Below are 55,336 nucleotides of genomic sequence, written 5' to 3'. Positions count from 1 at the left end.
CATTAAATTCTTAACTGATCGGCATTAGCATCTTGCAGCCTCTTTTTTATGCTTTTTTAGTGCCCTACAAGGTTTTTACCAGCTCTTGTGGTCGTTCGCTTCTTTGGTCAACTTCAACACTTCGGTCTTTGCCAGTCGGTCTTGCAGTGATTGTTTATTTTTAAAATCAAACAATACAAGTAAGGTGCCTAGACCACCCAACGATGCTATCAGGCGAATGAACAAGCGCGGCCATGTCATAGGCTCTTCAACCGTGCTATAAATACGTAAACGCCAAGCTCGCATACCAAGCGTTTGCCCGCCCCTGCGCCAAAACCACAAGAAGAACCCAGCTATCCACAAACCCACCCACGTTTGAATAAGCAGTTTATAACCAAAAGAAGCCTGAATAAGATCAGCAGGCTCCGCATAACCCTGTAAATCGAGCGTACCGTTTTTTAACATAACCACCAGGGTTACTATCATCACCATGGCCGCACACATGCCTACAGCAGTAGCCACTAGCGTATCGTAAATCATTGCCAATAAACGTCTAACAAATCCAGCTCGCTCAAGTGATGAACTGTCTGATTCTGAGTTAGGCGCGTTTTTATCATCCTTCGCCTTTAAGTGATTAGATGATGAGGACTTCTTCTTGGCTTTTTTGTCGTGTCTCGCCACGGGTATCTCTTCGTTTCATTAACAACAGCGTTTATTTTGACATAAGCGCCACATCGCTTAAACAACATAAGCCTTAGTTAACGGCATTTAATAGTGCAATAAGCAAAGAAAAATGATTTCCACCTTTTTGCATCCATTAACCATTATTAATCGTTATTGGTATTACAAACGGATAATGGACGTAAATACGGTGACAGCAAAAATTCTGGTAACAACACTTATCGCTAGCTCGTTTTCGCTTGGTATGGGCGCTGCAATGGCGTTAGACGACCCCGAAGGTGATATTGAGCATATTCGAGTACGTGGTGACTCATCGGTAAAAGACGGAGAGTTTATCTCGGCTTCGCAGGGATGGGTGTCTGGTGACACCTTGATTGAACGCCCAATGTTGCGCGCCGGTGAAATACTTGAATTTATCCCGGGCATGATGGTGACCCAACACAGTGGTTCGGGAAAAGCCAACCAGTACTTCCTGCGCGGTTTTAACCTCGACCATGGCACGGATTTTACGGTGAGTGTAGACGGTATGCCGGTGAACATGCGAAGCCACGGACATGGCCAAGGCTACAGTGATCTTAACTTTATTATCCCCGAATTTATCGACAACCTTAGCTACTTCAAAGGCACCTATTATGCCAACATCGGCGATTTTTCTAGCGCTGGCGGGGCGTTCTTCAATTTAAGAGATTCACTTGAGCAAAACCAGTTGTTCTTAGGCTTAGGAGAATATGGGTTCAAGCGCGCTGTTGCATTAAATCACTTTGAAGCAGGAGAGAGCCGCGTTATTGCAGCGCTGGAATATCAAACCTATGACGGCCCGTGGACTGACGTAGACGAAGACGTAAAAAAGAAGAACGTCCATATTCGTTATATTACGCCTTTGTTAAACGGCCAACTCGCCATTACAGGAATGGCCTACGATAATAGCTGGAACGGTGCTGACCAAGTACCTGAGCGCTCTATTGAAAGCGGCTTAATAGACCGTCTTGGCTCTATCGATACCCAAGTTGGCGGTGAATTCTCTCGGTATAGTTTATCTACAAACTACACCAGTGATACATGGAATGCTTCGCTTTATGTCATAGATACCGAACTTAGTTTGTTCTCTAATTTTACCTATTTCCTTGATAATCCTGAGCGTGGCGATCAGTTCGAACAAGCTGACGACAGAAAAATATACGGTGGCGAGATATTCACTACCCTGCCCTTGGCAATAACAAACGGGAGCAGTATTACCCTAGGTGGCCAGTGGCGTTTCGACGATATCGATAATGTGGGGTTGTATCGCACCCAAAACTTAACCCGCTTTGGCACTATCCGAGAAGACGAAATAGACAGTAACAGCTATGCACTTTTTGCCCAGTCAAACATTGTGCTAAGTGACGCATTGAGCCTTTCATTAGGAGGTAGATACGATTACTTAGATGTAGACGTTACCAGCAATCTTGGTGCTAATTCAGGAAGCGAAAGTGACGATTTATTTACCCTTAAAGCAGGCTTGAAGTACAGTGTATCAGACCAACTTACCGCATTTGCCAACGTTGGGCAGGGCTTTCATTCCAACGATGCACGGGGAGCCACCATTAATATAGACCCGGTAAGTGGTGACGCTACCGAAGCAGCTCCATTATTGGTAAAGAGCCTTGGCTATGAAGCGGGCGTTAACTATACCGATAATAAAACCTATAACCTATCTGCTGCCCTGTGGCGCTTAGAACTTGATAGCGAGCTGGTATATGTTGGTGATGCAGGCTTTACTGAGGCTAGTCGTCCCTCCGAGCGACACGGCATTGAAGTGAGTGCCTACTACTGGATAAGCCATCACCTAACAACAGACATTGAAGCTGCGTGGACCAAGGCACGATTTAGCGACAGCGTTGAAGGCGAAGGCCGTCACATTGATGGCACCGTGCCAGGTGTGGTGAGTGCAGGACTAACCTACTATCAAAGAAGTAACCAACTGGGGTTCAGCTATACCCTACGAGGCCGCTACTTAAGTTCTCGCACCGTAGAAAGCTTCGATGAAATTTCACCGCCGTCAACATTTTTAGTGAATGCTCAAGTTGCCTATCGCCAGCCAACATGGGACATAACATTAGAAATGCTCAACGCCTTAGACAGTGACGATCACGATATAGATTACTTTTACGCATCTAGACTTCTTGGTGAGTCAGAGGAAGGGGTTGAGGATTTACATTATCACCCTGTCGAGCCGAGAAATGTGCGCCTGACTGTTTCCTTGAAATATTAACCGCGCAGAAACTTTTGATAGTAATAGAGGCGCCGGCCCTTTTGGGGCCTCTATATTTTATGTAAATGTTTAAAAAGCGTGCTAGTTTAAATACTTAGATGCAGCGTTTTTGATAGTACCTCTCAGAATAAAAATGACGCCATAACAATAAAAGGTAGGAGCAACGATGGAACATGAAACTTTGTTCCCTTTGCTGTGTAAAACAGCAGACGGTGACAAGAAAGCCTTCGCAGAGCTTTATAAAATAACCAGCCCACAGCTTTATGCCGTTGCTTTAAAGCTACTAAAGCGGCCGGAACTTGCTGATGAAGCCACACAAGATGCTTACATTAAAATATGGCATAACGCAGGCAATTATCAGCGCGGGAAAGGCACGGTGTTGACTTGGATGGTAAGCATTGCACGCTATCGAGCGCTGGATTTAATTCGCTACCACAATATAAGAAACGAAGTTGAACTAAACGATGATGCACCATCGGGAGTAGAGAGCTCACAAAATGTTAAACTGGGTGCAGAGCAAGCTAAACTAGCCTCGTGCTTGGATGAATTAGACGGCCCTCAGCGGCAAGCTATTCACTTAGCTTACGTTAACGGCATGTCACATCAAGAGGTGGTTACTCACTTAGCATCACCACTGGGAACCATTAAGAGCTGGATAAGACGAGGCTTGCAAAGCTTGCAGAGGTGTCTATCACTATGAACTATTTAAAAGAAGAGCGTCTTAACGCCCTTGCTGCAGAATATGTAGTTGGAACGCTACGTGGCAAAGCGCGAACGCGCTATCAAAAATTGATGATGCAATACCAAGCGGTGAGCGACGCAACGGCCCAATGGGAACAATATCTAACCGGCTTTGCGGAGACGCTTCCGCCTGTGGCGCCACCAGATGACGTGTGGGAAAGCATCCAAGTAAAACTCGGACATAAAGCCGCTAACAACGCAAATTTAGCTAGCGATACAAAACCTTCCAGCAAGCCTGGCGAGGTTATCGACTTTGAGAAAGAGAAGCAGAAACGCTGGAAGAACTTATCGTTCATATCCACCGCAGCTGCAATGGTATTGGCCGTATTGCTTTTCGTAATGCAACCCGTTCCTACACCTGAGGTTTCTCATATTGCCGTAGTAAACAACGCTGACAATACGCCGTTGTGGGTGATAGAAGTTTCTGACACAACCATGAATGTAAAGGTAACCGATGCTTTCGTGGCTTTGGCCGATAAGGATTACGAGCTTTGGATGGTGCCGGCAAACGGTGAGGCGCCGATCTCTCTTGGTCTAATGCCTGAAGCCAATGGCGATACGCGGGCGACCCCAGATATTTTGCTAGATCAAAGCATCGCGGCGTTAGCAGTGAGCTTAGAAGCGCCTGGTGGCTCAGTTACAGGGGCTCCAACGGAGGTACTCTATATAGCACCGATTGTTTCCGTATAAATTCAATCACTTATGCACTTAGTCAAAAGGCCACATTACGTGGCCTTTTTGTGATTTATACTTATCGCTTTTTTAAAAATATCCTTTCAGACAGTGCGCTTTTACTTTTAATAAAAACTTTATTCTAATTTTTTAAACATTTTTGCATCCAAGGTGAAACCTCAGTCGTTTGGTCTCTTGAACTCATAAAAAACAGAGAGACCCAACATGCTCCAATTCAAACGCAAAACTTTATCTGTAGCCGTTGCGCTGACATGCGCCGCCGTCACAGCTGGTGCAATCGCATCAAGCCACCGTGAGGCACCTAATATCACTCGTCACCCAGCCTTAGATAGCACTGACTTTTACGCTTTTAACAGCTATGAAGAAGGCCGTGAAGACTATGTGACTTTCATCGCAAACTACATCCCATTGCAGGATGCGTACGGTGGCCCTAATTATTTTGCGATGGATCCGAACGCGCACTATGCCATCCATATCGATAGCGACGGCGACGCGATTGAAGACTTAAGCTTTGTTTTTAAGTTTAACAATATGCTCGCTGCTGATAACGAAGGCATTGCTCTGCCAATTGGCCCAGAAGGCGAACAAAAAATGGTAAAAGTGCCGCTTAAAAATGTAGGCGGAATTAGTGCAGACGATTCAAGCGCAGCGAACTTCTCTGAAATGTACAGCCTTACTATGGTAAGCGGCGACATGCAAACGGGCACGCGCACCGCGCTTACCCCGGCAATGGGTGACATGTTCAAAAAGCCCCTTGATTACATCGGCAACAAGACTTTTACCAGTGAAACTGAATACGCGCGCTATGCTGAAAGCTTCATTTACTCATTCAGCATCCCTGGCTGCGATGATATGGCCAAAGTGTTTGTTGGCCAGCGAAAAGACCCCTTCGTTGTTAACCTAGGCAAAACATTTGACCTAGTAAACTATGTACCTGTTGAAGGCGACAGCGCACCGGGTGCAGGGGATGGCGAGGGTTTCCCTGGCGGCATTACGCAAAGTGCCATGAATGACGACTTAGCCGATAAAAACGTGACAGCATTATCTATCGAAGTACCCAAGGCGTGTGTTACGGGTGAAGGCAATGGCGTAATTGGTAGCTGGACCACGGCAAGTTTGCCGCAAGCCCGTATCCTAAATCCAGATGCTACTTTTGCGAAACCTGAAACCAACGGTGGTGCAATGACACAAGTGTCTCGTTTAGGTAGCCCGCTAGTCAACGAGCTTGTTATTGGTATTGGCGATAAAGACAAATTCTCTAGCTCTCATCCAAGTGCAGATGGCCAGTTTGCTGATTATGTTACTCACCCATCGTTGCCAGAGCTACTAAACATTCTGTTCAAAGATGCTGTGAATACTACACTGGGTACGGATATTGAGACCCTTGCACCTACTAACTTCCCGCGCGTGGACTTGGTGACAGCCTTCCTTACTGGTTTCCCAGGCGTTAACCAGCAAGCAACGGTTACAGCGTCTGAAATGCTGCGCCTAAATACTGGGATCCCAGCAACACCTGCAGAATCGCAGTCAGCTTTTGGTGTGGCAGGCGATGACTTAGCGGGCTTTCCGAACGGACGCCGTCCTGGTGATGACGTGGTTGATATAGCCCTTCGCGTAGTAATGGGCCGTTTGTGTTACCCCATTCCAGTAGCAGGTGAAGATACCGACCTTGGCCTTTGTGCGCCAGAGGACGCGAGCGTAGGTAATGTTCCATTTACTGATGGCGCGCCCGTAGATGCAAGTATGATTGATACGTCGTTTCCATACCTAAAAACACCACTTGCTGGCTCTGAATAAGGAGACCCATCATGTCTATGAAGATGAGGTTATTAAATAAGCGCAGTGATACCACTGCGCCTAAAAAGCAAACGTCAGTGAAACGTCAACAGCACCGTATGTGGATTGCTTCAGGGTTGGTGTTAGCACTTTCAGGTTGTTTCGATAGTGACGACGATAACGACTATCAAGCCCCAGAAGAAAATGCTGCGCCGGTTGCCGTTGACCAAATGCTTACAACGCAAGCGGATATTACGATTGATGGCACTTTGACAGCAACCGATGAAGATGGCGACGCGCTAACTTTTGGTCTTGGCGAAAACGGTAGCTTAGGTAGTGCTGAAGTTAATGCTGACGGCACCTTTACTTACACGCCAAACGCCCAAGTAACAGGAAGCGATAGCTTCACATTTACCGTTACTGACGGTGTTAACCCAGAAGTTACGGCCACCATTAGCGTTACTATTGAGGCGCAGCAGGTATCGTTTTCTAGCTATACCCGCGACGCTTTCAATCAAGCGCCAACGGATGAGCCGTTACCAATAAATGGACGCGAGTTCACTCAAGATGCTGACGACTCTACTTTTGATGACTTATTGATAGGCCAATAACACGCATCAAATAACAGGAGTTTGTTAGCACATAACCAGTGTCAACCGTAAAGCCAAGGACGGCTTTTTTTAAGGAAGTAGCAATGAAGTTTATAAAGTACTCTGCTCTGAAGTTCATTTTTGCGAGTACATCACTAACCCTTTCGACTTTTGCAATATACGCTCAACAACGAATCCCTGATATCGATACTGTCATAGCAAGCTGGGAGCCTCAACAGTTATCAATAACAAGCTTGAATGAAGCAGAAAAAGTGCTGTCATCAAGCCGCTATATTTCTGCAAAAGGAAACGAAAGAGAGCGGGTGGCTCGCTTCGCCAACTCTATGCGAGCAAACTTCACATCGTTAAATACTGGGCAACAAGAACGCCTAGTAATCTTAGAAGCTCGCTTATTACAAGGCACTCATAGGTTCGAAGAAGCCAAGCAACATTTAAAACAAATCGCCCACTTTCACTCGCCGGCCGCTTACTTACTTATGGCTGACATCGCCACGCAACAAGGCGACGTTAAAAACGCAAAGGAAAACTGCGAGAGACTGGTAGGGAAAACGAGCTTTCTGATTGCCTTTACTTGCATGGTAAACGCAGAGTTTTCCCGGAACCCTCAGGTGAAGTTGCTTCAAAAACTCAAGGCCTTTGAAACTTATACCAGTAATGCTCGGCCTTCTGAGCTCCAGTGGTTTTACGAAGTACTTGCGGATATGTCACTGCAGCTTGGCTACCCTGAAGCAGCGCTTGAGTATCTATCACAAACAGAGTTTGAAAAACTTCCGATAAGTGCGTTGTTAGTATGGTCAAACGCTAATTTTCAATTAAAAAATTATGAGGCTGTTACCACCACGCTCGCCCGCAACGTCCCCGATATCAAAAAAGCAGATGACGGCTTGCTTTTGAAATGGGCTATCGCAGAACGTGCACAAGGTATCACGTCTTCAACGGTGCAATCTCAACTGTCAAAAAATATGGAAATTCGAGTGTGGCGGGAGGATAGCTCGCACGCGGCACAAGTTGCCATGTACTTTTTAGATATAGAACAAAATTCCCCGCTGGCCCTCAAATTTGCTGAGATTAATTGGCAATACGCCCAAGCGTTAAGTGACAGAAAGCTTCTAGAGCGAGCCCGCAAAGCTAATGGTGAATCAACCAATGCTTAGGTCTTCCAACTATTTCAGCGAACGAACAATGATAAAATTTATTGTATTTTTCATAATAGCGTCTTTCAGTTTTCCAACCCTCTCTCACGAGCTAAGCAACGGTTATTTAACCCTTAAAAATGATTCTGGTGAGACACTTTCAGGCGAGCTTTTGCTAAAACCCAAAGACATAGGGCAAGCTGCTAGACTCGATACCAATAATGACGGCAATTTGACATGGGGTGAAGTTAGAAAAAACCATAATCTTGCGAACAGTTATATCCAAAATCACCTGATAATTCGCGGTAGCGAAACACGATGTACCGTTAGTGTTGCACCACCGTCCATACGTGACATATCTGCGGAGTCATTATTGGTATATCCACTTTCTGTGAATTGCGCTTTATTAAACGAAGTGTCTGTACGTTACACAGGGTTAGTGAGCGATTTTCCTACACATAAACTGCTTACTTCCATCACCCTTAATGAACAAACAAGTGTGCATGTACTTGATAGTGAGCTAACTTTTATATCTGTATCCCCTAAAAATATTCACTGGGGGTCGCAGTTTTGCGAAATGGTTTATCAGGGTATTTGGCACATTTTTATTGGGTTAGATCACATACTGTTTTTAGTCGCCACATTGCTGACCGTTAACTTACTTAGAAAAAGTAAACGTTGGGTAAAAGAAAGAAGTGTTAAACGGATTGTAAAAAGCACGGTGATTTTGGTAAGCACTTTTACTTTAGCGCACTCAATTACGTTGACCCTAGCAGCTCTTGATTTTATAACGCTTAATAGTCGTATTGTTGAGCTAGGCATTGCAATTTCTGTGGTCATTACTGCACTAAACAACGTGTACCCCGTCATCATGCGCTTGGGATTTGTTACTTTTGGATTCGGCCTACTTCACGGCATGGGATTCGCAAGCGTGTTTGGCGACCTAAATGCCCAGTCAGGCAGTTTGGTGATGAACGTGCTTGCATTTAATTTAGGCGTAGAAATAGGACAACTTGCCATAGTTGCACTGCTATTACCCTTACTCATCTTACTTAGAAACTTAAGGTTATATTCGAAAGCCATTATGCCAATCGCATCTTCAATTATTGCGGTTATAGCGATTAACTGGACGTTGCAGAGGTGGTAGCAGCGGCACGTCTAGTTATTAATTGATAAAATCAGAGTAAGCTTATATAGAGTGACAACGAATAAGAAATGATACAAACGGCGCGCGCCTTTGGACAATCTTTCAGCACTTAGCCATAAAAAGCATAAAAAGTAGTTGTATAGGCGCGCCGCATCGCTATAATGCCATGCATCAACACCACGTTGATAACGATACACAATGCCAGTGTGATGGAATTGGTAGACATGACGGATTCAAAATCCGTTGCTAGCGATAGCGTGGCGGTTCAAGTCCGCCCACTGGTACCAACATTAAACGGCTCTACCCCATAAACGGGGGATCAGCATTGATCTCACTCTGTTGATAACGCCATCCCAAACTAAAAAGCACCTTTATTAAAAGTGTAATACCTCACCTGTAGTCTTTGGCTATTACTACTTTAGCCATTTAGCGTTTTCTTATTAGATGAAGCACACAATGTCGCGCCATGCGTTTTACTCGCTAACGGTTACCTTCACTATTTTGTCCATACTAGGTCAGGTTTCTACCAGCATTTATAGCCCCTTCTTTTTTGATTTAGCGATTGTGTACGGCAGTCCGGTGAGCATAATCGAACAAAGCGTAGCGGTGTTTTTAGTTGCGTTCTCATTTTCACAGTTAGCATCGGGCATAGCGTGTGACTATGTAAATAAGCAAACATTCTTGTTCTTTGGAATATTGGTATTTATTGCAGGTACGCTTATGGTGGCGCTCGCAAGCGATCAAGCGACTTTTCTAATAGGCAGAGTCGTTCAAGGCCTAGGAGGTGGGGTTGGTGTGTCGGTATCGCGAGGCTTATCGCGTCAAATCTTTAACGAAAAACAGCTAAACACTTCACTTTCCCTCATCAACATTGCCTTTGCTATCGCGCCAGCAATCGCGCCTTTAGTCGGTACATTCATTGGAGAGTACCTCGGTATTTCCGCTATTTTTTATTTCGTTTTAGTGTTGGGCCTTTTAGCTTTAATTTTGCTTTTTTCTGTTTCTCATAAACTAGCTCAATACATGCCGCCAGCCACAGAGAATGTTTTGAGCGATACGGTAGCTCTTATTAAAAGCACAATAATGAAAGTTGTCTCTATAGGCATGGCAAGCGGGCTTTTATATGGCATGGTCTTTTGTTTTATTACTAGCGCGCCATCAATGATTATGCAGCAGTTTGGGCTTACAAAAACACTTTTCTCCATATACTCTCTCATAGCCACCTTGTCATTTGTAGTTGGGAGCTTACTTAATATTCGTTTGGCGTCTTTGTCACCTCTGCAAAAGTTCAAGCGATCAAGTTTGCTTATTGCCCTGCTCTCCGTACTTTTTGGGTTAACCGTTTTCTGTGGTTTCGCCAATGATTTACTCATTATCCTTGCTTATTGCTACATGATGTTCTTTTTTATCGGTATCGCCATGCCCTGCAGCGTTACAATTATGCTTGGTTTCTCTAGAACATCTGCGGGATTTTTAGCTGCTCTCACTGGTTTTTTCCATTTAACAGGGGCGGCAATAGGTGCTTGCGCGGTAACACTACTTACGTTAGAACCTACCGTTGCCTTTAGCTTATCGACTTGCATACTGAGTTTGGCGAGTATCATTATTTGTGTGACGTTTAAAAAGCACTAGTTACGCATGCAGCAGTATTTAGTCACCACTAATTGACCAAATGATATTCTTTTCGCAACCTCCAACACCTTTCCCATTTGATTTTTAAAATCCATCCCCATAATGATGGGGCTTCCGAAGTGGTTGGAAGTAATTATTGTTAAAAGGATATTAGAAACAATGAAACGTACTATTCTCGCCAGTATCTTTGGCGCGCTTTCTTTAAATGCTTTCGCAACTTCGCCTTCATATGACTTCATTAAAGCTGGATACGTACAAGCAGATATCGAAGACGCAGGCGACTTCGAGCCAACAGGCTTTCAGATTCAAGGTTTTAAATCGCTTAACGAAAACGTGTACCTAACAGGGCGCTATGGCCAGCTAAGTGAAGACGAATATGGCGTTGACGGTGAACTAGACTACATTTCAGCAGGTGTTGGATACCGCTATGGTTTAACTGCAACAACTGATTTCTTTAGTGAGTTAACTTACGAATATGTAGATATTGATGTGGATGCAGGTTTCGCTTCTGCAGAGGCTGACGACAACGGCTATGGCATTACTGCCGGTATTCGTTCAATGCTTTCAGAACAATTTGAGCTTCGCGGTGTAATTCGCTATATCGATATCGAAGAAGATGATACTGCCTTTGAAATTGGCGCAGATTATTTCTTTACGCCACAGTTTTCATTCGGCGCTACTTATGTCATCGCTGATGATGTAGACCTACTAGGTGTATCAGCGCGCTACACTTTCTAGTACCCTAGCAGTAAGAAAGCATAACCGCATTTAAGCCACGTTTTTTAACGTGGCTTTTTTATGCCCAGCGATTATGACCCCTCACCGATAAATGACACTGACGAATTTGCAATTCACAAAGCTCCACGTTGACGCGATTCCTTTCGTTCAGCTTTTTTGCCTTTCGTTCAGATGCGCTGACGACAACACACTTGCTGCGCCTTCTTGCTCCACATTGAGCGCAGTAATTGGGAACGGTATTACGATCCCCTCTTCATCAAACCGCTTTTTCAGCATTTTTATAAAGGCGCTTTTTATGAAAAAACGATTAAAATACTCTCGGGTTCTCAGCATTATGGTCAAGTTAATGCTGGAATTATCAAAGGTGTGAAAAATGACGAAGGGTTGATAGGTTTTAACACCGTACTCGTGCTCTTTTAAAATAGTATTGGCCACGTCCAAACAGACCTCTTCAACGTGTTCTAAATCAGAGTTATAGTGCACGCCAACTTCTACGGGCACCGATAGTTCTCGCTCGGGATAGTAGTAGTTGATGAGTTTGGAATTAGAAAGTTTGCTGTTAGGCATGATCACGATGTTGTTAGGTAGCATTCTAACCCACGTGGAGCGCCATCCTATTTTCTCTACAAAACCTTGTTCTCCGGAATCCAGCTCTATGAAGTCGCCTATACGAATGGGCTTATCCATTACCAACTGAATACCCGAGAAGAAGTTTTCAAGCGTTGGCTGTAGCGCTAGTGCTACTGCCAGTGACGTAATGCCTAACGATGCAACAATGGGTGTTACCGATACTCCCATTGTGCTTAAAATAATTAAAATGGCGAGTACAGCGAACACTGCCCTTACAGCACCACCAGCTATAGCACTGGTGTTTTTCACAATGGTAGACTGGTCGCGATAACGGCTTAACGAGTAGGTGACAAAGCGCTCGAAGAAAAGAAACAGCGTTATTATAAGACCTGCCTCAATAACAATGGTTAGCGCCTCAATAGCCCTTTCATCTTCTATCTGAAATACTGAAACAATACTTTTCACTAGCAGCAAAAAGATAACCCAAATAAGTAAATTGAGCGGAGCATTTAGTGATAGAACTAGCACGCGGTAAATATCTGACATGCTGCTGCTTTCAGAACGTGCCTTGGCTTTCAAGCGCACTAATATAAGGCGTTTAATGATGAAAAGCACAATAACAATACCCACTAATCCGGCTATTGCTAGTACCTGCTTATTTTCAAGAAATTGGGTGCTATCCACGGCTGACGGGGCTCCTGCGTATATGAGTAGGCACTTTTTATTTTTAGCTACATCTTAGTACGTGAAAGAAGACGCAAAAGGTGCACCAATTGTTTGTTCCTACGCAGATTCATTATGCTTGCTGTTTATTAAAGATAGTAAAAAAAGCCCCATACTGTTTTCACAATATAGGGCTTTGTTCTGTTATATAAGCCTTTAGCAAGACGCTTATATGTAGCTTTCCTTCCGACTATTCGGCCTGGATTCTAGGCGCCTTTGCTGACGACTAATTAAGTAAGTTCAAAGGCATTACTTTCCCTGTTACGGGATTAAACTCAAACGTTACTGTTCCCGTTGTCGCATTACCATTTTGATCAACGTTTGCGTCGTTAATATCACTTACAAACTGATCAATAACAACCCGGTATGACGTCGGGCCGTTAGCCCAACCATTCACGCGAACCCGATAGGTTTCTCCGGGGACAATGCCACCGCCAACTTGCTCATTAGAGCCCAAGTTGCCGGAGCTCGCCATAATATTGCCTTCGGCATCTAGCAGTTCAAAGTCAAGATCTGGCACCGCTACTACCTCAACATCAGCGCTCAGCGTTGCAACTACACTTGATGCACTTGGCAGCGCTGTAAACGGGATATCAACATAGTCAACGCCATCAACCAACGCTTCATCCGCTGCGCCAATTAAGACAACACCCGAGTGCTCCTCAATATTATGGTAAACCACAGACTGTTCTTTTGGCTCAGACGTATCAAAGGTAGGCGTTTCTCCTCTACCGGTTGACGAAGCGCCAGCTTCGTAGCCGCTGATCCGCGCTTGGAACGTAAAGAGTTTTCCATTAGGGTTATCAAACTTTAGATAACGCAGTGCAGATGTTCTGTCTACATCTAGCGATTGATCGAAACGGAACCTTGCTATGTCGCCGTTTTTACCAGTGCCACCATTATCTGCATTCAATACGGTAATACTGCCATTGCTAATATGAGTAATATCGAAATCAACTGGACCGTAAATTCTCTCGTCGCCAGTATTTATCAACGCAATATCAAAGGCAAAGGTGCCGTTATTGTAGTTTACATTACCCACTTTGTAGTCAACTTGGTCACTCACATCCACCGTGTTTAAGCCGGTTGAAGCAATCCCTGACATATTAGAAAAACCAACTTGCTGATTAGGGTTAAGGCTGATTGCACGCACTACGTATTCATAGTCAAACGAGTCTATGCCTTGACCTGCACCACGCCCTAAACCTTGCCCTTTGTCTATGTAGCGATTATCGCCCACAATAAATTCAACATGGGTGAAGCCAGAGAATGTGAGGTCGCCGTCAAAGTATTCTCGGGTTGGTACACCCGTAAACAAACGCGCACTCGACCCTTTTTTGCGTTTTAGCAATTGATAAGCAAAAGCGTCAGGTACGGTTTCCCACGTAATTTCAATCGCGTCATCAGAAATGATATGCGCGTCTATAGCGTCTGGTGTCGATGGCTTAGCCTGGGTAGCCGTAAACTCGCTCACTGCCGTTGATATAGTCTGCCGACCGCCTAACGGTGCTTTCGCGTTTGCACCTAGCTCTCTGGCAGCAAAAACACGCTCTATTAATGCATGATGACGACCCGGTGAAGTTAAATCTAAAGGATCGGTAGGATATAAGGCGGCATCTGCAATTAACACTGCATCCCGTGCGCGCACAAAGGTGTCTGGCGCAGATATTCCTAGCACGTACATTGAGCCTAGGAAGATACGTTCCCACGTTTCTTTGCCCAAGCTAGTTTCTTGGGTAGGATCGCCGGTAACTGGATCGGGGCGAACAAAGTCTTGTCTAGGCTGCAGCGCCACCATGAGCTCTCTTAAGTCCCACATTGCACCCGCGTAAATTTCTCCATCACGATGCACTTCAAATGCGTTGTCTCTTGTGCCTAACTGTGAATAACGAATTTGGCTCTGTGCAGAACGAATAAACTCAAATGAGTCGGGATTAACCCCCTGCTCTCTTAAGAATTTTCGTAAATCGCACGAATTAACGGGGTAAGTACCTAAATCTGGTGTTTCGCCTACCGTGTATGCCCATAGGTCGGCTTGCCCTTCGTTAAGCGCACCACCTTCTGGCTCGCCTTCAAAGCCTGCGATAGGGGTAATTGTTGCATGGGTGCCTTCATGAATGGGAACCGAGAAATCCATTGCTAGGTTGTTGAATAAGTAACCATGGCCGTAAGCTGTCGGGTTAACCACTACCTCTTCACCTGCAATTTCCTGTGATAACGGCACTGCGAATGCGTTGTCCAAACCCAAGAGCTTAGCCATAAACTCGGGATCTGCTGGGTTATCTGGTGGGTCGAGCACATTCGGAATATGTACCACACCAGTTAACGGTACCGCTTCATTAGGGTAGCTATTTGGAAACGAGCCATCGCCCACGCCACGACTATGCACAGCATCGCCGTCCTTATGGAGGTAATCTAAATATTCGAGCAATGTGGTGATGTAAATAAACTGGCTGATGCCGTCAATGTGATGTGCCGTAGAAGGCGTTACATGGTCATCTTCGACAGGTCTTGCCTCAATGGCAGCATCCTCACTGAAGTGATACGTGCCCGTTGCCGCTTGTGGAAAAGGCCCTTTTGTCAGCATCGCGCTTTCAATAAGCGCGTGCTTACCTGTAAGCAAACCTTCAACACCCGTCACTAAGTTAGAATCGTCAAACTTACGTAGGTTAATGCGTTCCATCCCTTTCGGTTTGCCGGTGTAGCCACCTGCATCGTCCTCTATCAAACATTCGATTTGCATCGATGGCGTTATGGGTGGAAATGTTGGGAAATAATCCGCAGTCTGCTGAACCAAGCCAATCTGCCCCGTTTGCGTGACTTCATTTTCACCTGTAGGAAGAATGGTTCTGACCCTGTCATTACGCGCCAGAATGTCTCCCGACTGGGCATCGATTACATACTCAAACACACCAAAAGGATTTGAAGAGTAATAGAAGAACTTCCATGCGAGTTTCAGTTTATTGTCATCTTGTACCACCACTTTCTGTGGTAGTGGCTTGGCAAAAATGCCAAGACTTTTTTCTATTTGAGAAAACGCAGGGTTCAGTACATCAAGAGCTTCTATTGGCAATGCTCGCTTGTAAGACGCTAAATCGGCGGTTGCCACGCTGATAGCGCTATTCGCAGAAAGAACCTGTGTATTTGCAATAGGCGTATTTATAGCGGTATCGGCGAACAGCGCTCTCACTACCTGAGACTCATCTATTAAGAGGCCGACACCTCTATCTCTGATTTTTACACCATCAATGACTTGGTCAAACCTCACTAAATGACCACCCAATGCTGCTTTACTACGGTGAGGGTTAAAAACAAAATCCCCGTCACTCAGTCCACCTAAAAGGGCTGAATGTCGACTAATAAAGTCATACCCCATCTGTTCAGGCGACGTGCCTGAAACATCAATGGCAATACCAAAAACACTGTCTAAATGGCCATTAGCTATTCGTAATGTAGATGATGGGAACGTGGTTTGCAGTTGGTCCAACGCCATTTGAAACAAGCTGTTTGCTGGCGGGTTAACAACATTGTCAGTCAGATTTATTTCAGCAATGCGGTGCGATGAAGTATCTAAGGGTGCGTGTACTTTGGAGGCGCTTGCTACGAAAGGTAGAGCCGCTGCTACCGCAGCATATATAAGGGTTCTTTTTTTCATTATTCAATCCTTAAAATTTGGAGCTATCAATGCGTTCAGCGTTAATACTGAGCAACGACTAGATAGCGTTAACCAAATTAGGATCGAGCAAAAAACGCCCATCCACCATAGGGGTTAACCACTAGAGTTAACTGCACCAACCAGATGTGGGAAATGAGATAGTTAATTGCGCTATTAACTTATTACAGGCTAATTAAGAATCAGAGAGCAGAGATAGTTTGCGTTCATATTCGCGAGACAACCACGAAGAAGCTTCGTCAATATCCGTGAAAAAAAGATAATCCATACTTTTGAGCTCGGGGATCCTCTGAAACATTATTCCGCGTATAACAGGCCCTTTATAAACATAAGCTTTCGCGATTAATCCCATATCGGGGAGCCGTTTTATAATACGCTTGAGTATGTCGAAGGCCTCAGGAGTTGCACCTTCAACTTGGCTAATATCTGCCAGAAGGGAAAAGGGTCGTTGATTCAGTCCTATGACTAGTTTAAAGAGACGATCGCTGTAGTCTTCCGCACTTTTTTCATTAAACGCGCCATAGAGTCGAGAGGTGACTACTCCGTTTTCGTACGAAATTGTTGATGAACTCAGTATTTTTGGCATAGCCTACTTTCACAGTTACTTCCTAAGTTAATAGTAGACGATAAGTTTTCGTAAATGCGAATACTCTTAAAGTTTAGGTTTATTTTTCAGCTAATTTTAAAAGCGCTTCGTTATCGGGAAAGCGTTCAAGCCCCTGTTTTAGAATTGTATTTGCCTTCTCGGGCATGTTGTTTTCGCGCAAAGCTAATACGTAGTTGTGAACATAAACATGTTGGTTCTGCCCCACTTCATAGCCTTTCTTAAACCAATCCACTGCTTGGATGTCGTTTCGCTCTAAGTAATAATTGGCAATCAAGAAGTAACTTAACCAGTACGTTGGCCATGTATGCGACGCGGTTTCCAAAAACGCCAATGAACGCCCTTTATCTCCCACTTTAAGCATGTCGTAAGCCGCACTTACATAAGTGAACGGTGTCATCTCAGGCGAGGTTACATTAGGAGGAACTGGTGCCAAATACCAGTAATTTCCTCTTCCCCACGTTCTTTCAAAAAGCTCAAGCGACATTTCGTGATTAGGCGTAAGGCCGGTATGTAAAGTAACCGTCCCCTTATCACTATCGAACCCAATAACAACAGCGTAGTGCCATTGGGGTAATAACTGGATGGACAAATTTTGAAAAACAATCACTGGGATATCGTCTTTAACTAACGACATAATTGACGATAAAGTCCCTCGGTCAGAATATGGCAAAAAACCAAATTGTCGGGTAGCGCTCACCATTTCTAGTTGTAAACTCCCTTCTTTACTGGGAATGAACAACTTAGGCGCAATATCATTTGGAGAGGTGCTTTCACCATAATAACCAAACACTTCAGATAGTGTGGTAGGCCCGCAATAAAACTGTTCTTGGGGAAAAAACGGAACAGATTGAATAGTGTGAGATTCAGGTAAAGAGGCAAGTCCCTCCTGCCGCAGCTTGTCAGCTTGAGGTGTGGACTGACAGCCTGAAAGCAAAAATAGAAGCGAAAGGCCTGCTAACGCGCAGGCCTTTTTAACTGAATTGATCATCCAATTAGCTGTTCACTGGACGAATAAATGGGTAAACGTCAGTTACACCAATTAGGTCCAAAATTGCGATAATAGCAAGTACGGTAAGCACTGCGCCCACAACGCCACCCGCTGGCGCTTGATTAATTTCATCATTTAATTGGGCAATTTCGCTGTCGGTCATGCCGTTGATTCTGGCGATAGCCTGGTTGCTATCTACACCTAAGCTAACCAATTTACTCTGCACGTCTGCACGATTAACCATGTCAATTAGCTGCTGCTTATTGTAGTAAGCGGCTTGAGTTTGCATTACGGAATCTGAGCTAATTGCTTCTGCATGCACGCTGCCTGACATTAAAACCATTGCCGAAAAGCAACCAATCGCAATTTTTTTCAAAAATTTCATGATGTTTCCCTCTTTAAAATGCCCAGTTTTATTCTTCTTTTGCGTTACCTAACTCACGATAAACTAGAGTGAAATAAAACTTCGCACTGATTCAGCAGACGCATTTGCGCTCTGCGGTTTATTTTCAGTAGATAAGCACAGCAAGATTAAGACCAACTAAAAAGGCCTTTTTTTCATAATAGACAAGGTTTCATTTTTTCTCTTTAAAATAACGATTTAAGTGACCTTTATGAGAAAAATGGTGATTAAAGCTTTGTTCGTTAATTCTGCATTGATGCATCATCGCGCGCTGACTTTTATGTAATATTTTCTTTATGCTGGAATTATTTGCTTGCCGCTAATAAAAAAAGAGCAACAAACAATAAGAGTCACTCTGTGGAATGAGCGAGTGTTTCGAAACGCCTATTTCACGTCTCATACCATACGGAGTTAAGTTTCAGGTGCAATTTTTGACAAAAACACGCAATAAAAGACAGTATCGGGGTTAATACTTTCTTTAGCGTTTGGGTGAAATGCGCATCAGCGCAAAAACTGTTCAAAATTCCCTCGACATGTAGCCCTCAATTCCTTATAGTGCGCGCGCTTTTATATATTAGTGAAGTGACAATTGCTTTCACTACTATCTCTTCTTATTGTTTTACCCCTGGATACCTGTTTTGATTACCACCGCAAACATCACAATGCAGTTTGGCTCTAAGCCATTATTTGAAAATATTTCCGCCAAGTTCGGCAACGGCAACCGATACGGCCTGATTGGCGCAAACGGTTGTGGCAAGTCTACCTTTATGAAAATTCTAAGCGGTAAACTTACACCATCGTCGGGCAACGTTTCTATGGCGCCAGGCACAAAGCTAGGTATCTTGAGTCAGGATCAGTTTGCGTTTGAAGAGTTTAGCGTAGTCGATACCGTTATCATGGGTGACCGTGAACTATGGGAAGTGAAACAAGAGCGCGACGCTATTTACAGCAAGACTGAAATGAGCGAAGAAGATGGCATGCGCGTGGCGGACTTGGAAACCCAATTCGCCGAGATGGATGGCTACACAGCAGAAGCACGCGCTGGTGAAATTCTAACGTCTGCCGGCATTGACGAAGACTATCACTTTGGTCTTATGAAAGAAGTCGCACCTGGTAAAAAAGTACGTGTGCTTTTGGCGCAGGCGTTATTTGCCGAGCCAGACATTCTGCTTCTAGACGAACCAACGAACAACTTGGATATCTACACCATCAGTTGGCTTGCTGAAGAGCTTAACAAGCGTAAGTCGACCATGCTTATTATTTCGCACGACAGACACTTCCTAAATTCTGTATGCACGCACATGGCCGATATCGACTACGGTGAGCTGCGCGTTTATCCGGGTAACTACGACGACTACATTCAAGCAGCCATGCTAGTTCAAGAACAGCTTCATGCAGAAAATGCTAAGAAGTCAGCGGAAATTGAAGAGCTACAGAGCTTTGTAGCGCGATTCTCTGCCAACGCATCGAAAGCGAAACAAGCCACCTCGCGTGCCCGCCGTCTTGAGAAAATTGAATTGGCTGAGGTAAAAGCGTCTAGCCGTCGTAAGCCCTATATTGTATTTAAGCAGCACAAGAAACTTCACCGCCTTGCTATTACGCTTGAAGAGCTAGGCCATAGCTACCCAGATCTTCCGCTATTCGACAACGCTAACTTGCTACTAGAAGCAGGTCAGCGCTTGGCGATTATTGGTGAGAACGGGGCTGGCAAAACCACGCTTTTGAAGTGCTTAGTTAATGATATTGAACCTACCGCAGGTAGCTATAAGTGGGCTGAAAATGCGGCGATTGGATACATTCCACAGGACAACGCCAAATACTTTTCCGAAGATATCACTATGTTTGAGTGGATGAGCCAATGGCGCAGCCCTAAACACGATGACCTGCAAATTAAAGGTATGTTAGGACGTTTGCTATTTACGTCTGACGATTTCAACAAACGCGTGCAGGTATGTTCTGGTGGTGAGAAAAACCGTTTGTTGTTCGGAAAGCTAATGCTACAAGACATCAACGTATTGGTAATGGATGAACCCACTAACCACATGGACATGGAGTCAATTGAAGCCTTGAACAATGCGCTTTACAAATTTGATGGCACAGTTATTTTTGTAAGTCACGACCGTGAATTTGTTTCATCACTGGCGACGCAAATCATCGAAATTAAAGACAAGAAACTGAATCACTTCGATGGAAACTACGAAGAGTTTTTGGCGCATAAAGAAAACGCTTAAGTAATATCAAAAGGGGCGTTCAACGCCCCTTTTTTCTACATAAATACTACGTCTTTTTTACCGCATTTAGGTTAATACTTTATTGACCTTAAACTTCTTCGTTTCCTACTAAAAACTGTCGAGTCATACCCGCTAGGTTATCGAAATACTCGATAAGAGCAGCTTTCACCGGGGCTAACTCTTCTTCAGTCATATTCTCAAAGTCAGCGGGATCGGCAAAATCTTCTAATGGCTTGTGTTTCGCCAAGTATGTTTGAGTTTCTTTTACATGCTCTAATCGCGTGATGTCCACTGGCTTATCAATGGTTTCTATGGAAATGGCAAAGCTAGCTGAGGCCATGTAGTTATCTAGACCCAAAAAGCTTCTAGTAAAAAGTCCATAACCTTGGCTGTAATGTTCTGAGCAGCCATACATGCCGCACTCCATTGCTGCTAATGTGGATGTCTCTTTAATGATAACAACCGCTGTTATGCCCTGAGCGATAAGCTTTTCTCGTGTGCTCGCGCTCTTTTCGTTAAATACCCATTCTTTATTCACCACATCAACAAAGGTAAGCGTATCACTTTCAGAAACAAGGTTTGATATGTCTACAACATCGTACGTCGTTCCGCTTTCAATTTTATCTTCAAAAATTTTGAAAATATTTTCTTTAAGCTGCCAATCGTATTCATATTCTTTGCTGAAATTATTAAATATCGTCGTACCAACATGGGTATGGCTAGGGTTCTCTTTAGCGACAACCAAAACTCCAATCTTACTTTGTTCAGGGGCTTTGTAACCTGCTGTAGGTGGCACGTACGTTGACGCACACCCTGCCACAACAATGGCCATAAAGACTATTGAAAACAACTTAAACGGCAATTTCATTTTTATTCCTTTGCATTTTTTTATTATATTTGTAACCCTAGTTAGCTCACTCTATCCCACTTAAGGTCTACTAGACCTTCACGTATGATTAGGTGTCTCAATAAAATCGCACATGTATTCTACAAAGACAATGTGTTTTATAACTCCATTTTCATTACTTCACGAGCCAGAATTATCGACCTATCGCCCGATAACTAGCCACAAGCCTCTTTCACAAAAAAACGCCGAAATATCGCCTTTTGACAATCGGTGAAATGAGCCATCATCAGGCAATTGCAGATAGGCAGAAATAGAAAAATCGTTATCTTTGTCCCCTTTAGGTTTGTTGGAAAAACATAAAAAACGGGCACTTGATGAAGTGCATGGTTCACATTTTGTTAGGTTTACTGATTAGACAAGTAGTTAGCCACCGTTTCAGCTACACGGTCGAAGTAACTAATAATCGATTTTTTGATAGGCGCCAACTCGTTTTCTGTGACTTCATCGAAGTTTTCAGGTGGTAGAAATTTTTCAATACGCACATTCTTCTTGGCGTCATCTTGTAATTCACTAAATTCGGGTTGCGCTGCGATATCTACAGGTTTATCTAAGCGCTCAAAGCTTACATCATAGCTAGCAGACGCGACGTAGTGATCGGTTCCTAAAAAACTTCGCGTAAATAAACCGACGCCTTTACTCTCATGTTCTGAGCAACCATATGTACCGCATTCAGTGATGGCTACCGTAGGTGTCTCTTGAACGACAATGATCCTTGAAACACCATCAGCTAGCAGCGACTTTCTAAGGGCATTTTGGTTTTCGTTAAAAGACCAATTGTCATTCTGCTTCACCACGAAGTCTAGCTGCCACGCACCTTTCACTTTTGGCGTTACGTCAACCACTTCAAAGCGATTTGATTGTTCGATTGCTGTCTTTAGTTTAGTAAAAAACGTAGAGGCTAGTTGCCAGTCGTATGCATACTCTTTCGTGAAGTTATTAAACTTGGTGGTACCAATATGAGTGTGCGAGGGAAACTCATTAGCATTAATGAAAATCCCTACTTTCTGCTTGGGTAATTCTGTTGGTTTGTTAGCAGTTTTGACTGTGTTTTCGCTTTCTTGCCCTGAAGCATCAACACCTTGCTTCAACGCTTCGCTGTCTGTTTTAGCGACTGAATTGGTTGTTTCGACATTCGACTCGGTAGGCATACTTTCACTTGAGTCCATACCTTTTTGCGTTACACATCCTGCCGCAAGCATTGATACGGCGACCAGCGCACTAAGCTTTGTCACGAATTTCATATCACTTCCTTATTTAAAAACCACCAAGCTTAATACTAAGTTAATACTATTCTGGTTTTGCATAAAATGGCGCTTAAGGTAATACAACCTTACTTCCTCTCTCTACAAGTGGTCGTGGCGAACTTATATCACGCTCAATTTATGTGAGAGCTGCAGTATCACTTACTATTCAACTCTCAATTTTGCGTTAAATCTCACTGTAATAAACATTCCTCATACTGAGTTAAGGTGAGGAAAATTTCCATTGCGTAAATCGCATTCATATCACTCTACACATATGAGTAGTTAAGCGTAGAAAGCACCCTCAATATTGATCGAACCGGAAGCTTTGGCTGTATTGTGAAAAAAAGGAAATTTATTGATGACTCTACTAAAGTGTTTAGGCGCAGCTAGCCTGTCAACATTACTCGCATTCTCTTCCACCGTCACTGCACAACAACCAACAGGGTCACAACAGCCCCAAGGCTGGATGTGGGGTTTTGGTGTCGCCGCATCCCAAGATGTGTATACCGACTTTGATAACCGCATTGTGCCTATTCCTATCGTTGGCTACACCGGTGAAAAGCTTCGGGTTTACGGGCCATTCATAGGCTACGAACTCTTTAGAGAAAAGGGCTTCACCCTTGATGCCCAGCTTGTGCCGGTATTTGCAGGTTACGAAGAAGATGACAGCGCAGTGTTTACTGGTATGGAAGACAGAGACTTTAGTTACGCTGCTGGCGTTGGGCTCAACTATAATACGGGAAGCTGGGTGTATTCATTGTCAACCAACGCGGATATTCTTGGTAAGTTCGATGGCTACCAGGCATCTGCTCGAATAGGCAAACAGTTTAGAGTAAATAACTTCATGATAGAGCCATCGGTAGGCGTTAACTACCAAGACAGCAACTATGTCGACTATTATTACGGTGTACGACCTGAAGAAGCTAATGCATTTCGAAACGTATATGTCGGCGATAGCGCACTTAACACAGAGGTTCGCGTTGCTATTTCCACCCGCCAATTTTTGGGTGGCATGACCCGCTTAGAGATTGGCGCCACATTTTTTGACGATAGCATTAGCGATAGCCCGCTGACAGACGATGATACAGTTCTGAGTGCCATGCTGGTTTATACACGCTTTTTCTAGACTATTGCTAATAGCCTACCCTACAACCGGTGGATAGATTAAATACAAGGTGCTAGCATCAAAAAGCCCTCATGTAAGAGGGCTTTTTGATATTGAGTTGATGCGTTTCGCTACGCGGGCTTTTTAAACGCTAGCGTTTCCCACAGTGGTACCGTAGACAAACTATGTTTGTAACTGCCCGATGTTTCTTTAGTGCTGTACGACAAGTAAATCAGCGTTTTTGATTCAGCATCATAAATTCGTCGAAGCTTCATGTTTTTAAAAAACACGCTCTTTGATTTTTTAAAAATCACTTCACCAGAATCTGACTTATCGATAGCGTCGAGCATCTCGGCAGTGATGGGGCCGGTTTGTCTGCACGCGATTGAGCTGTCTGACGGGTCCGACAAATCTAAGTTCGCTTCAATACTTGAAATATGACAGGTGACGCCAGTGACAACAGGGTCTTGAAGCGCATCAATTTTGATATCTTTTGTGGTAAAAAGCCCAAGCGACACATCGCCCACTTCGCTGTCGCTACAGCCTGCCAACGTGAGAACCGACGCGGTAAGTAAACCCAACACAGAGCTTTTTACAAAAGAGCCGCTCTTAAATCTGCCTTTCATAGGAGTACGATTCATAGAAGTACGAGCCTCATTTGAACTTAACCAACGTCCATTTGTTTTCATATCATTCCCACCTCTACTCTATTTATGATCTGTAATTGTTTACTCGAAATACCGAGCCAGTGATCATTTTAGCCTAACAGGTTTAACTGTGTCTTATCCATAAGGTCGTGCTGCTTAATAAGTTGCTTTGCCTTTTCAATATCTGGCGCAAAATAGCGGTCTTTATCGTAAAACGGCACTTGCTCTCTTAATAGCTGCATCAGTACCTGCAGCTTTTTGCTTGTTGCAAGCGGCTTTCTAAAATCTAAACCTTGGCAGGCCGCTAACCACTCAATGGCCAATATACTTGCCACGTTATCGAAAATATCTCTTAAGCGCCTGGCAGCGAAGGTAGCCATGGAAACATGGTCTTCTTGGTTTGCAGACGTTGGCAAAGAGTCAATAGAAGCAGGGTGCGCAAGGGTTTTATTTTCACTAGCAAGCGCCGCACAAGTAACCTGTGCGATCATAAACCCTGAGTTTACCCCACCGTTTTCAACTAGAAATGGCGGTAAACCGCTTAAGTGAGTATCAATCATTAGCGACATTCTGCGCTCTGACAGTGCGCCAATTTCAGATAGTGCAATAGCCAACATGTCTGAGGCCATCGCGACCGTTTCGGCATGGAAATTTCCGCCAGATAAAATATCACCAGTTGGCGTATCAGCGTCATCATTATTTTCAACAAAAACCAACGGGTTGTCGCTGACTCCGTTAGCTTCAACCACCAAAATCTCTTGGGCGTAGCGCATTTGCTGTAAACACGCTCCCATCACCTGTGGCTGACAACGCAGAGAGTACGGGTCTTGTACTTTTTCACACCGTTGGTGTGAATGACCAATCTCTGAGGTGTCTAGCAATGTTCTAAACGCAGCCGCCACATCGCTCTGGCTTTTGTGGCCACGCACTTCGTGGATCCGCGCATCGAACGGCACGCGAGAACCTAACGCGGCCTCAACAGTAAGCGCACCAATACCAATAGCGCTATGAAGCGCGTTTTCAGTATAAAATAGCCCCTGAAGTGCAAACGCTGTCGAGGCTTGCGTGCCGTTTAACAATGCTAAGCCTTCTTTGGGTGCCAGCGCAATTGGCTGCATGCCGGCTATTTCAAGGGCTTGGGCTGCACTAATTCTCTCTCCTTTATAAAAAGCTTCCCCTTCCCCTAACAGCACTACACTCATGTGTGCTAAAGGCGCTAAGTCGCCGCTGGCGCCTACCGAACCTTTTTCAGGAATGGCGGGGTAAACTTGTGCATTAAACAAGGTAATGAGCGCTTCTATTACGCTTAGACGGATGCCAGAATAACCACGGGCCAAGGAGTTAATTTTTAACAACATGAGCAGGCGCACAGTATCTTCCTGCATAAAGTCGCCCGTACCGGCCGCGTGCGATAACACAATACTGCGCTGCAATAACTCTAACTCGTCAACATCAATACGGGTATTAGCCAACAAACCAAAGCCAGTATTGATACCATAGACCGTACGGTTCTCTTTAATAACGTTAAGCACCACACTCTCAGCGGCATTTATAGCGGGTATAGCACTTTCATCTAACGATAAATGAACGTGGCTTCGATGTACTTCCCGTAACTGATCTAACGTCAATGTGCCAGGAACCAGCGTTAGCTTTTTAATACCATCTTGCTCAGCAAAAAAAGACGTCTGGGACATGATTACGCCTCCCCGTCTAGGTTTTGGTTTGAGCTATCATGGTGTGAGCTATAATTTGAGCCCTCATTGCCAACCCCTTGACTATTAGCCACAGAATTTACCATAGGAAGGTCAAGGTCGTGCTTGGCGGCACAGTCTTTTGCAATGTCGTAGCCTGCATCTGCATGACGCATTACGCCTGTTGCAGGGTCGTTATGCAGTACCCTAGCAATTCGCTCAGCCGCTTCGTCCGTGCCGTCACAAACAATTACCACGCCCGAATGCTGGCTGAAGCCCATTCCTACACCACCACCATGATGAAGGCTCACCCAGGTTGCGCCACCCGCAGTGTTTAATAACGCGTTCAGTAATGGCCAGTCCGAAACCGCATCTGAACCATCAAGCATGGCCTCGGTTTCTCTATTTGGGGAAGCGACCGATCCAGAGTCTAGATGGTCTCGACCGATCACTACAGGTGCGCTTAATTCTCCGCTGCGCACCATTTCATTGAAGGCAAGCCCCAACTTCTGTCTTTCACCTAGTCCAACCCAGCAAATACGCGCGGGCAGGCCCTGAAACTGAATACGTTCTTTAGCCATATCTAGCCAGTTATGTAGATGCGGATTATCGGGTATGAGCTCTTTAACTTTAGCGTCAGTTTTATAAATATCTTCTGGATCACCAGATAAAGCAGCCCATCTAAAGGGGCCAATGCCCTGACAGAACAACGGTCGAATATAAGCGGGGACAAACCCTGGAAAATCAAAAGCATGCTCAATGCCTTCCTCCAGCGCCATCTGCCTAATGTTGTTGCCATAGTCGAGCGTTGCCGCGCCGGCTTTTTGAAAACCCAGCATGGCTTTAACTTGCAGCGCCATCGACTGTTTTGCTTTTTTAACGACACACGCTTCATCTTTCTTGCGTTGCGCTTCGGCTTGATCCAGTGTCCAACCTACAGGCAAATAGCCATTAAGCGGGTCGTGAGCGCTGGTTTGATCGGTTACCACATCAGGAATAATCCCTTTTTCTAACATATCGGGAAATACCTCAGCAGCATTGCCGAGCAAGCCTATTGAAACTGGTTTACCGACTTGCTTGGCCTTATCTAACAAGACCATAGCTTCTTCTAGCGAATGCGCTTTTTTGTCCAGATAGCCCGTTCGAATTCTGAAGTCTATGCGGGTTTCATCAACTTCCACAGCTACCATTGAAAAGCCAGCCATGGTTGCAGCTAAAGGCTGTGCCCCACCCATTCCGCCTAAGCCCCCTGTTAAAATCCAGCGTCCTTTAGCGCTTCCTTCAAAATGCGTTTTGGCCACGCTAACAAAGGTTTCATACGTGCCTTGCACAATGCCTTGCGAGCCTATGTATATCCATGACCCTGCGGTCATTTGCCCGTACATCATCAAACCTTCTTTATCCAGAGCGTTAAAGTGCTCCCAATTAGCCCAATGGGGTACGAGATTAGAGTTAGCAATTAACACACGAGGGGCATTTTCGTGAGTGGGAAATACCCCAACAGGTTTGCCTGATTGAACTAGCAGCGTCTCATCAGTATTTAAACGCTTGAGTACTTCGACAATTTTGTCGTAAGACGCCCAGTCACGGGCCGCGCGCCCAATACCGCCGTAAACCACCAGATTTTGCGGATGCTCAGCAACGTCTGGATCTAGGTTATTCATTAACATGCGAAGCGGCGCTTCAGTTTGCCAGCTCTTGGCATTTAGCGTACTGCCTCTTGGGGCACGAATTTCTCTTGTAGGGTCGAGGCGTTTCATAAACTTCTCCTAGGCATCTTTTTTCTTTTGCTGAAATATTGTTGTTATAAGAAGTAGTATCTTTAAAAAAGCGCCTTGAGAGTTAGCGTCCTAGGCGCGTTTACACTTAAAACTCCAAGTGTCCTCCCAGTCGGTATCTACTGCCAGGGTGGAAAAGCACAGCGTGGCTAACCACAGCACTTGTGCCAGTTGCTTTCCCCGCCCCACGAGAAAATGTTCGTCGAGTAATCTTCAGGCACGGCTCTTTAGGCTTAATCAATAGTGCTTGTGCAATATCTTTTTCAACAACCACAGCTTCTACGCTATGGTCGGCTTGTGAAAGGGGCGCGACCTGATTCAAATAAAAGTTTGCAGTTTGCGCTTTAAAATCTTTATCTAAATAGTCGTTAATCCACGCTGGGTTAACCCAGCGGTCTTCATACTGAACAGGTAGATTGTTCTCGCAATGTACAATAATGCTGTGAAATACAGGTTCGCCCACGTCAACGGCTAGACGCTGTGAAATAACATCACTGGCTGGCGAGGTTTCCAACACCAATATCTCGTTAGTGTATCTGTGCCCCCGCTGCTCTATTTCATCGCGAATGCTTTTGATTTCAAGCATTGAGCTCATAGGGCGACTATCTGACACAAACGTGCCAATCCCCTGGCTGCGCATTAAAATCCCCTCGTCCACCATTTCACTTAACGCTCTTCGCGCAGTCATCCGGCTTACACCGTGCTCCTGGGCAAGTTGGTTTTCTGAAGGCACTTGGCTACCCGGCTTCATCTCACCACTTTCGATGGCATCCAAAATTGCTGTCTTAATTACTCTGTACCGAGGTTGCATATCGTGGCCATTCACAATTAAATTGTTAATAATATGCTAACAGCATACTTGTATATACAAGTATGCACAAGTACACTGAGCTCAAAATTTACACTGCGTTTCAGTAAAGATTCTGGTCAAAGCCAGACAAAGAACAAGACAACCAGTTAGACGAAAAAACCAGACAAGAGGTGGCTTAGAGTGGAGCACGATATGGGTTATCAGTACGACACGCTTATTTACAATGTTCGCATTGCGTCTATGCAAGACAACAAGTTGCCCTATGGCGAATTACCGCCACACGCCATTGCCATAAAAGACGGCAAAATTGCTGCGTTACTTCCTTGCGATGACTCATTAGACAACGTGTTTGAGCAGGCCAAAAGCGTAATAGATGCCACTACCCTAATTCCCCAAAATGAAGGTTCAACGCCCAAACACCCGTGGCTATTGCCTGGCTTCATCGATTGTCATACGCATCTGGTGTATGGCGGCAATCGCGCCGAAGAATTTGAAATGCGATTGCAAGGCGCAAGTTATGTAGACATTGCGCAGCGCGGCGGTGGTATTAAAGGGACGGTTGAAAAAACTCGACGCTCTGACGAAAACACCCTGCTTCACACTGCGATAAAACGCGCAAAGCGACTGTGCGAAGAAGGTGTTACCACCATTGAAGTCAAATCAGGTTACGGGCTGGATTTAGACACTGAAGTGCGCATGTTACGCGTGGCTAAATCCCTTGAGCAGCATCTTCCTGTGAGTATTAAAACTACCTATTTAGGCGCTCACGCCCTGCCCAATGAATTTGCTGACGACTCAGAAGGATATATCGATTTCATTTGCAACAAGGCACTTCCTCATATTGCTTCGCAAAACTTGGCTGACGCCGTTGATGTATTTTGTGAAACTATCGGTTTTTCAACTTCTCAAACAGAACGTGTTTTTAGCTGCGCACAGCAGCACGATTTACCCATTAAAGCTCATGTAGAGCAGCTTAGCGACAGTAAAGGTGCTGTTTTAGCGGCTAAATACGGCGCACTTTCGGTAGACCACATCGAATATTTAGCTGACAGCGATATTCCCTTACTTGCCCAAAGTGGCACCGTTGCCGTACTTTTACCAGGCGCTTTTTATTACCTAAGTGAAGTTCAAAAGCCGCCGGTAGACGCTCTAAGGGCGCACAATGTGCCCATGGCCTTAGCCACTGACTTTAATCCAGGTAGTTCGCCGTTAGCCTCAATCCTTACCGCGATAAATATGGGGTGTGTGCTGTTTCAACTTACGCCAGAAGAAGCGCTACGCGGTGCTACTGCTCACGCGGCTAGCGCACTCGGGCTGCACGACCGAGGTGTTATTGAAGCAGGCAAGCTTGCTGACTTAACGCTGTGGGATATCGAAACGCCGGCAGAGCTCGCCTATTGTATTAATGGGCACCGCCCCGTTGCGGTGTTTAAGGAAGGTAAACATGTTTAAGTGGCAAGGCAGAATAGACAGTGAAGACGGCATTGAGGGCCTACGTTGGCATCAAAAAGTTAACGAACTTGAAGTGGGCGAAGATAATTCATTAGCCAACGCCGTTACCCTTGTTGGTTTTGAAAGTGATTTAGGTGTGGCATTTAACAAAGGCCGCGTAGGTGCAGCGGCTGGTCCAAACGCTATTCGCCAGGCACTGGCAAACTTACCCTGGCACTGGCCAAGCGCAGCATTGGCTGATTTAGGGAATGTTACCGCTAAAGAGAACTTAGCCCAGGCACAAACCCAATATGCCGACGCCATTTGTTATGCGCTCAAGCAAAATGATGGATTGGTCATTGGGCTGGGAGGGGGACATGAAATTGCATGGGGTAGCTATCAAGGGGTTTTCAATGCTAAGCCCGAAAGCGCCCGCATTGGAATTATTAATTTCGACGCCCATTTTGATTTAAGAAAGCCTTCACCAAACACCAGTTCAGGTACGCCGTTCAGGCAAGTGTATGATCACTGCCAGCTACACGACACACCGTTTCATTACGCTTGTTTGGGCGTATCGAAAGCAGCCAATACACCAGCGCTGTTTAACTTTGCCAATACGTCCAACACGCGCTATTTAACCGATGTGGCGTTAAATGATGAATCACTGTGTATGCAGCGAATAGATGAGCTACTATCTCCGATGCTAAAAGACATCGATGAGCTTTACGTCACTGTATGTTTAGATGCATTTCCAGCAGCACAAGCACCTGGCGTTAGCGCGCCCAGTGCATTGGGAATATCCCCCACACTTGTTATCAACACGCTACACTTTTTAGCACAGCACCAAAGTACTTATGGGTATCAATGGAGACTGTGTGACGTTGCGGAAATGAACCCCAATTATGATATTGATAGCCGCACAGCAAAGCTGGCTGCACGGCTAATTTTTGAAGCAGTAGATGCAATAAACTCGCACATTTAACGAGTTAACGCTTTAACGTTTGACGCTTTTATGTTTACTGGCCGCCTGCCCTTTCACATGCAGCGGCGGTAAACAAGACATCAGTGGAACTATTTAATGCTGTTTCAGCAGAGTCTTGCAGTACGCCAACAATAAAGCCCACCGCAACCACCTGCATAGCCACTTCATTGGGTATATTGAACAGGCTACAGGCAAGCGGAATAAGCAGCAGCGAACCACCTGCAACACCTGAACTTCCACATGCTGATACCGCAGCGATAACGCTTAACAATACAGCAGTAGGGAAATCTACAGAAATTCCCAAGGTATTAACCGCAGCTAGCGTCAACACGGTTATTGTGATTGCAGCCCCAGCCATATTAATCGTGGCGCCTAACGGAATAGATACCGAATAGGTGTCTTCATCAAGCTTTAAGCGTTTACACAGCGCCATGTTTACCGGAATATTCGCCGCCGAACTACGGGTGAAAAACGCCGTAATACCGCTTTCTTTCAGGCATTTGAACACCAAAGGATAGGGGTTCTTTTTGGTTGCCAAGAATACTAATAAAGGGTTGGTCACAAGTGCGATAAATAGCATTGCGCCAATCAGTACCGTTAATAAATGAGAGTATCCAAGCAATGCTTCAAAGCCCGTTGTAGCAATGGTATTAGCTACCAAGCCGAAAATACCGAAGGGCGCGAGTTTAATAACAAAACCCACCACGGTTGTTACGCTATCTGCCATATTTTGAAGTAGCGCTTTTGTTGCCTCGCTAGCAAGACGTAGACCTAAACCTAGACCTACAGCCCACGTGAGAATACCAATGTAATTTCCATTTACTAATGCATTTACCGGATTATCTACCATGTTATAAAGCAAAGCGGTAAGGACTTCCGACACACCTTTCGGCGCAGCTTGGCTAACTTCTGAAGTCACTAAGCTTAAGCTTGTAGGAAAAGCAAAGCTTGCCAACACGGCGGTGAGCGCAGCCAGAAGTGTGCCCAACAAATAAAGCACAAGCACGGGTTTGATGAAGGTTTGCTCGTTTTGCTTATGGTTGGCGATGGACGCCATGACCAAAACAAAAACCAATAAAGGAGCAATTGCTTTTAGGGCTTTTACAAATAAGTTACCCAATAGCCCTGCTGATTGAGCAGTTGAAGGTGAAAAACTCGCTATAGCAATACCGCATACGATACCAATGATAATTTGCAGTACCAAACTGCCATTCATGTAGCGCTGAAACAGGCTGGGGCGTGACGTTGAATCCATAAATGTTGGTCCATTATTATTTTGACGACGCACCATAAAGGATAACGTTACACAAATGAACCTGTTTAGTCTTAGTTACTCGCAAATAACCGTATGCTTGCCGTTTATAAGGGTTTACGCGGTGAGTTCACCCCACCGCATAAGGTTTTTCTAGTGCACTCAACCCCACACCGTTGCGTTTAATCACTTTAAGCTGAGTAGGAATACGCTCTTTCATGGCTTCAATATGGCTTATCACACCAATCATTTTTCCACTGGCATTTAGGTTATCCAGTGCATCAAGGGCCACATCTAAAGTTTCAGCATCAAGGGTGCCAAAGCCTTCATCTAAAAACAGCGAATCAATACTGGTCTTGTGACTGACCAAGTCAGATAAAGCTAATGCCAGTGCAAGGCTCACTAAGAAACTTTCTCCGCCAGACAGGGTTTTGGTGTCTCGCACTACGTCACCTTGCCAGGTGTCTAATACACTTAAACCCAACCCTTCGTTTTCTTTTCGAATTAGCTGGTAGCGACCGTGTAATTTATTAAGCTGCTGATTTGCAAGCTGCACTAAGTTGTCCAAAGTAAGTCCTTGGGCAAAACGTCTGAATTTGTCGCCACTGGCCGAACCAATTAACGAGTGCAGGTAGGTAATATCATCGTAATAGGCCTCAAACGCGGCCATCTCATCAACAAGCTGCTGCTGCCTTTCTCGGGCTTGATTGTTAGCGCTTAGCTGCTGTTCAATTTGCCCTAAAGACGATAACAGGGTGTCACGCTGCTGAGCTTGCTGGGTAATTTTCGTATCGAGCCACTGTGCACCGTGCTCTTCTAACTCGCTCTGCCACTGCGCTGCATTAGCATGGGCTTTTAGCGATTGTTGGGTAGCTAGCGCGTTTTCTAGCTTTAAGTCCGCTTGTTGTTTTTGCTGAGTTAATCGCTTTTGCAGTTCAAGCAAGGTGTTGCGGGTATCTTCGTCTAAAAGGGCATTGCTAAACGCGTGCTCATCAGCAAATGGGCTGCTCGCCAACTGACGGCTAAAGTGCTCTGTTGCCTCTGAAAGTGCCTGCTCTTTTTCGCGCATTTGCTCATTAAGCTGGGCAATTTCTGCTTCTAAACGAGACAAAATAGTGTCCGTTTGTTGCAGGCGAGATTTGCATTCATTTACATTTCGCTCAGCGTGTTCTTGGGCAGCGCTTGCCTTATTTCTGGTTTCAGCAATATTGCCTTCAGGGAATACGGTTGAGCGCGAGTCTCGCAGCGCCTTTAAACTATTATCTAGCTGCACAAGCTCTTCGCATAGGCCCTTAAGCTGACTCTCAGCGCTTTCGATATCACGATTGACCACAAGCAAGGTGCTACTTACCCCTTGCAACTCATCTTTAAGTTTGGCGTGTAGCTGATGATTGTGTTTATAAGTTTTTAGCGCTTCGGCTTTTTCATTTAACCACGTGGCAATTCCATCAATAGCCAAGTTGTGAATGTCAGCACCGTGCGCCGTCATAGTTTCGCTAAGCGCTAAAATACCACCGTTAACCCTTTTTATTTTACTCTCTAACTCTGTATTACGTTCGTTAAATTGCTTTTCCAAGGTTTCGCGCTGCTGCAGAGAAACTGCAAGTTCTGACTGTTTGCCTTGTAATGCCTGTTGCGCTTCATTTTTAGCCTGCAGTGCAGCATTTAGAGCTTGCTCGCACTCTTCTAAACGGGTTAATTGGGCACTAATATCATCAAGACGAGTTTTAAACTGCTCCGTAAATTGAGAGACGCTTTGCGATGTATTAATGTCGACCTTTTCAAAGCTCGGTATATCAGCGCTAAGTACGCTTGAAATCTGCTGCCACTTTTCTAGTAGCGTATCTCGTTGCCCGCTTGCCTGTTCTAGCTGCTTATTAACCTGAGCAAGCGTGAATTCAGTGTGTGTAACGCTTTCTTTTGCCCGCGCCCCTTGCTGCTCAATATCATCTAACTGCTGCTTTAAGCTATCTCGCTTTTGAATAGTTTCAGGTACATCAATCGCCACGCTAGACGTGGTGTGTTCGTTAGCCCCACAAACAGGGCACGGCTCGCCACTTTTTAGCTGGGCGCGAAGGTGCGCCACTTCAGCATCTAGGGCGATAAGCGCCTCTATGTCTTTTAAATTACTGCGGGTTTGTCTGTAGGCGTCAACCAAGGCTTGGCGCTCAGATTGCTGCTGAGCTAGTTGCTTCGCTAAGTCTTCCTTTTGCGCACCCAGCGATACTTTGTCTTGCTCTAGTGCCAAATATTGCTGTTGAATATGCCCTAGCTGTAACACGTTATCCCAATGATGGAGCTTGGTATCGCGCTCTTGCTGAAGGCTTGCTTTGCTGGTTGCAATAGCACTATTAGTATCAGTTGGTTTGTCAGATAGCGCGGCCTGAAGTGCCTTTTCGCACTTGGCAACTTGCGTGTTTTTGTCATCGAAGGTCTGCGTTAAGGTGTTTAACGACTCATTTGTTTTTGCGATAGCGTCATCTAGGGATGAAAGCGCCTGACGATCATTTTTTACGCTTTGTGTCAGTCTTTCTAACTGCTTCTGATCATGTTCAATATGGCGCGCCGTTTCGCTCCAGCCACTTATAAACTCCGCTATGCCGCTAAGTGAATGATGTTCACGTAAGTAGGTTTCCAGTTCACCAAGTTTGGTCTTGTTATCTGCCGAAGCGTTTTCGATTTCTGTGCGCTTTAGCGTTAACGCGTTTATTGACTGCCTTAAACGTGCCGCGTTTTCGTTTGCTTTTTGCTGTTCAGTAGTGAGCTGCGCTATTTGGTTATCTAGCGGAACTACCTGCTCGTTTATGCGCTTTTCAAGGTCACTGCTTTGTTGTTTTGTAAGAACAAACGCTTGTTCAGCGTTGGTTACTTCCAAGCTGAGCTGTGCCTTTTGCGTTTTTAAGTCGGGCAACTGGGCTGCTTTCCCGTCAAGCCTTTCTTTATAACGGGTTACGTCTTGCTGAAGGGCGTTTCTTTGCAAAAATGGCAGGCGAAGCTTTTCAGCTGGCTCACTTTGGGTTAGGAGCTCAAGCTCATGCTTCGCCTCATTGATGGCGTTATTCGCGGTCTGCTGCGCTTCACTAGCTTCTTTAATGGCGAGTTCGTTAGCGTTAAACGCTTGTTGCCACTGCTGTTGCTTTTGTAACTGAACAAGTGTTTGGTTAAACGCTGCGACTTGACTCTTGGTTTGTGCTTGCTCTTCTTCAAGCTGGGTGATTTGCTCGTCGCTAAGCAAGGTTACGCCTTCTAGCTTTATTGCAAACTCTTTTTTCTTTTGTTTAGCGTCACTAAATTGCTGATGTACTGCCTGTGATATCTGCCCGTAAATTTCGGTACCAGTTAACTCTTCAAGCAGCTCGGCTCGGTCGGCCTCGTTAGCATTTAAAAACGCAGCAAAATCCCCTTGCGACAGCATCATCGACTTGGTGAAGCGGGCAAAATTAAGGCCGGTTAGCTTTTCAATCTCTTCACTTTTTGGCCGCACTTGAGTCGCCAATACCTTGCCGCTTTCAACTTCGGCTAGCTCAACATCAGCACTTTGCAGGTTACCGTCAACTTTCCCTCTGGCGCGACGCATACTCCAAAACGCACGGTATGCTTTCCCCTTAATATCAAACTCAACCTCCGCCAAACACTCCGCCGTGCCGCGGGTCATGATGTCGTTGTTCGACGTTGAAATTGGCCCCAAGCGAGGGGTTTGGTGATAAAGCGCTAAACAAATGGCATCAAGTAGCGTGGTTTTACCCGCCCCTGTTGGGCCAGTTATGGCAAACAGGCCATTGTCGACAAACGGCGACTGGGTGAAATCTATCTTCCACTCCCCTTTTAAGGCGTTTAGATTTTTAAGGCGTAATGTCAATATTCTCATTGTGTTACTCGCCTTTGTTTTCTGTTGTGTTTGCCAATGAGGTCTCTACTGGTACTTCGGTATCTTCATCATTGGTGTGCACTTGCTCTACTGCTTCATTGAACAGCTGCCTTATCCGGTTTAAGCGTGAAGCGCTTTTCTCTGAACCGGCTTGTTCCATTGCTCGGGTGCTTTGGTCGTCATCTAGCAGGGTTGCTTGTGCCGACTCAGTTGGTGCCGACTCACTTGTTGTATTATCTTCTATGCTCTCCAATGCCAAACGCGCTTCAAATACATCGTTTACCGATAGTTCGCTAAGCTGGACGTTTTGCTTTTCTGTTAGGCTATTTACCGTGCGCTTACGCTTGCGTTTCAACTGCAAGATTTCAGCGTTTTTTCCCTCTAACAACCCCTGAATACGCTGCTGCAAATCAGTCAGATAGTCTTCTGTTTCAACTTCAATGCATAACCACACTGGGTCTTGAGGGCTAATGGCGTTATCCGTTGCGCTAACGGCATCATCTGTTTGAGAAGCCAACGTGATGGCATCGCTTTTATTAATGGCCGCCTCAATCGCTTTTAAGTCGCCTTTTATTACTTCCATGGCCTGAAAGCGCGGTACCGGAAGCGTTGAAATAGTTGGCGTTGTACTTTCAGATTCAAACGTTACCAACACCACTTGCTTTTGCGTGTTTAGTTCATCAAAACTTAGCGGTATGGGCGAGCCTGAGTAGCGAATGTGTTCTGTTTTAGCCACTTTCTGTGGCCTGTGAATATGCCCAAGTGCAATGTAATCGGCGGGCGGAAACCCTTTGGCGTCAAAGCCTTCAAGGGTACCAATGTAAATATCACGCACACTTTCTGACTGACTCACGCCTAAAGCAGTTAAATGCCCGGTAGCAATAATAGGAATGGCAGCACTATTTTTACTGCCCTGTTCTGCTTGTTTTTCTTCAATTGAAGCGCGCAGTGACAGGGCCTCATTGTAAAGCGCCCCATAATGTTGCTTTATCGCATCGCCCAGTGCTTGACGCTTGTCAGTGGCGCTTTGCCCTGCCTCACTGACAAGCACATCACGTGGGCGAATAAAGGGTACGGCACACAGTACGGCACTGGGCTGCCCATTGCGATCGTTAAGCGTAATGACTTGTTCACTTAAATCGCCATACGTACTGGCTATTACGTGGCTATTTAAGTATTTCAGTAGCGCCTTACTTTCGTTTAATACCGACACTGAATCGTGATTTCCCCCCAGCACCACCAATGTACACTGCATGCCCTGTAGCTCACCAATAAACGCATGGTAAAGCTCTCTGGCGTAGCTAGGCGGCGTGCCCGTGTCGAACACATCACCCGCGACAATAATCGCATCTATTTGATGCACTTCTACTTGTTGAAGAAGCCATTTAAGGAAAGCGGCATGTTCATTTTTGCGACTTTTCGTAAAAAAACTCTGACCTAAATGCCAGTCAGACGTATGCAATATTTTCATGTAGAAGAGAACCAGGCTTGTTGCATTGGAGATAGAGATGCGCATTCAGTGCAATGCGGCTGTTGCCAAGATGTGTATATAGTTCTACACACCTTAAGGCAACTATAGAGATTTTGTGCTTTTATGACAACGCTTTGATAGCGTCATTGCTTGTATGAAATAGTTATTTCTGCGTACTGCTAGTCGAGAAAAATGATGTCATAAAGCGCGCATTGTGGAATATGCTAGCTTGTTCTAAATAAGGGCGAGGTAAGCGCACATTAAACAGGCTGATAAATGTTATCCCAGTAATCATCGAGTGTATTCACAACATCGTTAAGCGCCCGCGCTACAAAAACATCGCCGTCTTGTTCGACTAGTTCCATGTCCACCAGCTTATTAATAGCGTCAGTAACGTCGAAGTCGAGAGGACAATCAAGCTCTTCTGAAAAGTAACTTTCTATCACACTATCAAGGGTGGCTAATGTCATGCCGCCCGCTGCAATCTCTTTTTCTGAACGTGATGCGCCAAATGCGGCGGAGTTTTCAGAAAAGGCTTCACTACACTTCAGCAAAAATGTGTAGGCCAACAATGCTTCCTTGCAGTCTTCTTCCTCTGCAGCATCAATTAATGTATGAAACACGCCTGCGTTATTGTCTAAATTTTTAAAATAGAGATTGTCAGACAAGGCTTTCATAAAGCGTATTTTTCTGTTTTTAAACTTAGTCCATTCTTTAAAGACAAAGCTTCCGAACACAGCCATGCCAATGCCAAAAGTGATTAGACTTTGCTTTGTCAGCTCCACTTCGTCGTCTTTAAAGCCAAGCCAAAATGCGAGGAAAGACGCCATGAGAAGTAACGACGCGCCTAATTTAGTCACCAGCACTACGGTGCCACCTATTGCCGCCGATGCACTAATAATCAACTTATCTAGCGGGCGCATTTTAACTTCACTGTTTGGAAACAGCATTTCCAAGTCTGCTTTAGGTACGTTTTGAAAAAGCTTTACTATGGTTGAGCCAGGTTTAAAGGTAGCTGGTATTTGCCCTTTCTCTTTAAAGTAAGATTCATCTTTAAAAGTAATATACACCGCTACTTTGTCGTAGTTAGTAAACGACACCTGCTTTTTTCGCAAACCGAAAAAAGTACGTATAGTTTCAGTTTTTACCGACTCTCCACGCCGGTAGAACACCACATCCTCAAAATCGTCAAAACTAACCGCAAGACGCACTTTAAACAGCGACTCTTCGTTTAATGCTGCATCTAAATCGTCGTCTGTAACTTTTTCAAAATTAGCTGCGTTTAAGAGGCTAGCAAACCCCTTGGCAAACGTTCTTTGGCTCTGCTTACGCACCCTTTCATCCGCAGGCTGTAATTCACGTGTATCTTTATTTGGGTCGAAATGACTGTAGCTATTTTTCAATGCTTCCAATTGTTCATGATACTTGTAGTGAATACGGCTCACTAACAAGGTTGAGAAAGTACGGAAGCTTTCTGACTCATGAGCGAGTAAATTTTCACACAGGGTAATGACGTCGCGTTTGCGAAAAGGAATAAATCGTTCTAGAGGCATAGATGGTCTTATGAGTATTATTACTTCTTGTTCGATGTGAATAGTTACCTTAGTGTGAGAAAAACACAACAGTTCTAAGCGGAATTAAGCCAAATGGATAAGCCGCAAGTGCGACTTACGTCAAAAAGCCTTGCGCTGGATAACAAGTATAAAGAGCTGTTGAGAATCAATAGCCTGCTCTTTGCAGATTAACTCGTTTGGCATTGCTGAAAGTTATAAATGCATAATTACTAAGGTTCACTTTTTCAGAGCGCTCTTTAACTCTTTGCGGTATTAACGACATTAACAATATGCAGCTGTTAGGTGCTGACATGCAGCGATATACTGTTCCCCGCCTCCACCACACTGGTAGACAAACGCCGAAACCATCAGGTCATTTTTTTTCACTACCCTTTTATCTAACGCCGACGCTCTACTCTGGTTGTGAAACTCCCCATTTATTAATATCGTCCATAACACTACTTCTTGAGATTTCCAAGTTAGCATGTCCCTTCATTTACCAATAAAACCTAGCTGATTAAGCTTAAATAAAAAATTAACTTCGCTTACAATGCGCTGATGACTTATCCCGTTCCCGCCAAACAGGTTGAAACCCTGTACGAAATTAAGAAAAGCAAATTCATTGCTTGTGCCGGCTTTGCGAATTCTCGAGAAAGCGCAATGGCGCTGTTAGATAGTGTTAAACAACAGTATCCAGACGCACGCCATCACTGCTGGGCCTATGTTTTTGGAAACCCCAGTTCACCAAGCAGCGCGGCAATGGCCGATGACGGAGAGCCCAGCGGTACTGCCGGGAAACCCATATTAAATGTACTTCAGCACAAAGATATCGGTGACATTATGATTATCGTTACGCGGTATTTTGGCGGCATTAAGTTAGGTGCAGGAGGCCTAGTAAGAGCTTACTCTGCTGCCGCTCAGCAGGCCATTGATGCCCTTGAGATCAGGCAAGAGGTCAAACTGGAACCGTTACGGGTAGACATAGATTTCAAACACGAACAGTTCGTGCGTCATCTGGTGGAGCAAGCACAGGGCAATATCGCGAACTGTGATTACGGAAGCAGCGTCAAAATAGACGTCGAATTGCCGCTAGATGCATTAGAAGACTTTAAAAAGCAAATGGCACCTATTGCATTTTCGGTATCAGAAGAGAACGAGTAAGTGCCTGCAAAAACGTGATTTACGAGGTATTCAGGGGATGGGACTTAAACGTCTAAGCAGTCGGCTCTAGTACTCACCAGAGCCTTACCTTGTAACCATGAGCTGCCCATACTTACCCTTTGTAAGTACCTCTAATAGGGTAGTTGTTATCTGGGTTACGGATAAACTCTAAGCCGGAAACAAGTTGCTCTAAATCTGGGCGCACGAAAGGTGCGTTAGCAATTTCCGCAATATGAATTTCATTTTTCTCATTTAATACAAACAACGCAGGTTCAGCGAAATTATGGTCGGTTTCTTTTTCTGAGCGAGGTGTTGAAATATATAGCCCAAGCTTCGCCATATCTTCTTGAGAAAGCCCATAGGCAATAGGGTAAGTAATTGACAGCTCTTCTAAATGCTCATCAAGTTGTGCTTTGCTGTCGCCACTTACGGCAACCACATCAATATTTACCTCGCGAAGGCGACCTTTGTAGTCTTCCAATTTATTCAGAAATTTTGTGCATATCGGGCAGTGTTTACCGCGATAAACAACCACCACCTTCCAGTCACATCCCTCATCTTTATTAGTCAGTGACACAGATTCATCGGTAGACAGAGTAACTGAAACGTCGGGAAACGTAGTTGCTGGATGCATTTTTTGTGTATACATAAAAGCTCCTTAAAAGAGGGGTTTAATCCTTCAACATACAAGCGATATCGCGCGATATTCCGCCATGAACCGCAATATACTTATACACATCAAAGTAAGGCTTAATACGTTGTACCCAATGTTCAGATCTTTTCTTTGAACAAATGTTCAGCTTTTCGTTGTTTCAACCCATTCTTATTTTGATGATACACACGGGCATAAAAAAACAGCTCGGGTGAGCTGCTTTTCTATTTAACTACGTTTGCAAAATCGGCAGCAGTTAACAATTAACCTTTGCTGCCGCTACCTGCCAAACGAAAGTCTGTTTATCACGACCCACTCAGGTGAGTCAGATAACCTCTTAGTTCACAAAGCCTTCATTAGCTTTCACCGTAAGTGGATGATATCCCGGCTTCGCTTCTTCAAACGCACGCTTAGCAAATGTCTTGCCTTCAGGCGTTTTTGAAAGCTCGCGGTAAAGGGGTTTAACTAGCTTGTTACGCCCTATCGACACCAAGTAGCTATACAAACGGTCATAAGCAGGCTGATAGTTATTCTGTACTGCGATCATCAACCAGCTATGAGCAATCTCATTGTTTTTAGTCGAGGTGAGCGAAAACGCAGAATCTAGTTCAGCCAGCTGTGCTTCACTTAGTGATTCAGGCATGTTGTTAAGGAAATATAACCACTCGTGTACAGTCCACTGCGCGGTTTCAATATCCGCCGCTATCACATCGCCAGAAAGCCAAGCGCTTCGCGTATCATCGATTTTGGTAAAGGCATCTGACTCTGGGTGTGGTGCGCCTTCAGGAATGCCAGGCTCAAAAATCCATGTGTGAATGCGATTCGCGTCCAGCTTGTCAGGGTATTGCTTTAATAACGTGTCATCTAAGTAAGCAATAAATGTGTCGGTAGTAATGCTCTTGAAAGCAAAGTCCTTAAAGTATTGCATTAAGAACGCATCAAAGTTTTCGCGGCCAATCTTCTGTTCAATTTCACGTAAGAACAGTGCGCCTTTTTCGTAGGGAATATTTGAGAAAACATCGTCCGGATTGCGACCACGAAGGTCGATAGCCAGGATCTCATCATTTTCCTCTAATGCAGCAACATCATTCTCCAGGTCTTGATAACCGAGCACCGCTTCTTTTTTGAAACGATCGTGACCGTAGATCATTTCCATAATTCGGTAAGTTAAGTAGGTTGTGAAGCCCTCGTTTAACCACAGATCGCGCCATGTAGCGTTTGTTACCGTGTTACCAGACCAGCTGTGCGCCAGTTCATGGGCAATTAGCGACACTAAACTTTTATCACCAGCAATAACCGTTGGCGTGATAAACGACAAGCGAGGGTTTTCCATACCGCCAAACGGGAATGACGGCGGAAGAATTAGCAGATCGTAACGGTCCCACTGGTAAGGCCCATAGGTTTCTTCTGTTACTTCTAACATCGCCTCTGTGTCTTCAAATTCTTTCGCTGCACTTTCAAGTAGCGCAGGCTCAGCATACACACCGGTACGCTCACCCATGGCTTTAAATTCTAAATCACCTATAGCCAACGCAATAAGATACGAAGGGATAGGCTGCGGCATAGTGAACTCATATTCACCATCGCGCTCGGTGGTTGGGTCGTTAGACGCACTCATTACTGCTAATAACGATTCAGGTGTTTTTATAGTTGCGTCATAGGTTACGCGCACTTGTGGCGAGTCTTGAAGCGGAATAAAGCTTCGTGCGTGAACTGCTTGTGCCTGTGTAAACAGGAATGGGTGCTTTTTACCTGCCGTTTGCGCTGGCGTTAACCATTGTACGCCAGAGGCTTCGGGTGAAGTTGAATACGCTACCGTTACTGAGTTTGCCGCACTTGGTAGAGTAATCGTAAGAGGCGTGCCTAAATCAGGGTCAGTCTCTCCCATTTCAAAGGGAACGCTTTCTCCCTCTACGCTAACACGCTGAATCTCTAAGGCTCGCGTGTCCAATACTAGCGTATTGTTTTCAGGCTTCGTACGCTCAACATCAAGGGTCACTTCACCAACGAGCTGCTTCGACTCAAAGTTTGCGGTTAAATCTAAGCTTAAGTGCGTAACCCGAATTTCATTAGGGTTAGCAAATGAGTGGTAATCTACACCAGAAGCAATACCTGCATCGGTGTGCTTAGCCGCATCTGCACTAGCCTTCGAAGTAAACGCAACGGCTTGCTCGTTTTCTGTATTTGGTGAATTTGAACTGGCGTTATCACTGCACGCGAACAACACGGGCGCGCATACGAATGTAGCCAGTAATCCGTATTTTTTCATATAACTTCCTAAAGGATGATTGATACTGTTTTAGTGTACCAAGCCGTTATATGACTGGCGACTCTAATTCGAAGAGCTGCCTTTTACCTGCGCTATAATCCAAAACATTATACTTCCAAAACAGCACGGCGAAATTTGATGCGTCACTTCAATATCAAATAAATGTGAGTCTAACCGTGAAAACTGGCGCTATGTTTTCAAAAGATAGGAGTACTTTGCACAAATAAATACGCCCGCTGTGGCGGGCGTATTTGATTAACTTGCTGCCGTATCGTTAAGCTAAGGCAATGTCTACTTCTATGTTACCGCGAGTCGCGTTTGAATACGGGCATACTTGATGGGCAGTATCCACCAAGCTTTGCGCTTGCGCCTTATCCATGTCGCCTAAATCTACTGTCAGTTTTACTGCAATAGCAAAGCCTTGCTCAATGGGGCCAATAGCTACGTCGCCCGTTACACTAATGTCGTCGGCCAGCTTAATCTTTTGTGACGCAGCCACATGCTTGAGTGCACCAATAAAACACGCAGAATAGCCCGCCGCGAACATTTGTTCAGGGTTTGTGCCTTCTCCACCAGCGCCACCTAGCTCTTTAGGTGTTGACAGTTTCACGCTTAGCTTGCCATCGCTCGACTTCGCAGTACCTTCACGACCGCCTGTTGCTGTTGCACTTCCGGTATAAACGACTTGTTGAAGCTTATGCATAGTTGCTCTCCTCATAGGTTTGTCTAAACAAATACTTTGCATGCAAATTAAATTAACACCGAACCAACTTGCAGATCAAGTATTTTGTATGCAAAATATTGTATTGATGTAAAGCGGTATTGGGGTTAGGTGCTATGTCAGAATTATTGAAGTTAGAAAATCAGCTATGTCATCGTTTTTATACGTTGTCGAACGCATTTACGCGTGCTTACCGCCCTCTACTAAAGGCGCTGGATATCACCTACCCTCAGTATGTAACCTTAATGGCGTTGTGGGAAAACGACGACATCACCATTGCCGAACTTTTAGATAGAACCGCAATCGACGGTGGTGCTATGTCGCTGATCCTTAAAAAGCTAGAGGACAAGGGCTTCTTAGTGATAACTAAGGATGAAGCCGATAAGCGCGTTAAACGGGTTAAACTCACCGAAATGGGGAAAGAAAAAAAGACCATAGCAGAGGAAGTACCTGCTCAGATGTTATGCAAACTTAATGGCATGACTGCAGAAGAGAGCCGCACCCTGAAATCCCTATTAGACAAATTGGGCGGCTGTTTTGAAAACGCGGATTTTTAGCGCGGTATTGTAATCTTATTGTCATCACATTGTTTAGCTAATCTGTTATTATTTTTGTATTGAGCGAACAAGTGTGCGCTATAATTGTCTCAATTGGCGTAGTAATATGGCGACCTTGTTTTTACCCAATATCTAGATGAAAGACAAAGTGTTCGCAGGTTTTCTTTTGCTGCAAAGGACGCCTAGTGACTTGTAATTAATTAGCTTTAGTGGCGTCTTCTACATATATTTTCAGAAATAAGACAGGAGCTGTGATGATCCGCGAACAGACTCAAACACCGGCAACACAACACTCGAAAAGCATTCCTGCAAAAGCTTACTCTGTTGTGGAGGAGTGGCTGAACAGCATTAGTCATGGGGTTGGCTTTATTGCTGCTATCGTGGGTTTAGTATTTATGTTGTATCGAGCGGAAGATACGCTCGCGTTAACCACTGCAGCTATTTATGGCTCTACACTCATTCTGGTGTTTTTAAGCTCAACCCTTTATCACGCTATTTCCCATCAAAAGGCAAAGGGATGGCTTAAGCTATTTGACCACAGCGCAATATACTTATTGATAGCAGGTACTTACACACCATTGTTACTGGTTTCGATTGGTGGCGTGTTGGGTATTACTATGACCGCGATTATCTGGAGCTTGGCAATTGGCGGCGTGGCGTTTAAGCTCGTAGCGCAACATCGCTTTCCCAAGGTATCCGTGATGACTTATTTGCTGATGGGATGGATTGCACTGGGTCTTATCTACCCTCTTTATGTCGCCCTTCCCGGTGCTGGCCTATGGTTATTGGTGGCAGGCGGGCTGTGTTTCAGTGTAGGCGTGTGCTTTTACGTGGCAAAAAAGGTAAAGTACACTCATGCAATTTGGCACATGTTCGTGATTGGCGGATGTAGCTGCCACTACTTTTCAATTTATTATTTTGTCGTTTAACAAAAGGCCCAAATTAAGCAGCTATGCCAAAACCATGTAAAAACTTATGCTAACAAACAAGCAAGACGCTGAGAAAAAGGAAGACAGCCCAACAGTAGAGCCGAATATCGCGTGGTTTTCTCTACGCGCAGGGCATATATGCCTGGGTAAAAAACCTGTTGAAAGTGATTTTGAACGCCTTAAGTCACTGGGTGTTACCCATATTGCAACGGTTCAGACCAGTGAAGAACATGCACCAGTTATACGCGACAATTCTGTCGCAGCTGGGCTAGAGTGGCTTTGGGTTCCTTTTTTACACCCGTCGTCAGAGTCCCCCACCGAAGACGTACACCTTCACCAATACCTTCATGAACTATCTCAAATGTTGACCGAAGGAGCGAGGATATACTTACATTGCGATGGCTCACAGCACCGCTGTAGCCTTTTGTTCTATGCACTTTGCCACTATTGCCGTGTTCCATCTAATAGCGCTTACAATGCGCTGCACAGCTTTGGCGCTAGTGCGGCAAATAACCTTAAGAGATCCGAACTCACATGGGCAGCAGAATTAGGGCATATTGCACTTAAAATGTAGGCCAATAAAAAGCGCGCCTTCGTTATCAACGTTCATTAACGAAGGCGCGCGTGCTGTTTTAACAAAGCAAAGCGTTCATAAGTGCGCCGAGCTTATTTATTTAAAACTGATAAATATTAGCGTTGGTGAGAAGTTTATTCGCGTCTATTTTTTCTTGAACACAGCGCACTATATCAGCACGAGTAAATACATAAATTCGGTCTTTGCGCTCGCGACTCTCGTCCATCTCAAAATCTTTCAGCACCATGCTGATATGTTCATTTTCCGGCAGACCGCGTAAGCCTGACCCAAATCTGCATAAGGTCTCGCTCATGCCCGACTCAAAACCGGCCAGAAACGTTTTGTAAGCTTGCTGCTGCTGCGCTTTACGCGCCTCCATTTGTTTAGTCTGTTCTTTTTCAATGGCTTTGAGCTCATCCCTCATGCTTTTCTCTTTCGCTTCTAATTGCTTAAGCTGCTCACCAGACTGCTCTTTTTGCGCGAGTAACTCTTTTTTTCGCGCCTCGTCTGCGTGACGCAATTCAAAGGTAATATCTCGCAGTTCACGCTCTACTTCTCTTGCTTCCCAGGCAAGTTCACGCTGCATGTTGCGCAAGTCGCGTAAGCGACTATTGTTGTCAGCAAACGCCTGAGAAAAACGATGGCTGGTTTCTTCTGCGTAAGCTTCCCACTCTCTGGCTGCTTCAAACACAATGTCATCTACATCACTAAACGAATTTGCAGACGGAACTGGTGGTGCAGGTGGTACGGTGGCAACTAATCCTTCTACCAGCGTTTCTATCTCTCGTACCCAGTTACCGCTTTGGCCTCTTACTGAAAAAGTAAATACCGCCCCCTGCCCAGCAAGATAGCTGGTTTCAATTTGACTCACTCTCCAAGAATCAGTCGCGGCATTTTGTCGTAAGGACGTTTTGAGTACCCCAGACATTATTTCTAATTCATTTGATAGCGTGTCATATTTTTGCGCACTTTGTGCGTTCGCAAGACCACCAGCAGCAGAGCAAAGTAGTAAAGCAGTTAATAAACGTTTCATAATTTCACCTAATTACATTAATCATCTAGCGACGACTGTGGATTGTTTGTTTCATACGGCATGGCTAATGGCACTTCAGAACGGCTTTTGGGTAAATTTACCGCGCTGTACCCTATTTCAATGTCATCAATTTCATCCTGTAGACGCGTAAATTGGCGTGCATAGAATCTTTGATCATCAATACGCTGCTCGTTGATAAATTTAATAAGCTCGGCAAAGTCGTGTTTACGTTCTTCTCTACTCGATGCTAACAAGTACTTAGTAAGCTCCGCACTGCTTTGTTGCTGCTGTGTAGATAGCGCCTGAGCGTATTCTTTGAATAGTGTTTGGTTTGCTTGTTGATAGAAATCACGTTGCTCACCTAAAGCTTTAGCAACTTCCTGCGTAACACGTTGCTCAACCATTTCATCCACTGTGTTGGCGCTTTTGTTTGAAAACGTAAGCGCTATACCGTTATCGCTATACGACAGCTTTGCGCCGGTGAGTACGGCTAACAGCGCACAGGCCGACATGGCCATGGCACACGCTGGCAAGCTTAGCCAAGACGACAGCGAACGTGGTTCATCTTTCTTAAAAAAGGTCAACTCTTTGTCCCACTGGGGGAGTGCCGGAGCAACGAAGCTTGCACTTGCGCTGTTTAAACGGGCGCTATTTTCTACCGCCTGCGCGAACTCAGCATCTGAATCACACAACGCGTTAAACTGCTTTTCTTGCTCGCTATCAAGCGAGTTGTTCAGATAAGCTGAGAATAAGGCTTCTTTGTCATATAAGATCATTATTCCAACTCCAACTTCAACTTTGCCAAGGCTGCGTAAAGTCGCGACTTAGCGGTATTTACTGAGATATCCATTTGCTGTGCAATTTCTTCGAACGTGAAGTGGCCGAAGAATTTCAATTCCACCACCGCCTTTTGGCCCAAAGGTAGGGTCTGCATAGCCTGCGTTAATGCTCTACTCTCTCTGTCGCTATAAACCTGCATTTCAGGGCATGGCGCACCGCAAAGTGGCGCCTGTATATCGTCAATGTCAGAATGCGGCTTTCGCTTGCGATACAGTTCAACGCAGCGACAGTGGGCAATGCGATAGAGCCAACTTTTAAAACTGCCCTCACCTTTAAAACAGGCAAGACTGCGAAACACAGAGATAAAAATCTCCTGCATTAAATCTGCTGCATCATGGCTATTCCCTGTCATTCGAATACCGTATTGATACATAGCGGTTTCGTAGCGAGATATAAGCGTAAACCACGCTTTTTTATTACCCTTTAATGCCTGTTCCACGAGTTTTTCATCTCGTTTATTAAACACGCCGTTCCCCGTTTTTACGCTCTGTTTTTTTACTTAACCATTAAGTCGATAAGCTTTGCAAAAAAGTTTATTTAATTGATAAATAAATTGTCATTTAGGGAATAACGCCAATGAAACTGTGCTTTAAGCGAAGGATGAAGAACTTCTTTGGGGCTGGTGCACAAGACAACAATTGACTTCAGCAATAAAAAAGCGGCTGAACCTATAGGCTCATCCGCTTTAGCTAAATATGAAAGGTAGCGCGCTCAGCGCCAAGCTTATTTTAACGTGGGAATAGGTAGCAGTGGCGAGATAATTTCACCAATACGACGAAACAGCTGCATACGCGTAGTGCCTGAACGCCATACTAAGCCAATCTCACGAAACCCCTGCTCTTCAGCGGGGAAGCTCTTAAGACCTGTGTGCTCAAGAATAGACTGGTTTATCGCAAGTTCAGGTAAGAAGGTGTAGCCCATTTTGCTATTCGCTAATTGCACCAAGGTATATAAGCTGCTTGCCGCTACGCTGCTAATTTGGTCACTGTGCTGAAGATTGCACGCGCTTACCGCATGCCCGGTCATACAGTGTTCTTGCTGTAGTAAGAAAATACTCTTTTTGGGCAAGGTTGAAATGTCGACAGGGTTAGGAAGCTGCTCAGCCATATCTTTGTGCGCAATAAGATGGAACGGGTCATGCCCTAAGACCATCTGTTTACACCCTGGTGTTTCCATTGGCAATGCTAGAATAAGTAAGTCTAATCTGCCGTCGGTCAATTGCTGTAGCAACTTCTCCGTCGTGTCTTCCTGCATTTCTAAGTTGATCTCGGGTAAAAATGCAGAAAACGCCCCCATCATGCCTTCAAAAAGAAACGGCGCAATGGTTGGAATAACACCTAGTTTTAAGGTGCCTCGCTGCCAATTGCCCGCGTTTTGCGCATACTCAACCAGCTCTCCCGCTTCCTGAAGTAGCACTTTACTGCGTTCAACAATATCTAGTCCCAACGATGTAAACACAAAGGTTTTATGTTCACGCTCAAGAAGTTGGCTTCCGAAGTGCTCTTCAAGGTTCTGAATGGCCGTACTCAATGTTGACTGACTTACGTTACAGCGCTGTGCAGCACGGTGAAAATGTTGCTCTTGATGTAGCGTCACCAAATAGTGCAGGTGCTTAAGATTAGGCCATTTCATGGGCATCTCACAATTATTTAAAAAGGGATTAAAAAATATTTGATTAATCTAACATAAAGATTAAATAGCGCCTAGGGTTGATACCCATGGTTAACGAGAGCGATCTTCTATTATTCGCAGCTGTACGTATACAACATCTAAAAAAGAGGTAGATAATTCTGTTTATTGTGCAATCTATAAGAAGCTTTTGAGAATTTGACATTTCCCGCTGGAAAGCCCCCATAAGTAGCGTTAGGATTAAATTAAAGCATTATACGCAACATATTTTTACAGCGAAGTAAGACCCGCTCTTGTATCATTCAGTCAATAGAGCGATTAACTATTGAGGGCAGTATGAAAGGACATTATAAGAACATTTTATGTGTATTAAGCGACTCTCATCGTCAAGATGATACGGTAGCCCAAGCACTGCATATCGCCAAAGCGCATCAAGCCTCGCTTACCATTATGCTTTCGTTAGAATCTTTACCGCCCAACGCCAGTATGGTTATGGAGTCTTTCTCTTATGTTGATTCTCAGCAAACCATGGAAACCCAAGCCCAGCACTGGTTAAAAGAACAAGCGGAAAGCTGGGGAAAACACTATCCTGTGTCTACCGCGGTAACGGTAGGTCAGCCGCTTATTGACGTTGTGCGTCATGTAAAAAAGAACAACATCGATCTAGTAATTAAACGGGCAGAAGAGAGCTTTCTAGATAAGTTGTTCGGAAGCTTAGACATGCGTTTATTCCGCAAATGCCCTTGCCCGGTTTGGATCATTAACCACAAGCCTCGCAGTCAGTACAAAAACGTAGTTGCAGCACTGGATTTGAACTATCACTATCCACAGCATGAAGTGTCTATTAGGCGCGATCTTAATCGCGACATTTTGCGTCACGCAAGCCAAATAGCCTTGCTAGAATTTGCACAGCTGCACATTGTCCACGTTTTCGATGCGGTTCCTGAGAACATAGCAAGAGACGGGTTTATATCGGTTGATAACGACAGAATGGAAACCGATCTTGCAAAAATCCATGCCGAGCGTGAATCGGAACTAGACAAATTGCTTGAAGAACTAGGCAATGAATTGGATGACAATGTATTAGAGTATTTGAAACCTCTGAAGCACATTGTTCACGGTTACCCTCGAAGAGAAATTGCAGCCACAACCACATCCCTTGATACCGACATTATTGTTATGGGCACAGTGGCACGCTTAGGTGTGCCTGGCTACATCATGGGCGACACCGCAGAAGAAACTATCCATCAGCTTAAGTGTGCCGTTGTGGGTGTTAAACCCCGTGGCTTTGAAACGCCTATCTCTATTGATTAAAGAAAACATTCCACAAACAAAAAGGCCGTGCTTCACTTCAAGCACGGCCTTTTTTAATTCTTTTCGCTTAATACGAACGTTTGTAAGCGCTGTGTTTTACGCTACGCCAAACGACGCTTTAAGAATGTAGAAGAAGATAATCGAGAGGATTGCGCCCGCAGGCAAAGTAACAACCCAAGATACGACGATATTTCTCACAATGCCTAGGTTAAGCGCTGATACACCACGCGCCAGACCTACACCTAATACGGCTCCTACAAGTGTTTGGGTAGTCGAAATAGGTAAACCTGTACCTGATGCAATAACTACCGTACACGCTGCAGCGAGTTCTGCTGCAAAACCGCGACTTGGTGTTAAGTGTGTAATACCTTGACCAATGGTCTTGATAACGCGATGTCCAAACAGCGCAAGACCCGCAACAATACCTAAACCACCAAGAGGAAGGATCCAAGGTGCAAGTGTAGTGCTAGAGTTAATTTCGCCGCCACTACTTACTACGCTAACTACCGCAGCTAATGGCCCAATAGCGTTAGCTACATCATTTGAACCGTGGGCAAACGCCATACAACAGGCTGTTACTACCATTAGCAGCGCGAATACTTTCTCAACGTTAGCCGCCTGTAGGTCTGCATCTTCAGAACCGCTGAACTTCATACGGCCGATAAACCATTTACCCAAGAAGCCCAACGCTACGGCAATACCAACAGCCAGTAGATATCCATTAACGGCACTTAGCTCTAAACCAACGTGCTTAAGGCCTTTCTTGATAGTAACAAGCGACATCACAAAGCCCGCTAATGCCATATAAAACGGCACATAACGCTTGGCATTTGCAAACGGTGAGGCTGTTTGGAAGATGAGCTTGTGCGCGCTCATGAAAATAAGATAAGCAATGATGCCTGAAATAGCTGGGGTTACGACCCAGCTACCAACAATACCGCCCACTTTGTCCCATGCTACTGCGTCCATGCTGACGCCAGTGGCAGTAAAACCGATGATTGCACCGATAATTGAGTGAGTTGTAGATACAGGCCACCCCAACCATGACGCTACCGCCAGCCAGATTCCAGCTGCAAGTAGTGATGAGATCATGCCTAATACAAGGTATTCAGGTATGTCTATAAAATAGGTTGAGTCGATAATCCCTTTTCGAATGGTAGACGTTACTTCGCCACCTGCTAGGTAGGCGCCAGCAAACTCAAATATCATTGCAATGATAATGGCTTGTTTTATGGTTAAAGCTTTAGAACCTACTGACGTACCCATTGCGTTGGCAACGTCATTCGCTCCAATACCCCATGCCATGACGAAACCAACGCCGGCGGCAAGGATTATAAGAATTAGGCCATAACTTTCAAAAAATTCCACGGATAATCGCTCCCGATCTAAACGCGATTTAGGCTGGACGCTACTTGAGTAAGTAGCATGATCTCTTCACCACAAAGGCTAGAGAATGAAGTTAAAGACAAATTGTGTTTTATCATAAGGTTCGATTAAATTTTGCACGATCTGTTCTTGGCTGCGGCGCATGATAACGTAATCATGTTAGAAGCCATAGCGAAAATCACTGAAAAACGATAAAAGTATGCGGAATTATTTGAATGCGATGATAAATCCACCAAATATTTCAGTTTTATGACAAATAAATTTCGCATGTATCCATATTTGAATATCAATACGCAAAATCGTACTGACCAATTGGACAGGATTACGTCAAATCTTCCAATTTTTGTTGCATATTTTCCAACGGTGTATGCCTAACATCGGTACCCCGAGTAAGATAAACCACATACTCACACACATTCTTGCATCTATCGCCAATACGCTCTAACGAGCGCATTGCCCACAAAACATCCAACCAATCCTGCATGTCATCGGTACTTTTCTGCATTTCGGAGGTGGTATACGACAGCAAACGTTTGTATTCACTATCAATGCGGTTGTCTTGATCGTACACTTCTAATGCCGCAGCCTCATCCTGACGAGCAAAAGCGTCGAATGTGCCGCGCATCATGGCGGCCACGCGCTCGCCAATAAGTAACATGCTGCTCTTAATGGTATCTGAGCTCGGCAACTTATTGCGCGTTACTAGTTTGGCTATACGCTCGATTTCATCGCCCATTCGCTCTATATCAGTAATGGCTTTGGAAATGGTCATAATTAAACGTAGATCGCTGGCGGTAGGATGACGTTTTGCAATAATGCGCAAGCACTCTTCGTCAATTTGAATTTCCATGGAGTTAATTTTTAAGTCGTTCAACACCACTTTTTCAGCCAGAGCGGCATGATTGTGCTTTACCGCTTTTAACGTATCCACCAGCTGCTGTTCAACTTCGCCCCCCATGGTTAATACCGAGTTACGCAAGTTTTCCAACTCGATATTAAACGTACCCGAAATATGCGTGTTTAAGGCTACCTGTCGCATGGTGTTTTCTCCTCGCGGCGTAAGCATAACGAATAACGACAATCAATCGTGCCGCTACCTGTGGCAGAACTCTCGTGACAAACCGCTACGTCTTGCCAAACTTCAGCATTGCGGTACAAACCCATGTGAGAACACACACCTACTGCTACCTTATCCATATCGCCCCGTTATGTAGTCTTCAGTTTGCTTCTTATCTGGCATAGTAAACAGCGTATCGCTGTCTGCATATTCTATCAGCCTGCCCTGATGGAAAAAGGCGGTGTAGTCGCTTACCCTAGCCGCTTGCTGCATGTTGTGCGTCACGATAATAATGGTGCATTGTTTCTTTAATGCATCCATCAGTTCTTCGATAAAAAGCGTGGTCAGAGGGTCAAGAGCCGAGGTTGGTTCATCAAGAAGTAGAATGTCGGGCTTCAACGCCAGTGCTCTTGAAATCACCAAACGCTGCTGCTGACCGCCAGATAAAACATGGGCAGATTCAAACAAACGATCTTTCACCTCGTCCCACAACGCAGCTTGTTTTAGTGCACTTTCTACCGCATCGTCTAAGTGTCGACGAATTTTCACACCCTGAAGCTTAAGCCCGTAGCACACGTTCTCATAAATGCTCATAGGAAAGGGGTTGGGTCGCTGAAAAACCATGCCCACGTTCGTTCTTAGGCGTGACACATTTACTTTGCGGCTATTGATGTTTTGCCCATCAATAATAATTTCACCATCGTATTTGCAACCGTCATACAAATCGTTAAGTCGGTTGAAACAGCTGATAAGTGTAGATTTGCCGCAGCCACTTTGACCAATCAACGCTGTGATTTTGTTTTTTGGGATCCGCATGCTGATGTCATTTAACACATGCTTGTTGCCAAACCACAGGTTGAGGTTTTTAACCTCTACCGCGGTTTGTTCTTCACTAATGTCGTTAACGTTTAGCGTATTGTGTTCAAACAACTTCAACATGTTACAAAACCTGTATTATCCTTTGAGATAGCGTTTGCGCAGGCGCGCTCTAAGTACAACGGCCAAAATATTTAATACGAACACCACCACAAGTAAAAGCAAGCAAGCGGCAAACATCATACTTGCACTCTTTCCATCAGTTTGGCTGTGAAACGCTCCGTCATAAATAAGCACGCCCAAATGCATAAACTGTCTATCAAGGTGGAGATAAGGAAACATTCCATCTATGGGCAAGGTTGGCGCAAACTTGACTGCACCAACTAACATAAGGGGCGCAACTTCACCAGCAGCCCTCGCAATCGCCAGAATTACGCCAGTCATAATACCCGGAGACGCAATAGGCAATACGGTACGCACTATAGTCTCAATTTTGGTAGCCCCTAATGCGTAACTGCCCGCTTTCAATCCTTCCGGCACCCTGCGCAAGCCTTCTTCAGTCGCTACAATCACTACAGGTAAGGTCAAAATTGCCATGGTTAAGGCAGCCCAGAAAACGCCAGGGCTTCCCATTGTGGGTGCTGGCAGTGTGTCACTAAACAATAGCTCATCAATACTGCCGCCCAAGGTATAAACAAAGAAACCAAGGCCGAATACGCCGTAAACAATAGAAGGTACACCTGCCATGTTGCTTACACTGACACGAATAATGGTGGTAAGCGCCGTGTTAGGTGCATATTCGCTCAAGTAAATAGCGGCTAATACACCAAAGGGCGTTACGATGATGGTCATTAAGAATACCATGAGTACAGTGCCAAACAACGCAGGGAAGACGCCACCTGAGGTATTCGCTTGTTTAGGGGAATCGGTAAGAAAAACACCGATTTCCGAAAACGCCACCTGCCACTTTTCCCATGTACTTAGACGACTGACAAAATCTACATCTTGAATACTAGATATGGGAATAACAAACGGCGTTCCGTCAGCAAAACTTACCAATAAGGTATACTCGGCTCGTGTT

Annotated in this window: 45 protein-coding genes and 1 tRNA gene (1 of these 46 only partly in view); 19 read left to right on the top strand and 27 right to left on the bottom strand. The window is 44.9% G+C overall.

Features of this window, described 5'->3' with window-relative positions:
* Positions 1-75 precede the first annotated feature (75 nt).
* Complete coding sequence (locus ACX5KA_RS15295; RefSeq protein WP_084081786.1) at positions 76-660, bottom strand: RDD family protein; 585 nt, start codon at positions 658-660, stop codon at positions 76-78.
* A 175-nt stretch (positions 661-835) separates the two neighbouring features.
* Between ACX5KA_RS15295 and ACX5KA_RS15290 the strand changes: the two genes are divergently transcribed.
* The 10 genes from ACX5KA_RS15290 to ACX5KA_RS15245 all read left to right on the top strand — a co-directional run bounded on the left by ACX5KA_RS15290 (position 836) and on the right by ACX5KA_RS15245 (position 11,382).
* Complete coding sequence (locus ACX5KA_RS15290; protein WP_458731575.1) at positions 836-2,911, top strand: TonB-dependent receptor; 2,076 nt, start codon at positions 836-838, stop codon at positions 2,909-2,911.
* Between the two features lie 166 nt (positions 2,912-3,077).
* Positions 3,078-3,611 (top strand): sigma-70 family RNA polymerase sigma factor, encoded by a 534-nt coding sequence (locus ACX5KA_RS15285; RefSeq protein ID WP_458731573.1) that lies wholly within the window; start codon positions 3,078-3,080, stop codon positions 3,609-3,611.
* The gene (locus ACX5KA_RS15280; RefSeq protein WP_458731572.1) at positions 3,608-4,342 is read left to right on the top strand and encodes an anti-sigma factor; all 735 of its coding nucleotides are present in this window, start codon (positions 3,608-3,610) and stop codon (positions 4,340-4,342) included. Before ACX5KA_RS15285 ends, ACX5KA_RS15280 begins: the two co-directional genes overlap by 4 nt.
* A 207-nt stretch (positions 4,343-4,549) precedes the next feature.
* The gene (locus tag ACX5KA_RS15275; RefSeq protein WP_039219036.1) at positions 4,550-6,142 is read left to right on the top strand and encodes a DUF4331 domain-containing protein; all 1,593 of its coding nucleotides are present in this window, start codon (positions 4,550-4,552) and stop codon (positions 6,140-6,142) included.
* Between the two features lie 11 nt (positions 6,143-6,153).
* A complete protein-coding gene (locus tag ACX5KA_RS15270) occupies positions 6,154-6,732 on the top strand; it encodes an Ig-like domain-containing protein (RefSeq protein WP_458731571.1) in 579 nt (192 codons plus the stop codon).
* Between the two features lie 83 nt (positions 6,733-6,815).
* The gene (locus ACX5KA_RS15265) at positions 6,816-7,886 is read left to right on the top strand and encodes a tetratricopeptide repeat protein (protein WP_458731570.1); all 1,071 of its coding nucleotides are present in this window, start codon (positions 6,816-6,818) and stop codon (positions 7,884-7,886) included.
* A 28-nt stretch (positions 7,887-7,914) separates the two neighbouring features.
* Positions 7,915-9,012: a HupE/UreJ family protein gene (locus ACX5KA_RS15260; protein ID WP_240485760.1), complete on the top strand. Its 1,098-nt coding sequence runs from the start codon at positions 7,915-7,917 to the stop codon at positions 9,010-9,012.
* Between the two features lie 200 nt (positions 9,013-9,212).
* Positions 9,213-9,299: transfer RNA gene (locus ACX5KA_RS15255), tRNA-Leu, on the top strand.
* 169 nt (positions 9,300-9,468) lie between these two features.
* Positions 9,469-10,644 carry an MFS transporter gene (locus tag ACX5KA_RS15250; RefSeq protein ID WP_458731569.1) on the top strand — a complete coding sequence of 392 codons (1,176 nt, stop codon included), beginning with the start codon at positions 9,469-9,471 and terminating at the stop codon, positions 10,642-10,644.
* Between the two features lie 159 nt (positions 10,645-10,803).
* Positions 10,804-11,382: an outer membrane beta-barrel protein gene (locus ACX5KA_RS15245; protein ID WP_458731568.1), complete on the top strand. Its 579-nt coding sequence runs from the start codon at positions 10,804-10,806 to the stop codon at positions 11,380-11,382.
* A 147-nt stretch (positions 11,383-11,529) separates the two neighbouring features.
* Here ACX5KA_RS15245 and ACX5KA_RS15240 read toward each other — a convergent pair whose 3' ends face one another.
* The 5 genes from ACX5KA_RS15240 to ACX5KA_RS15220 all read right to left on the bottom strand — a co-directional run bounded on the left by ACX5KA_RS15240 (position 11,530) and on the right by ACX5KA_RS15220 (position 18,328).
* A complete protein-coding gene (locus ACX5KA_RS15240) occupies positions 11,530-12,636 on the bottom strand; it encodes a mechanosensitive ion channel family protein (protein ID WP_458731567.1) in 1,107 nt (368 codons plus the stop codon).
* A gap of 265 nt (positions 12,637-12,901) precedes the next feature.
* The gene (locus ACX5KA_RS15235) at positions 12,902-16,330 is read right to left on the bottom strand and encodes a M36 family metallopeptidase (protein WP_458731566.1); all 3,429 of its coding nucleotides are present in this window, start codon (positions 16,328-16,330) and stop codon (positions 12,902-12,904) included.
* 193 nt (positions 16,331-16,523) lie between these two features.
* Complete coding sequence (locus ACX5KA_RS15230; protein ID WP_039219107.1) at positions 16,524-16,934, bottom strand: hypothetical protein; 411 nt, start codon at positions 16,932-16,934, stop codon at positions 16,524-16,526.
* Positions 16,935-17,013: 79 nt separating this feature from the next.
* Positions 17,014-17,943, bottom strand: coding sequence for a PA2778 family cysteine peptidase (locus ACX5KA_RS15225; protein WP_458731565.1), 930 nt, complete (start codon positions 17,941-17,943; stop codon positions 17,014-17,016).
* 4 nt (positions 17,944-17,947) lie between these two features.
* Positions 17,948-18,328 (bottom strand): PA2779 family protein, encoded by a 381-nt coding sequence (locus ACX5KA_RS15220; RefSeq protein WP_458731564.1) that lies wholly within the window; start codon positions 18,326-18,328, stop codon positions 17,948-17,950.
* 656 nt (positions 18,329-18,984) lie between these two features.
* On the opposite strand from ACX5KA_RS15220, the gene ACX5KA_RS15215 reads away from it, so the two are divergent.
* Complete coding sequence (locus tag ACX5KA_RS15215; protein WP_458731563.1) at positions 18,985-20,577, top strand: ABC-F family ATPase; 1,593 nt, start codon at positions 18,985-18,987, stop codon at positions 20,575-20,577.
* Between the two features lie 88 nt (positions 20,578-20,665).
* On the opposite strand, the gene ACX5KA_RS15210 is transcribed toward ACX5KA_RS15215, so the two are convergent.
* Together ACX5KA_RS15210 and ACX5KA_RS15205 are read right to left on the bottom strand one after the other, a co-directional pair.
* Positions 20,666-21,445, bottom strand: a complete 780-nt coding sequence (locus ACX5KA_RS15210; protein WP_458731562.1) for a hypothetical protein — start codon at positions 21,443-21,445, stop codon at positions 20,666-20,668.
* A 383-nt stretch (positions 21,446-21,828) separates the two neighbouring features.
* A complete protein-coding gene (locus ACX5KA_RS15205; RefSeq protein ID WP_458731561.1) occupies positions 21,829-22,725 on the bottom strand; it encodes a hypothetical protein in 897 nt (298 codons plus the stop codon).
* A 361-nt stretch (positions 22,726-23,086) separates the two neighbouring features.
* On the opposite strand from ACX5KA_RS15205, the gene ACX5KA_RS15200 reads away from it, so the two are divergent.
* Positions 23,087-23,854 carry a MipA/OmpV family protein gene (locus tag ACX5KA_RS15200; protein WP_458731560.1) on the top strand — a complete coding sequence of 256 codons (768 nt, stop codon included), beginning with the start codon at positions 23,087-23,089 and terminating at the stop codon, positions 23,852-23,854.
* Positions 23,855-23,964: 110 nt separating this feature from the next.
* On the opposite strand, the gene ACX5KA_RS15195 is transcribed toward ACX5KA_RS15200, so the two are convergent.
* The 4 genes from ACX5KA_RS15195 to hutC form a co-directional block, all read right to left on the bottom strand.
* Positions 23,965-24,522 carry a CreA family protein gene (locus ACX5KA_RS15195; RefSeq protein ID WP_458731559.1) on the bottom strand — a complete coding sequence of 186 codons (558 nt, stop codon included), beginning with the start codon at positions 24,520-24,522 and terminating at the stop codon, positions 23,965-23,967.
* A gap of 68 nt (positions 24,523-24,590) precedes the next feature.
* Entirely contained in the window at positions 24,591-26,174 is a 1,584-nt protein-coding gene (gene hutH / locus ACX5KA_RS15190; protein ID WP_458731558.1) for a histidine ammonia-lyase, read from the bottom strand.
* A gap of 2 nt (positions 26,175-26,176) precedes the next feature.
* Positions 26,177-27,931, bottom strand: a complete 1,755-nt coding sequence (gene hutU, locus ACX5KA_RS15185) for a urocanate hydratase (RefSeq protein WP_039219484.1) — start codon at positions 27,929-27,931, stop codon at positions 26,177-26,179.
* A gap of 106 nt (positions 27,932-28,037) precedes the next feature.
* A complete protein-coding gene (gene hutC / locus ACX5KA_RS15180; protein ID WP_458731557.1) occupies positions 28,038-28,760 on the bottom strand; it encodes a histidine utilization repressor in 723 nt (240 codons plus the stop codon).
* 192 nt (positions 28,761-28,952) lie between these two features.
* Between hutC and hutI the strand changes: the two genes are divergently transcribed.
* Together hutI and hutG are read left to right on the top strand one after the other, a co-directional pair.
* Positions 28,953-30,212 carry an imidazolonepropionase gene (hutI, locus tag ACX5KA_RS15175; protein ID WP_187447136.1) on the top strand — a complete coding sequence of 420 codons (1,260 nt, stop codon included), beginning with the start codon at positions 28,953-28,955 and terminating at the stop codon, positions 30,210-30,212.
* Positions 30,205-31,173, top strand: a complete 969-nt coding sequence (hutG, locus tag ACX5KA_RS15170) for a formimidoylglutamase (protein WP_239239472.1) — start codon at positions 30,205-30,207, stop codon at positions 31,171-31,173. Before hutI ends, hutG begins: the two co-directional genes overlap by 8 nt.
* 34 nt (positions 31,174-31,207) lie before the next feature.
* Here the strand turns inward: hutG and sstT are convergent, their stop codons facing one another.
* From sstT to ACX5KA_RS15150, 4 genes are all read right to left on the bottom strand, one after another.
* Entirely contained in the window at positions 31,208-32,428 is a 1,221-nt protein-coding gene (gene sstT / locus ACX5KA_RS15165) for a serine/threonine transporter SstT (RefSeq protein ID WP_458731556.1), read from the bottom strand.
* Between the two features lie 127 nt (positions 32,429-32,555).
* Positions 32,556-36,293, bottom strand: coding sequence for an AAA family ATPase (locus ACX5KA_RS15160; RefSeq protein WP_458731555.1), 3,738 nt, complete (start codon positions 36,291-36,293; stop codon positions 32,556-32,558).
* 4 nt (positions 36,294-36,297) lie between these two features.
* Complete coding sequence (gene sbcD, locus ACX5KA_RS15155) at positions 36,298-37,764, bottom strand: exonuclease subunit SbcD (RefSeq protein ID WP_458731554.1); 1,467 nt, start codon at positions 37,762-37,764, stop codon at positions 36,298-36,300.
* A 260-nt stretch (positions 37,765-38,024) separates the two neighbouring features.
* Positions 38,025-39,317: a TMEM143 family protein gene (locus ACX5KA_RS15150; protein WP_458731553.1), complete on the bottom strand. Its 1,293-nt coding sequence runs from the start codon at positions 39,315-39,317 to the stop codon at positions 38,025-38,027.
* A 558-nt stretch (positions 39,318-39,875) separates the two neighbouring features.
* Between ACX5KA_RS15150 and ACX5KA_RS15145 the strand changes: the two genes are divergently transcribed.
* Complete coding sequence (locus ACX5KA_RS15145) at positions 39,876-40,478, top strand: YigZ family protein (protein ID WP_458731552.1); 603 nt, start codon at positions 39,876-39,878, stop codon at positions 40,476-40,478.
* A gap of 112 nt (positions 40,479-40,590) precedes the next feature.
* On the opposite strand, the gene ACX5KA_RS15140 is transcribed toward ACX5KA_RS15145, so the two are convergent.
* The 3 genes from ACX5KA_RS15140 to ACX5KA_RS15130 all read right to left on the bottom strand — a co-directional run bounded on the left by ACX5KA_RS15140 (position 40,591) and on the right by ACX5KA_RS15130 (position 44,102).
* On the bottom strand, positions 40,591-41,127 hold the full coding sequence (locus tag ACX5KA_RS15140) for a redoxin domain-containing protein (RefSeq protein WP_458731551.1): 537 nt from the start codon (positions 41,125-41,127) through the stop codon (positions 40,591-40,593).
* Positions 41,128-41,467: 340 nt separating this feature from the next.
* Positions 41,468-43,399, bottom strand: coding sequence for a M1 family metallopeptidase (locus tag ACX5KA_RS15135; RefSeq protein WP_458731550.1), 1,932 nt, complete (start codon positions 43,397-43,399; stop codon positions 41,468-41,470).
* A 274-nt stretch (positions 43,400-43,673) separates the two neighbouring features.
* On the bottom strand, positions 43,674-44,102 hold the full coding sequence (locus ACX5KA_RS15130; RefSeq protein ID WP_014997452.1) for an organic hydroperoxide resistance protein: 429 nt from the start codon (positions 44,100-44,102) through the stop codon (positions 43,674-43,676).
* Positions 44,103-44,236: 134 nt separating this feature from the next.
* Between ACX5KA_RS15130 and ACX5KA_RS15125 the strand changes: the two genes are divergently transcribed.
* The 3 genes from ACX5KA_RS15125 to ACX5KA_RS15115 all read left to right on the top strand — a co-directional run bounded on the left by ACX5KA_RS15125 (position 44,237) and on the right by ACX5KA_RS15115 (position 46,180).
* Positions 44,237-44,677, top strand: coding sequence for a MarR family winged helix-turn-helix transcriptional regulator (locus tag ACX5KA_RS15125; RefSeq protein WP_421712193.1), 441 nt, complete (start codon positions 44,237-44,239; stop codon positions 44,675-44,677).
* Between the two features lie 254 nt (positions 44,678-44,931).
* Positions 44,932-45,606: a PAQR family membrane homeostasis protein TrhA gene (trhA, locus tag ACX5KA_RS15120; RefSeq protein ID WP_458731549.1), complete on the top strand. Its 675-nt coding sequence runs from the start codon at positions 44,932-44,934 to the stop codon at positions 45,604-45,606.
* 46 nt (positions 45,607-45,652) lie between these two features.
* Positions 45,653-46,180: a hypothetical protein gene (locus ACX5KA_RS15115; RefSeq protein ID WP_458731548.1), complete on the top strand. Its 528-nt coding sequence runs from the start codon at positions 45,653-45,655 to the stop codon at positions 46,178-46,180.
* A gap of 100 nt (positions 46,181-46,280) precedes the next feature.
* On the opposite strand, the gene ACX5KA_RS15110 is transcribed toward ACX5KA_RS15115, so the two are convergent.
* The 4 genes from ACX5KA_RS15110 to ACX5KA_RS15095 form a co-directional block, all read right to left on the bottom strand.
* Complete coding sequence (locus ACX5KA_RS15110; protein WP_458731547.1) at positions 46,281-47,213, bottom strand: hypothetical protein; 933 nt, start codon at positions 47,211-47,213, stop codon at positions 46,281-46,283.
* 17 nt (positions 47,214-47,230) lie between these two features.
* A complete protein-coding gene (locus ACX5KA_RS15105; protein WP_458731546.1) occupies positions 47,231-47,989 on the bottom strand; it encodes a hypothetical protein in 759 nt (252 codons plus the stop codon).
* Entirely contained in the window at positions 47,989-48,519 is a 531-nt protein-coding gene (locus ACX5KA_RS15100; protein WP_458731545.1) for an RNA polymerase sigma factor, read from the bottom strand. Before ACX5KA_RS15100 ends, ACX5KA_RS15105 begins: the two co-directional genes overlap by 1 nt.
* 257 nt (positions 48,520-48,776) lie before the next feature.
* The gene (locus ACX5KA_RS15095; RefSeq protein ID WP_014948406.1) at positions 48,777-49,685 is read right to left on the bottom strand and encodes a hydrogen peroxide-inducible genes activator; all 909 of its coding nucleotides are present in this window, start codon (positions 49,683-49,685) and stop codon (positions 48,777-48,779) included.
* Positions 49,686-50,018: 333 nt separating this feature from the next.
* On the opposite strand from ACX5KA_RS15095, the gene ACX5KA_RS15090 reads away from it, so the two are divergent.
* Entirely contained in the window at positions 50,019-50,996 is a 978-nt protein-coding gene (locus ACX5KA_RS15090; RefSeq protein ID WP_458731544.1) for a universal stress protein, read from the top strand.
* A gap of 96 nt (positions 50,997-51,092) precedes the next feature.
* Here the strand turns inward: ACX5KA_RS15090 and ACX5KA_RS15085 are convergent, their stop codons facing one another.
* The 4 genes from ACX5KA_RS15085 to pstA all read right to left on the bottom strand — a co-directional run.
* Entirely contained in the window at positions 51,093-52,364 is a 1,272-nt protein-coding gene (locus ACX5KA_RS15085; RefSeq protein ID WP_458731543.1) for an inorganic phosphate transporter, read from the bottom strand.
* Positions 52,365-52,704: 340 nt separating this feature from the next.
* Positions 52,705-53,421 (bottom strand): phosphate signaling complex protein PhoU, encoded by a 717-nt coding sequence (gene phoU / locus ACX5KA_RS15080; protein WP_014948403.1) that lies wholly within the window; start codon positions 53,419-53,421, stop codon positions 52,705-52,707.
* A gap of 150 nt (positions 53,422-53,571) precedes the next feature.
* On the bottom strand, positions 53,572-54,378 hold the full coding sequence (pstB, locus tag ACX5KA_RS15075; RefSeq protein WP_458731542.1) for a phosphate ABC transporter ATP-binding protein PstB: 807 nt from the start codon (positions 54,376-54,378) through the stop codon (positions 53,572-53,574).
* A 15-nt stretch (positions 54,379-54,393) separates the two neighbouring features.
* Positions 54,394-55,336 carry the 3' portion of a phosphate ABC transporter permease PstA gene (gene pstA / locus ACX5KA_RS15070; protein ID WP_458731541.1) on the bottom strand. Its footprint extends 617 nt past the window's final position, so only the last 943 of its 1,560 coding nucleotides appear in the window; its start codon lies off the right edge, out of view — the gene reads right to left on this strand; the stop codon is at positions 54,394-54,396.

Source organism: Alteromonas alvinellae (assembly GCF_902705805.1).
The sequence above is the reverse complement of the archived record's forward strand: the minus strand, read 5'-3'. Positions and strand labels throughout refer to the sequence as shown.

What these genes read in the sequence shown, in the direction of transcription:
- ACX5KA_RS15290 (WP_458731575.1), top strand. Translation starts at nt 836, where the DNA reads ATGGACGTAAATACGGTGACAGCAAAAATTCTGGTAACAACACTTATC.
- ACX5KA_RS15285 (WP_458731573.1), top strand. Translation starts at nt 3,078, where the DNA reads ATGGAACATGAAACTTTGTTCCCTTTGCTGTGTAAAACAGCAGACGGT.
- ACX5KA_RS15280 (WP_458731572.1), top strand. Translation starts at nt 3,608, where the DNA reads ATGAACTATTTAAAAGAAGAGCGTCTTAACGCCCTTGCTGCAGAATAT.
- ACX5KA_RS15275 (WP_039219036.1), top strand. Translation starts at nt 4,550, where the DNA reads ATGCTCCAATTCAAACGCAAAACTTTATCTGTAGCCGTTGCGCTGACA.
- ACX5KA_RS15270 (WP_458731571.1), top strand. Translation starts at nt 6,154, where the DNA reads ATGTCTATGAAGATGAGGTTATTAAATAAGCGCAGTGATACCACTGCG.
- ACX5KA_RS15265 (WP_458731570.1), top strand. Translation starts at nt 6,816, where the DNA reads ATGAAGTTTATAAAGTACTCTGCTCTGAAGTTCATTTTTGCGAGTACA.
- ACX5KA_RS15260 (WP_240485760.1), top strand. Translation starts at nt 7,915, where the DNA reads ATGATAAAATTTATTGTATTTTTCATAATAGCGTCTTTCAGTTTTCCA.
- ACX5KA_RS15250 (WP_458731569.1), top strand. Translation starts at nt 9,469, where the DNA reads ATGTCGCGCCATGCGTTTTACTCGCTAACGGTTACCTTCACTATTTTG.
- ACX5KA_RS15245 (WP_458731568.1), top strand. Translation starts at nt 10,804, where the DNA reads ATGAAACGTACTATTCTCGCCAGTATCTTTGGCGCGCTTTCTTTAAAT.
- ACX5KA_RS15235 (WP_458731566.1), bottom strand. Translation starts at nt 16,330, where the DNA reads ATGAAAAAAAGAACCCTTATATATGCTGCGGTAGCAGCGGCTCTACCT.
- ACX5KA_RS15230 (WP_039219107.1), bottom strand. Translation starts at nt 16,934, where the DNA reads ATGCCAAAAATACTGAGTTCATCAACAATTTCGTACGAAAACGGAGTA.
- ACX5KA_RS15225 (WP_458731565.1), bottom strand. Translation starts at nt 17,943, where the DNA reads ATGATCAATTCAGTTAAAAAGGCCTGCGCGTTAGCAGGCCTTTCGCTT.
- ACX5KA_RS15220 (WP_458731564.1), bottom strand. Translation starts at nt 18,328, where the DNA reads ATGAAATTTTTGAAAAAAATTGCGATTGGTTGCTTTTCGGCAATGGTT.
- ACX5KA_RS15210 (WP_458731562.1), bottom strand. Translation starts at nt 21,445, where the DNA reads ATGAAATTGCCGTTTAAGTTGTTTTCAATAGTCTTTATGGCCATTGTT.
- ACX5KA_RS15205 (WP_458731561.1), bottom strand. Translation starts at nt 22,725, where the DNA reads ATGAAATTCGTGACAAAGCTTAGTGCGCTGGTCGCCGTATCAATGCTT.
- ACX5KA_RS15200 (WP_458731560.1), top strand. Translation starts at nt 23,087, where the DNA reads ATGACTCTACTAAAGTGTTTAGGCGCAGCTAGCCTGTCAACATTACTC.
- ACX5KA_RS15195 (WP_458731559.1), bottom strand. Translation starts at nt 24,522, where the DNA reads ATGAAAACAAATGGACGTTGGTTAAGTTCAAATGAGGCTCGTACTTCT.
- hutH (WP_458731558.1), bottom strand. Translation starts at nt 26,174, where the DNA reads ATGTCCCAGACGTCTTTTTTTGCTGAGCAAGATGGTATTAAAAAGCTA.
- hutU (WP_039219484.1), bottom strand. Translation starts at nt 27,931, where the DNA reads ATGAAACGCCTCGACCCTACAAGAGAAATTCGTGCCCCAAGAGGCAGT.
- hutC (WP_458731557.1), bottom strand. Translation starts at nt 28,760, where the DNA reads ATGCAACCTCGGTACAGAGTAATTAAGACAGCAATTTTGGATGCCATC.
- hutI (WP_187447136.1), top strand. Translation starts at nt 28,953, where the DNA reads ATGGGTTATCAGTACGACACGCTTATTTACAATGTTCGCATTGCGTCT.
- hutG (WP_239239472.1), top strand. Translation starts at nt 30,205, where the DNA reads ATGTTTAAGTGGCAAGGCAGAATAGACAGTGAAGACGGCATTGAGGGC.
- sstT (WP_458731556.1), bottom strand. Translation starts at nt 32,428, where the DNA reads ATGGATTCAACGTCACGCCCCAGCCTGTTTCAGCGCTACATGAATGGC.
- ACX5KA_RS15160 (WP_458731555.1), bottom strand. Translation starts at nt 36,293, where the DNA reads ATGAGAATATTGACATTACGCCTTAAAAATCTAAACGCCTTAAAAGGG.
- sbcD (WP_458731554.1), bottom strand. Translation starts at nt 37,764, where the DNA reads ATGAAAATATTGCATACGTCTGACTGGCATTTAGGTCAGAGTTTTTTT.
- ACX5KA_RS15150 (WP_458731553.1), bottom strand. Translation starts at nt 39,317, where the DNA reads ATGCCTCTAGAACGATTTATTCCTTTTCGCAAACGCGACGTCATTACC.
- ACX5KA_RS15145 (WP_458731552.1), top strand. Translation starts at nt 39,876, where the DNA reads ATGACTTATCCCGTTCCCGCCAAACAGGTTGAAACCCTGTACGAAATT.
- ACX5KA_RS15140 (WP_458731551.1), bottom strand. Translation starts at nt 41,127, where the DNA reads ATGTATACACAAAAAATGCATCCAGCAACTACGTTTCCCGACGTTTCA.
- ACX5KA_RS15135 (WP_458731550.1), bottom strand. Translation starts at nt 43,399, where the DNA reads ATGAAAAAATACGGATTACTGGCTACATTCGTATGCGCGCCCGTGTTG.
- ACX5KA_RS15130 (WP_014997452.1), bottom strand. Translation starts at nt 44,102, where the DNA reads ATGCATAAGCTTCAACAAGTCGTTTATACCGGAAGTGCAACAGCAACA.
- ACX5KA_RS15125 (WP_421712193.1), top strand. Translation starts at nt 44,237, where the DNA reads ATGTCAGAATTATTGAAGTTAGAAAATCAGCTATGTCATCGTTTTTAT.
- trhA (WP_458731549.1), top strand. Translation starts at nt 44,932, where the DNA reads ATGATCCGCGAACAGACTCAAACACCGGCAACACAACACTCGAAAAGC.
- ACX5KA_RS15115 (WP_458731548.1), top strand. Translation starts at nt 45,653, where the DNA reads ATGCTAACAAACAAGCAAGACGCTGAGAAAAAGGAAGACAGCCCAACA.
- ACX5KA_RS15110 (WP_458731547.1), bottom strand. Translation starts at nt 47,213, where the DNA reads ATGAAACGTTTATTAACTGCTTTACTACTTTGCTCTGCTGCTGGTGGT.
- ACX5KA_RS15105 (WP_458731546.1), bottom strand. Translation starts at nt 47,989, where the DNA reads ATGATCTTATATGACAAAGAAGCCTTATTCTCAGCTTATCTGAACAAC.
- ACX5KA_RS15095 (WP_014948406.1), bottom strand. Translation starts at nt 49,685, where the DNA reads ATGAAATGGCCTAATCTTAAGCACCTGCACTATTTGGTGACGCTACAT.
- ACX5KA_RS15090 (WP_458731544.1), top strand. Translation starts at nt 50,019, where the DNA reads ATGAAAGGACATTATAAGAACATTTTATGTGTATTAAGCGACTCTCAT.
- phoU (WP_014948403.1), bottom strand. Translation starts at nt 53,421, where the DNA reads ATGCGACAGGTAGCCTTAAACACGCATATTTCGGGTACGTTTAATATC.
- pstB (WP_458731542.1), bottom strand. Translation starts at nt 54,378, where the DNA reads ATGTTGAAGTTGTTTGAACACAATACGCTAAACGTTAACGACATTAGT.